Here is a 56033-nt window from a genome sequence, read left to right on the forward strand (position 1 = left end):
ATGGCATCGCAAGAGATCGAGGCGCTGGCGGGCGCATTGGCGCGGCTGCCGGGCCTGGGGCCCCGCTCTGCCCGGCGCGCCGTGCTGTGGCTGGTGAAGCGGCGCGAAACGGCGCTGGTGCAACTGGCCGAGGCGCTGGAGGTGATGCGCCGCAGCCTGGTGGAATGCGCCACCTGCGGCAATGTCGATACGGTCACGCCATGCGCGATCTGCTCCGACCCGCGCCGCGACCCGCGCCAGCTATGCGTGGTGGAGGAGGTGTCCGACCTGTGGGCGCTGGATCGCGCGCATCTGTTCACCGGACGATACCACGTGCTGGGCGGTCGCCTGTCGGCGCTGGACGGCGTGCGGCCGGAAGATCTGAGCATCGGTTCCCTGCTGGAACGGGTGTCCGCCGGTGAGGTGGAGGAGGTCGTGCTGGCCATGAACGCCACGTTGGAAGGGCAGACCACCGCGCATTATCTGGCGGAGCGGCTGGAGGGCCTGCCGGTGCGCATCACGCAGCTGGCGCACGGCCTGCCGGTCGGGGGCGAACTCGACTATCTGGACGAGGGCACGCTGGCGCAGGCGCTGCGCGCGCGGCGGCCTGTGCTCTAGCGACGCGGCGCCAGATTGATTCGCGGGCGCGACCAGACTATCTGGACCGCATGGCTATTCGTGAAATCGTGGAAGTGCCGGACGCCCGGCTGAAGCTCGTATCCAAGCCGGTGGAGGCGTTCGACGACGACCTGCGCACGCTCGTGACGGACATGTTCGAGACGATGTATGACGCGCACGGCATCGGCCTGGCCGCCATCCAGGTGGGCGAGCCGGTCCGCGTGCTGGTGATCGACTTGCAGGAGCCTGACCCGGATGCAGAAGGCGAGGATTGCGGCGATCATGGCTGCGGCCACGATCATCGGCCCACGAAGAAGAACCCGCTGACCTTCATCAATCCGGAGATCGTCGAGGTCAGCGAGGAAACGAGCACCTACCAGGAAGGGTGCCTGTCCATCCCCGAGATCTATGGCGACGTCGAGCGGCCCGCCCGCTGCCGCGTCCGCTGGCATGATCTGGACGGTGCCGAACACGAGCAGGAGCTGGACGGGCTGCTGGCGACCTGCCTGCAGCACGAGATGGATCACCTGAACGGCATCCTGTTCCTCGATCATCTCAGCCGGCTGAAGCGCAACATGGCGCTGAAGAAGCTCGACAAGCTGCGCAAGGCCGCCTGACCCGGCGCGGGCCGATCGCCGGCAGGTCCGGCCGCCCTGCGCCAGATCATCGGAACAAGTACCGGCAGCGCCTATTTACTTCCGGTGCTGAGCGAAACCTTCATGCTGAACGTCGCCACGATCGTGGCGCAAGGGTTCGAACTGGCGGGCATTGCCGCCATCATCCTGGGTGCGGTGCTGGCGACGGCGCAGTTCGGGCTCAGCCTGCTGCGCGGCCAGGTGCAGCGCGGGGCCGAGGGGCGCGACGGTGTGCTGCCGGCCTTCCGGCGAACCCTCGGCAGGTCGGTGCTGACCGGGCTGGAGCTGCTGGTCGCGGCCGACATCATCCGCACCGTGGCGGTCGAGCCCACGCTCCAAAGCGTGCTGGTGCTCGGTCTGATCGTGATCATCCGCACCTTCCTGTCCTTCAGCCTGGAGGTGGAGATCGACGGCAAGTGGCCGTGGCAGCAACGCAAGGGCAGTGATCCCGATTGATCCGTTGCACTTGGACGCTGCAACATACACGGGCTGGCAATGAGTCCCGACCGCACCGTCTTTACCGCCGCACTGGCGATCGTGGGGTCGATCTGCTCCCTCAATCTTGGTGCCGCCATCGCCAAGAACATGTTCGCCGCTGTCGGCTTCGAAGGCGCCGCGGCGCTGCGCACCGGAATCGCCGCGCTGCTGCTGCTGCCGCTTGCCCGGCCGTGGAGCGTGCGGTTGAGCAGGGCGCAATGGGGCTGGGTGCTGCTGTACGGCCTGACAATGGGCGTCATGAACCTGTTGATCTACTGGTCGTTCATGTTCATCCCGGTCGGCATCGCCGTGGCGATCGAGATCGTCGGCCCGCTGGCGCTGGTGCTGGCCGGCTCGCGCACGCTGGGCGACTGGTCGTGGGCGTTGCTGGCGCTGGCCGGCCTGGCCTTGCTGGTGCCGTGGACGGACCATGCCGCCGCGCTGGACGGGCGCGGGGTGGCGCTGGCGCTGGCGGCGGCGGCGTGCTGGGCCGCCTACATCCTGTTCGGCAAGCAGGTCAGCCGCATCGGCGGGCGACAGGTGGTGGCCCTGGGTCTCGGCATTGCCTGCCTCGTCACGGTGCCGCTGGGGATCGGCCATGCCGGCACGGCGCTGCTCAGCCCCGGCGTGCTGGCGACGGGCGCATTGGTTGCGGTGCTGTCGAGCTGCCTGCCATACATGCTGGAGATGTTCGCGCTGGGCCGGCTGAGCCCGCGGCTGTTCGGCCTGATCATCAGCGCCGCGCCGGCGGCTGGCGCCCTGGCGGGCTATGCCGTGCTGGGCGAGCGGCTCACGCTGCAGCAGGGTGTCGCCGTGGCGCTGATGATCGCTGCCAGCGCGGGCGCGGCACTGACCGGTCGCCCGGCCGTGTCGCGCCCGCGGGAGGATTTCGGCTGAGCGGATCAGTTGCCAGCGTGCAGTTCGGCGATCTCGGCATCCAGCTCGCTCAGCACCTCGGCCCGTTCCTGAGCGGACAGTTGCATGTTGCTGGCGATGGCGGCACGCGCCCCGCTGAGCGCGCGGGCGACGGAGCGCATGATGTTGGCCTCCAGATTTGCCTCGGCGTGGGCGGAGGCTGCTGCGGCGGCAGCAGAGCCGGTGCCATCGCACGTCGCCGTGCCCGTGGCGGGCATGCTGGCCTGCGTAGCGCAGGCTTCCGCCATGGCGATTGCCGTCGCCGCTTCGGTCTGGCGCATCAGGGTTGCGTGCATCGCCCCTCCGGGGGCGAACTGCTGTTCGACTTCGGCGGCCAGGGCCGTGGCCTTTCGCTCGATGTCGGCCGTATCCGCTTCCGTGGCTGCGCTGTGCACGGCCATCTCGCGGCCGAAAGCCTCCATCCGCGCGCCGAACGCGGCCCAGGCGTCTGCCTCCTCCACCGGTGCAGCGCCATCACCTGTGACAAGGATTTCGTCATGCGCGATGTCGGGATCGATCGACTGCACGGGCAGCGGCACTCGTGGCTGCGATATCGCCGCCGCGACCGGTGCCGACGGATTGGGCACGATGGTCGCATCCTGCACCGCCGCGTAGGAAATAGATGCGGTCAGCGGCAGCGCCAGTGCGCCTGCCCCCACCAGCAACCGGCCCACGACACGCTGACGACGGGATGCCTCTGCACGGGTCAGGCTGCGTAACCGCTGCACGATGGCAGCCTCGCCCAGCTTCGGGCCGACCATGGGGCAGGCCAGGGAAGACGGTATGCCGTTGGGCGATGCGGTGCGCTGGCCCGTGGCGATACCGACGATCAGCGCGGCGTAGCAGGCCCGCTCCGCCCGTCCGCGCCCGGCCATCACCCGCGCATCGCACGCCGCCTCCTGGTCCTGGCGCATTGCCAGCCAGCCGAACCAGGCCAGCGGGTTGCACCAGTGCAGCGCCAGCACCAGCTGCGCGGCCATGTTGGCGAGCAGGTCCTGCGCCCGATGGTGGCTCAGTTCATGCGCGATGGCGAAGTCACGCGCCTGCCGGTCGGGCTGCGCCATGAACCCCACCGGCAGTGCCACCACCTTGTCGAGCACCCCGAAGGCGACCGGGCCGTGGATCACCGGCGTTTCCACCAGCCGCACCCGCCCGACTTCGCCCACCGGTTGCGCCTGCGCCAGCAGGGTTCGCCGCATCCGGCGATAGGTGATGATGCGCAAGGCGATGAAGCCTGCGGCACCCGCGGCCCACACGCCCAGCAGGATCCACAGCAGGTGCGACGATCCGGCCGTGGTGGCTCCGCTCGGCACGACCGCCTGAACGGGAAGGGGGCTGGGCAAGGGCGCCGCCACCGGGACGGCCAGCGCGGGAGCAAAGGCTCCGGGCAACGGAGCCACCGCGGGCGCCAGTGCGCCGGGCAAAGTCAGCGGCGGTAACAGCAGCCTGGCGAGCGGCAGAGCCCATAGGGCATAGGCGATCTCCGGCCCGAACCGGCGAGCCACCGGGCGCCGCACCAGCAGCACGAGTCCGATCAACAGGCCGGTCCAGATCATGGTGTCGGCCAGCCAGTCCAACATGGCAGAAATCATCGGCGCAGCTCCTGCAGCAGGCGTTCAATCTCGTTCAGTTCCTGATCGTCCAGCGCCTCTTCACGCGCTAGATGCGCGAACAGGGAAGCGGCGCTGCCGCCGAACAGGCGATCCACCAGGCGCCGGGATTCGCCCCCGACCCAGGATTGCCGTTCGAGCAGCGGGGAATACAGGAAGCGCCGCCCGTCCGGCTCCGTCGACACGGCCCCCTTGGTGACCAGCCGGGCCAGCAAGGTCTTGACCGTGGCCATGGTCCAGTCGCGCTGCGCACAGACATGGTCGCAGACCTCCGCGGCGGTCAGCGGATGGCGCGCCCACAGCGCCTCCATCACCGCATGTTCCGCTTCGCTGATACGATCTGGGTCGGGACGGGCTTCGGTCACGCTGCCTCCTGTGTGTGACTACAACCGTAGTCGATTCGACTACGTCTGTAAACACGAGATCGGTCCGCAGCTATCGAAGGCAGCTCTGGCCTAGAACAGCCCCTCAATCAGGCCGTTCTCGTCGAGATGGATGCTCTCGGCGCTGGGGACACGCGGCAGGCCCGGCATGGTCATGATCTCCCCGCAGATTGCGACCACGAAGCCGGCACCGGCGGACAGGCGCACTTCGCGCACCGCGATCTCGTGCCCCTGCGGCGCCCCCATGGCGGCAGGATCGGTGGAGAAGCTGTACTGCGTCTTGGCCATGCAGATGGGGAAGTGGCCATACCCCATCTCCTCCCATTGCTGCAGCTGCTTGCGCACCGGTACGGGGATGACGACGCTGGCGGCGCGGTAGATCTCGCCGGCGACCGTCTCGATCTTCTCGGCCAGCTTCATGCTGTCGGGATAAAGCGGCTTGAAGGCCGGGGCGCCCGCGTCAGCCTTGGCGGCGACGATCCGGGCCAGCTCTTCCGCCCCGGCGCCACCATCGGCCCAGTGGCGGCAGATGATGGCGTCGGCGCCGAACTGCCGCGCCATCTCCTGGATCACGCCGACTTCCTCGTCCGTGTCGGTGTGGAAGTGATTGATGGCGATGGTGGGTGTCAGGCCGAACTTCTGCAGGTTCTCGATGTGCTGGCGCAGGTTCACCGCGCCGGCCCGCACCGCCTCCGGGTTGGCCGCGCCCAGATCCTTCTTCGCCACGCCGCCATGCATCTTCAGTGCGCGCACGGTCGCCACCAGCACGACCGCATCCGGGGTGAGACCGCCCATGCGGCACTTGACGTCCATGAACTTCTCGGCACCCAGGTCAGCGCCGAAGCCGGCCTCCGTCACCACGTAATCCGCCATCACCAGCGCCGCCTTGGTGGCGATCAGGCTGTTGCAGCCATGGGCGATATTGGCGAAGGGGCCGCCGTGCAGCAGCGCCGGATTGTTCTCCAGCGTCTGCACCAGATTGGGCAGGATCGCGTCCTTCAGCAGCACGGTCATGGCGCTGTCGGCCTTGATGTCGCGGCAGAACACCGGCGTCTTGTCGCGCCTGTAGCCGACGATGATATCGCCCAGCCGCCGTTGCAGGTCGCTGAGGTCGGCGGCAAGGCACAGGATCGCCATGATCTCCGAAGCGACGGTGATGTCGAAGCCGGTCTCGCGCGGGAAGCCGTTGGACACGCCGCCCAACGGGCCAACGATCTGGCGCAAAGCCCGATCGTTCATGTCCAGCACCCGGCGCCAGGTCACGCGGCGCAGGTCGATCTCCAGCGCGTTGCCCCAGTAGATGTGGTTGTCCAGCATCGCGCTCAGCAGGTTGTGCGCGGAAGTGATCGCGTGGAAATCGCCCGTGAAATGCAGGTTGATCTCGTCCATCGGCATGACCTGGCTCTTGCCGCCGCCGGCCCCGCCGCCCTTCACGCCGAAGCACGGGCCCAGGCTGGGCTCGCGCAGGCACAGCATTGTCTTCTTGCCGATGCGGTGCAGCGCATCGGACAGGCCGACGGAGGTGGTCGTCTTGCCTTCGCCCGCCGGTGTCGGATTGATCGCGGTGACCAGGATCAGCTTGCCGGTCCCGCTCGCAGGCGGCAGCTGGCCAAGGTCGATCTTGGCCTTATGCCGACCGTAGGGGATCAGCGCCGCCTCCGGCACACCCGCCTGCGCCGCCACCTGCGCGATCGGTTTCAGCGTTGCCTGACGGGCGATCTCGATATCGGTGGGCATGGTGTTTCCTGGTCAAGCTGCGGCGCGCGTTAGACGCGGAATGGCCCGCTTCCGCAACCCTGAAGCTGTGGTGGTCGCACGCGATACCTGCACCGGGCACTGGCGGCGCTTGCCAGTGGTCTCCACCCCAGCTACGTTCACCATGTGTTCTGTTGCGGAAGGAGTATCGGGTGGACCTGCTTGCCGTTGTGCTGATCGTTCTGGCGCTGATCGCCGGGCTGGCCGTCGGCTGGTTTGCCGGAGGGCGGCCGGCGGCCGACTGGCGCGCGCGGCATGGCCAGCGGGAGGCGGAGGCACGCGCGCTGGAGGACAAGTTCCGGCAGGCGATCGTCGATCTGGAAGGCGCCAGCGTCCGTGCCGAGCGGGCGGACCACCTGTCCGGCCTGCTCGACAGCACGCGCGAGGAGCTGGTGGTGCTGAAGACCCAGGTGGCCGGCTTTGCCGAGCAGAAGCGCCTGCTGGAGGAATCGCGCGATCGGCTGATGAAGGAATTCGAGCATACGGGTTCCGCCGTCCTGTCCCGTGCGCAGGAGACGTTCCTGGAGCGCGCGACCGAGCGGTTCGGCCATGCGGAACGCTCCAGCGAGGCGAAGATCCGTGCGCTGCTGGAGCCGGTCGGGGAGCGGCTGCGCGGTTACGAGCAGCAGGTGGAAATGCTGGAGCGCAATCGCGTGGATGCGTTCGGCCAGCTGACCGGCATGATCGAGGCGATGCGGGTGGGGCAGGAAGCCGTGCGCAACGAAGCGATGCGGCTGGGCAATGCGCTGACCAACGCACCCAAGGCGCGCGGGCGCTGGGGCGAACAGCAGCTGAAGAACCTGCTGGAAAGCTGCGGTCTGGCGGAACATACCGACTTCCAGCTGGAACATTCCGTCACCGTGGAAGAAGGGCGTCTGCGGCCCGACGCGATCGTGCGGATACCGGGCGGCAAGATGCTGGTGATCGACGCCAAGGTTTCGCTCAACGCCTATCAGGAGGCGTTCCACGCCGACAATGAGGAGGCGCGCCGCACTGCCATGGCGGCGCATGTGCGCTCCATGAAGACGCATGTGCAGCAACTGGGCGCCAAGTCGTATCAGAGCCAGTTCAGCGATGCGCCCGACTATGTCGTGATGTTCGTGCCAGGGGAGCATTTCGTCGCCGCCGCGCTGGAGCATGATCCTGAGCTGTGGGACTACGCCTTTGAACGGCGCGTGCTGCTGGCGACCCCGACCAATCTGGTGGCGATCGCGCGAACCGTGGCGCAGGTCTGGCGACAGGACGCACTGGCGCAGGAGGCGCGCGCGATCGGCACGCTGGCGGGCGACCTGTACGACCGTATCGCCGTGGCGGGGGAGCATCTGAAGCGCGTCGGGTCCGGGCTGGAAAGCGCCGTGGGCAATTACAACAAGTTCGTCGGCAGCTTCGAACGCAACGTGCTGTCCTCCGCCCGCAAGCTGCGGGACAAGGGCATCGAGATCGGCAAGCGGGAGGTCGACGAGGTGCCGCTGGTGGAAAGCGCGCCACGCTACACCGCCGGCGATTGCGAGGCGCCGGCGGAACCGGTGCCCGCCCGGATAGTTGATCCTGCCTGACGGCGGGAGACGGGTGGAATGAGACTGGCGCTTGTCGCCCTTGCGCTGCTGGCAACAATTGCCGCCTGCCGACAGGACGAGGCGCCGGCGGAGGCGATCGAAGAAACGGCCGAGCAGCTGATCGAGCCTTCAGCCAAGCCGACACCGCTGGCCAGCGGCCGCTTCGCTCCGCACGATGATTGCAGCACAATCAATGGTGCGGCGGCCTTCCGCGCCCGCTTCGCCGACGCCGTGCGGAGGCGTGACGCAGGTGCATTGTCGGCACTGGCAGCCGCGGACATCAAGCTGGACTTCGGAGGAGGGACCGGCGTTGCAGAGTTGCAGCAGCGTCTTGCAGATCCCAGGCAAGACCTATGGGCTGAGCTGGAAGCGATCCTGCCGTTGGGCTGTGCTGCCAACGAGCAGGGCGGGGTGACCATTCCGTGGATCGCCGATCAGGATCTCGGCCGTCGCGATCCCTTTTCTTCCATGCTCGTGCTGGGCGAAAGCGTTCCTGTCCTGACGGCGCCCGCACCCGATGCGCAGCGTGTTGGCGAAGTGTCCTGGGATCTGGTCCAGATCAGGGCGCCGGAGCCCGGCGCCACCTTCCAGCAGATCGTCTTGCCGAACGATCGGACCGGCTTCATCGCCAGCGACAAGCTCCGCAGCCCGATGGATTACCGGCTGACCGCCTCCAGCCGCAATGGCAAGTGGAGCATCACCAGCCTGGTCAGCGGGGACTGATCCCGGGCTCCGGGTCCAGCTGCGCCAGCACCTCGTAGGCCAGCACCGCGGCGGCCACCGCCGCGTTGAGGCTGTCCGCCGAACCGCGCATCGGCATGGTGACGTGCAGGTCGCAGGCGCTTTCATACTCCGCCGGCAGGCCGCGCGATTCATTGCCGACCAGGATGAAGCACGGGGCCTGGTAAGGCGCACCGCGATAGGGCTGCGAACCGGGAGCGAGCGAAGCTGCCACCAGCTGCCCGTCACCCTGCCGCAGCCAGCCGATGAACTCGTCCCAGCTCGCCTGCGCCAGCTTCTGCGTGAAGACGGCCCCCATGCTGGCGCGCACCGCTTCCACGCCGAACGGGTCGGCGCAGTCGTCCAGCAGGATCAGTCCGCCCGCACCCACGGCATCGCCGGTGCGCAGCATGGTGCCCAGATTGCCGGGATCGCGCAGGGCCTGCGCCACCAGCCAGATCGGGGCGGCGGCGCGGTCCAGTTGCGCCAGGCCGGTGTCCCACTGGGCGAACACGCCGGCGACCGCCTGTGCATTGTCCTTGCCCGTGATCTTGCTCAGGATGTCGGCACTGGTCTCGATCACCTCGCCCCCGGCCGCGAGCACATCCGCCTCCAGCGCCTGCAGCAAGGGATGCTCGATGCGACCTTCGGCCATGACCAGCAGCTCGGGCAAACGGCCATGCGCACGAGCATCGGTCAGCAGCCGCAGTCCTTCTGCCAGGAAGCGATGCTGCAGCCGGCGCTGCTTCTTGTCGCGCAGGGAGCGCAACAGCTTGACGGTGGGATTGGAAAACCCGGTGATCTGGCGGCGCATGGCGCCAGCGTCTGGAGGGGGAAGGCGGGGAGGTCAATCCTCGCCGAAGCCGTCCTCGATCATGGCGACAAGCTGCGCCAGCCGCTCTTCCGCCGACTCGCCGCTGACCTGCAGCTGCACGCAGTCCCCGCGTGCCGCGCCGAGCATCATCAGCCCGAGGATGGAGCCACCGGCGGCGCTGCCGCCATCCTTGCTGACGCGGACCTCGCTACCTTCCATCTGCGCCACGGCCGACACGAACTTGGCACTGGCGCGCGCATGCAGCCCGCGCTTGTTGACGATGGTGACTTCTGCCTCGACCTGCTGCGACATCCTTGTCTCCCTTGCCGACCGGCGCCGCCAGGGCGCCTTGCCGTCAGGCGTCCTGCCCCAGGAACTCGGACGCGATCGTGATGTAATTGCGCCCGGCATCCCGCGCTGCCGATGCGGCAGCCGACAATGTCATATCCTTGCGCGCGCCGGCGAGTCGAATCAACATCGGCAGGTTGATGCCCGCGATCACCTCCGTCTTGCCACGCTGCAGCAGGGAGATGGCGAGATTGGAGGGTGTGCCACCGAACAGGTCCGTCAGCAGCACCACGCCGCTGCCGCTATCCACCACCTTGATCGCGTTGGCGATGTCCTTGCGGCGCTGTTCCATGTCGTCGCTCGGGCCGATGCACACGGTGGCGACGTCGACCTGCGGGCCGACCACATGTTCCATCGCGTGGACAAATTCCTCCGCCAGGCGGCCATGGGTGACCAGGATGATCCCGATCATGTTGCAGTGCGATCCCTTGTAAGGTCCGGTTTCCGCAATCGCGGTCTGCCGGCCAAGCTGTTGTTTTGCAACATAGTGCTGTGCATCATGCCCTGTCCGGCCCTTCCAGCAGCGCAGCCCCGCGCCCCGCCAGGTTGCGGTGCAGCACAGTGGGCGAAAAGCCCGCATCACGCAAGCCTTCGGCAATTCGTTCCGCCGTATAGACTGATCTGTGTTTCCCTCCGGTACAACCGATGGCGATGCTCACATGGCTCTTGCCACGCCTGGCATAGCGCGGAAGCAGATCGACAAGCAGATCCGTGATGCGGGCCAAGTTTGGCGCGAAACCCGGATCACGCGCTATATGTTCGCCGACCGCCGCATCCAGCCCGGTCTGCTCGCGCAGGTCCGGCTCCCAGTGGGGATTGTCCAGAAAGCGCATGTCGAACACCAGATCGGCCACCGGCGGCATGCCGCGGGCGAAGCCGAAGGAGGTGAGCGTCACCGCCATGGTGCGCGGTGCGGTGGCACTGAACAGTTCACGGATGCGGAACTGCAGGTCGTTGGAATTCAGGCCGGTCGTGTCGATCAGCATGTCGGCCCAGTCGCGCAAGGGGGCGAGGATTTCCCGCTCCGCAGCAATCGCCGCGGTGACCGGCCGATCCTGCGCCAGATGGTGGCGGCGGCGTGTCTCGTTGTAGCGGCGGACCAGTTCGGGCGACTGGCAATCCAGGAACAGGGTTGTCAGCTGGCTGTCCGGGCGCTGGCCGAGCGCGGTGGCGCGGGCGATCACCTCTCCGGGCACGAAGCCGCGAGTGCGGCTGTCAAAACCGACGGCCAGCGATTCGCCTGCGCCATCACCTTCGAGCAGGCGATCCAGCAGGCGGATCGGCAGGTTGTCGATCGCCTCCCAGCCCAGATCCTCCAGCTCGCGCAAGGCGGTGGTCTTGCCGGCGCCCAGCATCCCGGTCAGCAGCAGCAGGCGGCGTGGCGGTTCAGGCGAGTCGGTTGCCATCGTCCACGGCCCTTGCGCCTCCCGCCGCCGCTTGTGAAGCGGGGAGGCCATATTGTCGCAGCGCCCATTCCGCGCGCAGCGCCAGCACGGGTGTATCCGGCCACAGGCGGATCTGCGGCAGTCCGGCTCCCCTCCGCGCGACCTGCTCCGCCTGTTCGATATAGCGGGAGGCGCCGGGGTCGAGACGCAGGACCAGCGCAATGCAGGCGGGTGCGACGGGCAGGGTGACCAGGCCGACATTGCGCACTTCCAGCAGGCCGGCGGTGGCGGCGGGCGGATGTGCCCACAACCGGCCGTCGTCTGCCAGCGTCAGGCGGACCCCGTCATCCCCCACCAGGCTGGCGCCCCGGTCGATCAGCGCCAGCGCCAGGCTGGACTTGCCGCTGCCCGGCGGACCTTCGATCAGCAGGCCGCGCCCGCCGATCGCCACGCAGCTGGCCTGCCACAGCCCGCCGCCGGTCATGCCGCGGGCAGGTCCAGTACCAGGCAGGCGCCGCCCGCCTGTTCCGGCCAGGCCGGATCCGCCACCCGCAGCGATCCGTCATGCGCCTCCGCAATGGTGCGCGCGATCGCCAGGCCTAGGCCACTGTGATCGCCGAAGTCCTCTCCCTCCGGTCTGTCCGAGTGGAACCGGGCGAAGACCTTCTCCCGCCGTTCGGGGGCGATACCCGGCCCTTCGTCGCAGACCGTGGCGATCACCCGGTCATCATGTCCGGCGATCGTCACCCAGATGCGGCCGCCCGGGGGTGAGAAGGAGACCGCATTGTCCAGCAGATTGTCGATCACCCGCTCCAGCCGCAGCGGCACGCCCAGCACGATCGCGGGCCGGCCCTCCCGCTCCACCTGCACCTGGCAGTCGCGATTGAGCTGACGGTCCTGCCGGGCGCGGACCAGATGTTCGATGAGGGCGGCCAGGTCGATCGCCTCGAAGGTGGCGCGGCTGAGCTCCGCGTCAATCCGGCTCGCCTCCGCGATTTCCGTCACCAGCCGGTCGATCCGGCGCACGTCATGCGCGGCGATGTCGATCAGCTGCGTGCGCAGGTCGGGATCGTTCACCCGCTCCAGGCTGTCCACCGCGCTGCGAAGGGAGGCGAGCGGATTCTTGATCTCGTGCGCGACATCGGCGGCAAAGGTTTCCACCGCATCGATGCGCAGGCGCAACGCGGCGGTCATGTCGGATACTGCGCGGGCCAGAACGCCGAGTTCGTCCCCGCGCGCGCCCATGCGCGGCACCTCCACATCGCGTTCGCGGCCCAGCCGCACGCGCACCGCCGCACGGCTGAGCCGCCGCAGCGGGTCGATGATGGTGCGGGCAAGGTAAAGCGAAAGAAAGAAGGAGATGACCAGCACGACCGCGATGATCAGCAGCAGCTGGCTGCGGGCGGAACGGACCGCCAGCGTGATGTCGCGGGCATTGCGCGTCGTCAGCAATGTCGCCCCGCGCAGGCCGACGGGCGCAGCTGCGGTGATCACGGGCGTGCGGTCGGGCGCATGGCGCAGCTCGATCTGGGTCAGGCCCTGCTGCCGCGCGCGGGCGACCTCCGGCCAGGCATCGGCCACCGGCTGCACCGGTTCGACATAGGCAGGGGCAGCGCGAGCGCCGGTGAGGAAGTCGACGCCGGCATCCATCCAGCGGGCCACATCTTCCGCCCAGGGATCGGCCGCCGGATCGTTGAAGAAGAAGGATGGCGGAGCCAGCGCGAAGCTGTCCGCCGTCAGCGTGCCGTCGCGATCGTAGATCCGCAGGCGCATGTTCTGCTCCTTGCCGATCTGGATCAGCAGGGCCTTCTGCCGTTCCGGAGTGGCGCCGGCCAGCGCCTCGGCCGTGATCTGCGCCTCGATCCTGGCCAGCTTGTAGCGTTCGTCCAGCAATTGCCGGCGATAGGAATCGAGCAGGAACAGGCTGCCGCCCAATGCCACCAGCGGAATCAGGTTGACGGCAAGGATCCGCGTGGTGAGCGAGATGGTGCCAAAAAGGCGGCGCCCCGGCGGCGGCTGGATGGCGGCGGCCGGCGGCTGCTCCTCCCCCTCGGCGTCACGCATCGGTGAAGCTGTAACCGGCACCATACAGCGTTTCGATGGCGGTGAAGTCCGGGTCCGTGACGCGGAACTTGCGACGCAGGCGCTTGATATGACTATCCACTGTGCGATCGTCCACGAAGACGTCGTCGGGATAGGCGGCGTCCATCAGCTGGTTGCGGCTCTTGATCACGCCCGGTCGCTGCGCCAGCGCCTCCAGGATCAGGAACTCGGTGACTGTCAGAGAGACCGGCCGCCCGGCCCAGGTCACGCGGTGGCGCGACGTGTCCATCTGCAGCCGTCCGCGTTCCAGCATGGCGGCGGCGGGCTGGTCGTCGGTGGTGGCGGTCTGGTCCCCGGAAATGGTGGCTTCGGTCAGCGGAGCGGCCCGCCGCAGGATGGCGCGGATCCGGGCCAGCAGCAGCCGCTGGCTGAACGGCTTGGCGATATAATCGTCCGCCCCCATGGCGAGGCCGGCTTCCTCGTCCTGCTCGTCATCCTTGCTGGTCAGGAAGATGACCGGCAGGTCGGACGTTTCGCGCAGGCGCCGCAGCAGCTCCATTCCATCCATCCGGGGCATCTTGATGTCGAACACGGCCAGGTCGGGCGGATTGTCGGTCAGCGCCTTCAGCGCGGCCTCCCCGTCGGAGTAGAGCCGGGTGGCGTAGCCTTCGGCCTGCAGGGCGATGGACAGGGTCGTCAGGATGTTGCGATCATCATCCACCAGGGCAATGGAACGCCGGGCTTCGGCGGCGGCTGGCGGCAAGGTCATGGCTGGGCGCAGAACTCTTTTGTGGGGCGGTGGCGAACCAGACGGAGCCTAAGGGCGACATAGGCAAACGGCAATGGCCAAGGGGGTGTCCTGACATAAGGCAAAAGCCACCCGGATGACCACCGGTGTCATCAAAAATCCGCAGTTTTGCGCGATTTATCGGACAAGGATCAACTTTGCTGATCGTGCATTCCCGCGTGACTTTCCGTGCCTGATCGTGGATGCTTCGCGGCGTGTGACGGGGATCCCCGGCCACCTTTGGCGCGGTCTCACGACGCTGGGGGACGGGGTGCACACAACCATGTCTGGGGCCGGAGCGCCGCAGGATGCACGCAAGCCCAATAGGGAGAATTCAGCAGTGACAGCTACCTTGTCGTTCCCGCTTTCGGAGCAGGGGATCGCCACCGACGCCACCATCCACGCCAATCTGGGCACCGCCGCGCTGGTCGAACAGGCCGTTGCCCGCGGCGAAGGCCGGCTGGCCGCAGATGGCCCGCTGGTGGTAGAAACGGGGCGACATACGGGCCGCTCCGCCAAGGACAAGTTCCTGGTCCGCGATGCGGAGACCGAAGGCACCGTGTGGTGGGGCAAGGTCAACAAGTCCATGAGCGAGGCGCATTTCGCCGCACTGAAGGTCGATTTCCTGGCCGCTCTGGCCGAAAAGGACGAGCTGTTCGTCGCCGACCTGTTCGGCGGATCGCAGCCGGAATATCGCGTGAACGTGCGCGTCATCAACGAATTGGCGTGGCACAATCTGTTCATCCGCACCCTGCTCGTCCGGCCCAAGCCGGTTGAGCTGGAGGGTTTTGCGCCCGATTACACGATCATCGACCTGCCCAGCTTCCGCGCCGATCCCGAACGGCACGGCTGCCGTACGGAGACGGTGGTGGCCGTCAGCGTGACGGAGAAGCTGATCCTGATCGGCGGCACGGCCTATGCGGGCGAGATGAAGAAGAGCGTCTTCGGCATCCTGAACTACCTGCTGCCGGCCAGGGGCGTGATGCCGATGCACTGTTCGGCCAATGTGGGGCCGGACGGGCGCACGGCGGTGTTCTTCGGCCTGTCGGGCACCGGCAAGACGACCCTGTCCGCCGATGCCAGCCGCACGCTGATCGGCGATGACGAGCATGGCTGGTCCGATACCGCCGTCTTCAACTTCGAAGGCGGGTGCTATGCCAAGATGATCCGCCTGTCGGAAGAGGCCGAGCCCGAGATCTTCGCCACAACGCGCCGCTTCGGCACGGTGCTGGAAAACGTGGTGATGGATCCGGACACGCGGCAGCTGGACTTCGACGACAACAGCCTGGCGGAGAACAGCCGGGGCGCATATCCGATCGAGTTCATCCCCAACAGCTCGGCGGAGAACCTCGGCCCGGTGCCGTCCAACGTGGTGATGCTGACGGCGGATGCGTTCGGCGTGCTGCCGCCGATCGCACGGCTGACGCCGGACCAGGCGATGTACCATTTCCTCTCGGGCTACACCGCCAAGGTGGCAGGGACCGAGATCGGCGTGACCGAGCCGGAGGCGACCTTCTCCACCTGCTTCGGTGCGCCCTTCATGCCGCGCCATCCCAGCGTCTATGGCAATTTGCTGAAGGAGCGGATCGCCAAGGGCGGTGTGCAGTGCTGGCTGCTCAACACCGGCTGGACCGGCGGCAAGTACGGCGTGGGCAAGCGGATGCCGATCAAGGCAACCCGCGCGCTGCTGAACGCCGCGCTGGACGGATCGCTGAACGATGCCGAGTTCCGCAAGGACCCCAATTTCGGCTTCGACGTGCCCGTCAGCGTGCCGGCGCTGGCTGCCGCCGGGATCGACCAGACCATCCTGGACCCGCGCGCCACCTGGCCGGACAAGGATGAATATGACGCTGCGGCGGGCAAGCTGGTGCAGCTGTTCGTCGACAACTTCGCCGATTTCGAAGCGCATGTGGACGAAAGCGTGCGGCAGGCGGCGCCGCAGCCGGCGTGAACCGGACAGGGCGGGGCCGCATCGTCGGCCCCGCCTGTTTTTTCAGTCCACCTCCGGCGTGTCCACTGCACCGGTAATGGCCGTAGCCAGGTCTTCGGCAGCCATCTCCCGCATGGCGGTCAGCAGCGGTTCCATGCCGATGACGCCGCCCTCTTCCCGATCCGCCAGATAGGCCAGCAGGCGTCCCGCCGCGATGGATCGTCCGCCGGCATGGGGTGCGAAGGCGACCGGCTGCAGCGTCAGCCGCGCCTGTTCCAGCCGTCCTTCGCTGGCCTGCTGCAGCGCGGTCATCATCCTGAGGTCCTGATCGAAGGGGGCCAGTTCCAGGGCACGCTCCAGCGCCTGGATCGCCAGCTTGTCCGGCTCCGCCCCACGTTCGAGGTAGCTGCGATAATAGTAGATCAGCGGCAGGGGATGGTCGTTCTCCCGCGCATTCAGCGCGCGGAACGGCGCCATGGCTGTCTGATAGGCCGCAGCCTGATCGTCGCCGCCCCCTGCCGACCGGAACAGCGCGTAACCCTTTTGCACATAGGCGTTCACCTGCGACGGATCGAGCGCCAACGCCGCATCCGCCGCAGCGATCGCCGCCTCATCGTTTCCGGCATCATATTCCGCCTCGGCCAGTGCGGCCTGCACGGCCCCGTCCTGCGGATGGGCGGCGGCCACCTTCCGCATGTCGGGCAGCAATTCCAGCGCCTGTTCGCGGTTGACGCCGCGCTTGGACACCATGCGCAGCGGCATGACCGCCGCTTCGCCTGCACTCAGCGGGCGGATGGTTATGGGCGATCTGGAAAGGTTCTTCAGCTCCAGCTGGTTCATGCGCCGGCCGTTGAGATAGTCGTCCAGCTCGTCCTCCAGCACCGCCAGGTCGCCGAAAGCCTCCTGCCCGGCCTGCAGGCTGGGTGTGCCCGTGGTGACCATGCGCCAGTAATTGCTCAGCTGGCCTTTGCGCTCCTCGCTGAAGATCAGGTAATGGTAGAGGAGCCAGGAACGGCCGTAATAGGCATCGTAGGACCGGCCGCGTTCCTCGCGATAGCGCACATCATCCAGCAGCTGGTCCACCGGCACGTTGACGGCATGGAACAGCTCGCCCGCACGATGGCTGGCCGGGCCGCCGATCTGTATGCTGCCATCGCGCTTGAACTTGGCCGAGGCGTAGAACTCCGCCGCCCCTTCGGACAGCCAGCGCGGCATCGCGTGATTGCCGGTCGAGATCAGCAGATGGTGGGCATATTCGTGCAACAGCACGATCTGCGAGAAGTCGGTCGCGCTGCCCCGCGTGGTGATGCGCGGCACGAAGGCGATCGAACCGTTGGCCCGCGGGATGTAGAAACCGGCCACGAAGCGGTCGCCATCGCCGCTGATCCGTCGCACTTGGCGCGTATCGCCCACGACATAGACGGTGAGCCGGCTGGAAGGGCTGGGCGTCACCGCGGCGCGTCCGGAGATCGTCTCCACCGCGCTGTGATACAGTTCCAGCTCTTCGGAGAACTCCTGCAGGGTGGCTTCCCGCGTGTCGGCATAGATGACGAAATGGTCGCTCGCCGCCTCCAGCCAGCGCGCCTGTGCCGCACCCGGCCAGCATGCCAGCACCACCATCAGTCCCAGAAAACGCATCCGACTCCCCCAAGCCGCCTGTCAGAGCGGTGAAGCTACGACAGGTGCGGCCTGGGGGGCAAGGTATTGAAAAGACCGATCAGTCGGTCAGCGTAGCGGGCACCTTGCCGCCGTTCTTGGCCAGTTCGCGCATCACGCGCTTGTGCAACGCGATGTTTTCCGCCGCTTCACCGGAATAGTTCGTGTCGCCCAGTTCGCCCGCCAGTTCCTTGCGGTTGGCAAAGCTGGAATCGATGTCGAGCAGCTTGAGCAGGTCGACGATCGAGCTGCGCCAGTTCAGCCCATCCGCGCCGTCCATGGCGGACAGGCGTGCTTCCACATCGACTTCGCTGAGCGCCGGGGCAGCGGCGGGCGCTGCAGGGTGGGGGGCGGCGGGAGCCGGCGCCGCCTGAGCTGCCGGGCGTGGCGGTGCTGCGGCCGGGCGGGCAGGCGCGGCGGCCGGCTTTTCAGGCTTCTTGCCCAGGATTGCGTCAGTGATCTTCTGAAAAATGCCCAAGGCCTGTCTCCTGCTGCCGCGCAGTCCGCGCGGCTTCGGGCTGGCAATGGGCGGCGCGGGCCACGGGTTCCGCCGGGGGCGACAAAGCGCTACAGCCTGGCGATGGATTTCGTGCTGTCCCTCACCATGCTGGCCGCGATCGCGCTGGTCATCGGCGCCGCCTGGCTGTGGCGCCGGGGCGGCGCGTCGCGGCAGGCGTGGCTGATGCTGGTGCTGGCGGGGGTGATGCTGGCGAATATCGCCATCTGGTCGCTACCCCCGCCCTGACCGATCATCCGCCAGCCGTCACCGGATGGTGCAGGCCGGATCCAGCCGGAAGTCGAGATAGCGGTCCACGGACGCCATCAGCTCTTCCTGCTCGTTCTCGAAGAAGTGGTTGGCCCGCGGGATTTCCTCGTGATGGATGGTGATGTGCTTCTGCGTGCGCAGCTTGTCGACCAGCTTCTGCACCGAATTGGGCTGCACCACCGTGTCCGCCGTTCCCTGGATGAAGATGCCGCTGGCGGGGCACGGGGCCAGGAAGGAGAAGTCGTACATGTTGGCCGGCGGCGCGATGGAGATGAAGCCGCGGATCTCCGGCCGGCGCATCAGCAGCTGCATGCCGATCAGCGCGCCGAAGCTGACGCCTGCGACCCAGGTGGTCTGCGCTTCGGGATGAACCTGCTGCACCCAGTCCAGCGCACTGGCGGCATCGCTCAGCTCGCCGATACCGTTGTCGAAGCTGCCCTGGCTGCGGCCCACGCCCCGGAAGTTGAAGCGCAGGGTGGCGAAGCCGCGATCGGTGAAGGTCTTGTACAGGCGCTGCACGATCCGGTCGTTCATGGTGCCGCCACCCTGCGAATGGGGGTGCAGGATCATGGCCACCGGCGCCCGCGGACGGGTGGCGGGGGAGAAACGGCCTTCGAGGCGGCCTTCGGGACCGGGAAAGATAACGGATGGCATCGTTGGCAGGACTCTCGTGCTTGGTTTGGCGTGCTTGGTCTGGCGTGCTGTATTGCAGGCGCGGCTGGCGTGCGGAAAGTGCGCCGCTATATAGGATTGCGAGCCCAAATCGCAATTGTCACGAATGACCCGCATCTATCTTGATCACGCGGCGACCACGCCGCTCCGTCCGCAGGCGCTTGCCGCGCTGCAGGAAGGCTGCCGCCTGTGGGCCAATCCGTCCAGCCCGCATGCGGAAGGCCGCGCCGCGCGCCGGGCGCTGGAAGATGCGCGCGAGCGGATCAAGGAAACGCTCGGTTGGACGGGGGAGCTGGTCTTCACCAGCGGGGCCAGCGAGGCCGCGGCCCTGGCGCTGAACCACGCGCAGGCCGGCAGCCGGCTGGTCAGCGCGGTGGAGCATGAGAGCATCCTGCGCGCCGCCGCCGGCGCGACGGTCCTGCCGGTCGGGCCTGATGGCGCACTCGACCTCGAGGCGTTGACCCGCGAACTCGCCGCTGCAGACGAGCCGCTGGTGGCGGTGCAGTCGCTCAATTCGGAAACGGGCAACTGGCAGGACATGTGCGAGATTGCCGAAATCGTGCATGCGGCGGGCGGCCTGCTGCTGGTCGACGCATCGCAGAGTGCGGGCAAGTATCGCCTGACCGGCGAACCGGACATGGCGATCCTGTCGGCGCACAAGTTCGGCGGCCCGATCGGCATCGGCGCATTGCTGGTCAGGGACTGGGCCATGCTGCGCGCAAGTGGCGGGCAGGAACGCGGCTATCGCTCCGGCACGGAGAACCTGCCGGGTGCCCTGGCCATGGCCGCCGCGCTGGCGGCGGGTGGCGAGCCATACATGGAGTGGGAGGCCGGCGAGATCCTGTTGCCGTTCGCGGCGGAGGTCCGGGCGCTTGGCGGCACCTGGCTGTCCGACCGGCTGGACGCACCCACGGCCTACATCCATGCGCTGGCCATGCCGAGCCTGTCCGCCACGGCGCAGCTGATGCGGTTCGACCTCGCCGGCATCGCGGTCAGCCAGGGGAGTGCCTGTTCCTCCGGCTCCCTGCGCACCAGCCACGTGCTCGCCGCCATCGGCCTGCCGGACGATCTGGCCGCGCGCACGATCCGCATCAGCCTGGGCTGGAACACCACCCGGGCGGACCTGCAGCGCTTCTGCGATGCCTGGCTCGACATGGCCCGGCAGGCGGCAAGCCGGGCGGCATGATCTATCTCGACCATCAGGCGACCACGCCGCTGGCACCCGAGGCGCGCGCGGCGATGGAGCGCTGGCTGGGCGGGGCGGACAGCACCAGCTTCGGCAACCCGCATTCGCCGCACCGGCTGGGCCGGCAGGCGGAGGCTGCGGTGGAACTGGCGCGGGAGCGGGTGGTGGCGCTTTTCCCGGCCGGCGGGCGGGTGATCTTCACCGGCAGCGCGACGGAGGCGCTGAACCTGGCGCTGCGCGGCTGCGAGCCGGGCCGGTCCGGCGCGGGGGTGGCGATCAGCGGAATCGAACATGCGGCGGTGGAGGAAACCGCGCGCGCCCTGCCCGGATCGCTGACCGTACTGCCGGTGGACGCCGACGGGCTGGTGGATGCCGAGGCGGACTGGCCGCACGATGTGGGCCTGGTCAGCGTGATGCAGGTCAATAACGAGATCGGGACGATCCAGCCGGCCGCGCGCCTGTACGAACGTGCGCAGGCCGCCGGTGCCCTGTTCGTGTGCGACGCGGTGCAGGCGGCGGGCAGGCTGCCGATCGCGGCGGCCGACATGATCGCGATCAGCGCGCACAAGTTCTATGGGCCGAAGGGCATCGGCGCGCTGTGGGTGCGCGATGGCGTGGAACTGCAGCCGCTGATCACCGGCGGCGGGCAGGAGGGTGGCCTCCGCTCCGGCACGCTGAGCCCGGCCTTGTGCGCCGGCATGGGCGCAGCCGCCGAACTGGCGCTGGCCCGCATGGAGGAGGACGCCCTGCACATGGACCGCCTGTTCGCCCGCGCACTTGAACTGTTCGCCGGCTGGCAGCTGAATGGCAGCGGCGAGCATCGCATCAGGAGCAATCTCAATCTCCGCCGCACGGGGCTGGACGTGGCACGCCTGATGTCGGAGGTGCGGACAGTGGCCTTCTCCGCCGGCAGCGCCTGCGCCAGCGACAGCGGCAAGCCCAGCCGCGTGCTCGCCGCCATCGGCCTGTCTGCGGCAGAGGCGAAGGGATCGATCCGTCTGGGGCTGGGTCGCTACACCACCGAAGCGGAACTGGAGGACGCCGCCGCGCTGCTCAACCCCGCCGCCGCGGCGCAGGGTTGATGCAGGTCCATTTTCTCGACCGCACCGGCCAGCGCATCACGGCCGAGGCGCAGCCTGGCGACCGGCTGCTGGACATAGCCCAGGCCGCCGGCCTGCCGCTGGAAGGCACCTGCGAAGGGCAGATGGCCTGTTCCACCTGCCACCTGATCATCGCGCCGCAATGGTTCGACTGCCTGCCGCCCGCCAGCGCCGAGGAGGAAGACCTGCTCGACCTCGCGCCCGCCGCCTGCAGCACGAGCCGGCTTTCGTGCCAGATCGTGCTGCAGGAGGGGTTGGACGGCCTGCTGGCCAAAGTGCCCTAGATCAGGCTTCCGCCTTCTCCAGCAGACCCTGCAGCGCCTTCACGAATGCCGGGATGTCATCCGGCTTGCGGCTGGTGACGAACTGCCCGTCCACCACCGCTTCCTCGTCCACCACGTTCGCGCCGGCATTCTTCAGGTCGGTGCGGATGGAGGGCCAGCTGGTCACCCGCTTGCCGCGCACCACGTCCGCTTCCACCAGCAGCCAGGGCCCGTGGCAGATCGCCGCCACCGGCTTGCCGGCATCCACGAAGTCACGCACCAGTTGCACCGCCTGCTGGTCCATGCGCAGCTTGTCCGGGTTGATCTGTCCGCCGGGCAGCAGCAGCGCGTCGAAATCGTCCGCATTCGCCTCGTCCAGCGTCAGGTCGACGTCGACATCGTCGCCCCAGTCGTCCTGGTCCCAACCCTGGATGGAGCCTTCTTCCGGGCTGGCCACCAGCACCTCGTATCCGGCGTCCTGCAGCAGCTCCATCGGCTCTTCCAGCTCGGACTGTTCGAAACCGTCCGTGGCCATGATCAATATACGCTGTGCCATCGTGCTTCTCCTTGAAAGGCGTTCGGCCTGCAATGAGTGGGGGAAGCCGACCGTTCCCCCCGCCCGCACCCTTTGTCCCCGGGCGTGCCGGTGATAGGGCAGGGCGCATGGCCACCATCGATGCTGAAAAAGACCCGTTCGATGCGATCATCGACACGCCGTTCGATAGCGCGCTGTCCGAACGCTACCTCGTCTATGCCCTGTCCACCATCACCGCCCGGTCGCTGCCGGACCTGCGCGACGGGCTGAAGCCGGTCCACCGCCGCCTGCTGTGGACCATGCGCCAGCTCAAGCTGAACCCGACGGACGCCCCCAAGAAATCGGCGCGCGTGGTGGGTGACGTGATCGGCAAGTACCACCCGCATGGCGACGTGGCGGTCTATGACGCCATGGTCCGCCTGGCGCAGGATTTCACCCTGCGATACCCGCTGGTGGAAGGGCAGGGGAATTTCGGCAATATCGACGGCGATAGCGCCGCCGCCTACCGCTACACCGAATGCCGCCTGACCCGCACGGCCTTGTCGCTGATGCAGGGGCTGGACGAGGGGGCGGCCGACTTCGTGCCGACCTACAACAACGAGGAGGAGGAGCCGGTGCTCTTCCCCGGCCTGTTCCCCAACCTGCTGGCCAATGGTGCCAGCGGGATCGCGGTGGGCATGGCCACCAGCATCCCCAGCCACAACGTGGCGGAGATCCTGGATGCCACGCTGGAACTGATCGACAATCCCCATGCCACGCATCAGCGGCTGATGGAGCTGTTTCACGGCCCGGATTTTGCCACCGGCGGCCTGATCGTGGACGGGCCGGAGGCGATCAGCGCAGCCTACGAGACCGGGCGCGGCGCCTTCCGCATGCGCGCCCGCTTCCATGCGCCGGAGGCGGGCGCCGGCCCGGATCGGGAGGCCGGGATCGAGCGCGTGGGCAGCGGGCAATGGCAGCTGGTCGTGTCCGAAATCCCGTACCAGGTGCAGAAGGGCAAGCTAATCGAGCAGATCGCGGCCCTGATCGCCGACAGGAAGCTGCCGATCCTGGAGGATGTGCGCGACGAAAGCGACGAACAGGTCCGCATCGTGTTCGTGCCGCGCAGCCGCAATGTCGACCCCGAGCAGCTGAAGGAAGCGCTGTACCGGCTCAGCGACCTGGAGGTGCGCTTCTCGCTCAACCTCAACGTGCTGGATGCCACCCGCACGCCGATGGTGATGGGCCTGCACGAACTGCTGTCCAACTGGGTGGCGCACCAGATCGACATCCTGCAGCGGCGCACGCGCCATCGGCTGGACAAGATCGCCGACCGGCTGGAGCTGGTCGCCGGCTACATCATCGCCTTCCTCAACCTGGATCGCGTGATCGAGATCATCCGTACCGAGGACAATCCCAAGGCGATGATGATCGCGGAGTTCGAGCTGACCGACCGGCAGGCCGAGGCGATCCTGAACATGCGGCTGCGATCCCTGCGCAAGCTGGAGGAGCTGGAACTGCGCAAGGAGCATGATGCGCTGGAGAAGGAGCGCGGCGAGCTGACCGCATTGCTGGAAAGTCCGGCCAAGCAGCGCACCCGGCTGAAGCGCGACCTGCGCGCCCTGCGCAAGGAGTATGGCGAGGATACGGTGCTGGGTCGCCGGCGCACCACCATCGCCGCGGCCGCGCCGACCGTCACCTTCAGCATGGACGCGATGATCGAGAAGGAGCCGGTGACGGTGATCCTGTCGCAGCGTGGCTGGATCCGCGCGGCGAAGGGTCATGTGCCGCTGGATGGCGACTGGAAGTGGAAGGAAGGCGACGGTCCCGCCTTCGCCGTCCACGCACAGACCACGGACAAGCTGCTGATCGCCGGCGATGACGGGCGGTTCTTCACGCTGGGTGCCGACAAGCTGCCAGGCGCGCGCGGTTTCGGGGAGCCGATCCGCACCATGCTGGACATGGATGCATCGGTGCAGGCGATGGCGCTGATCGTGCACCGTCCGGGCTTGCGCCTGCTGCTGGCATCCAGCCACGGACGCGGCTTCGTGGCGGATACGGGCGAGCTGCTGGCGGAAACGCGCAAGGGCCGGCAGGTGGTGAACCTGAAGGGCGACGGGAAGCTGGCGGTGCTGCGGGAGATCGCGGCACGCGACGACCATGTCGCGGTGATCGGCGACAACCGCAAGCTGGTGGTGTTCCACCTGGACGAACTCCCGCAGATGGCGCGCGGGCAGGGCGTGGCGCTGCAGCGTTATCGCGATGGCGGCATGGCGGACGCCACCACCTTCCGGCTGGAAGAAGGCCTCAGCTGGGCAATGGGCGGGGAAACCGGCCGCACCCGGACGGAGCGGGAGATCCAGCAATGGAAGGTCGCGCGCGGCGGTGCCGGCCGATTGCCGCCCAACGGTTTTCCGCGGGATAATCGCTTCTGATCGGACGTTGGGGCAGCACAACAGGAGCGCTGCCCATGTTCATGGACTTTCGCGATCAGCCCGTGCCGCCCCCATGGCAGCCAGAGCCCCGACCCGTGCGGCTGACCCGCCAGCAGGAAAAGCGGCTGGGCATGGTCCTGCTGGTGAACATCGTGCTGCTGTTCGGCGCCGCGCCGCTGGCCGGATCGTCAGTGGTCGCCGCACTGCTCTGGATGGCGGGCGGCTGATCGCCGCATATGAAAAGGGCCGGGTGCACCCCTGGTGACCCGGCCCCTCTCTTCGGTGCGACCCGAGAATGGATCAGGTGGCGGCTTCGGTCGAAGCGGCCGCACCACCCGCCTGCGCGGACACGGCCGCATTCAGATCGGCCGAGGTGGCGAGGAAGGTCAGGTTCTCGCCCGTGACCGTCATCTGGTCCTTCGGCAGCTGGATCGGGCCGGCGGTGGTGTGCTCCACCACGACCATGCCATCCGGCTTCACTTCGGTGATCGTGCCGACGGCCACGTTGTCGACCGTGAACAGTTGCGCGCCGGCCACCAGCTTGGTGTCGAGCGCGGCGACGGCCTTCTGCTCCTCGGCACGGATGGCGGCTTCCAGGTCGGCCTTGTTCCAGCCGATCGTCGGGCCCGTGTCACTGGTGCCGAACACGCTGGCCGGCAGGGTGGCATTCAGGGTGCCGGTGTTGACGACCACATTGGTGCCTTCGACCTTGTCGACCGTACCAACCGGATTTCCATCCGGACCGTAAACGGTCGCGCCCACGGTCACGCCGCTATCGCCGGCGGGGGCGCCGGTGGCGGGGGTGGTGGCGGCAGGCGCGGTCGCCTGGGCCAGGGCGGCGGGGGCCAGTGCGGTGGTGCAGGCAAGGGCTGCAACGCTCGCGAGGGTCCTGATGTTCATATGATCAACTCCGTATATTCGTCTGACAGTCTTGGAGGCCGTGAGGCCGCGGTTCTGTTCACGGGATCAGGACGAGGAACCAGTCCGCTTGTCGCCGACGATGGTCGCCGCAAGGCTTCCACTTTCCCCGCCCGGATAACCCGTTGCCGCTATTCAACGCGAAAACGCCCGCCGGGGGGTACCTTAATCGGCCAGTCGTTACTCAGACGGGACGAAGTGGGTGCAGTGCAACATTTCAGCTGCGCCGATCTGCGGCGAGCACCTCGTCCAGCAGGGCCGCGGTTGCATCCGGCCCTGGAAACCGGCGGTCGATCCAGCGATCCTCCACCGTGCGCAGCAGCCGGGCGACGTCCGGCCCGGCAGTGATCCCGCGGGCGATGATCGCGCCGCCTTTCAGCGGGAAGGCCGGCACATCCCATCCGGCCAGGGGTGACGGGTCACCGCCGGTCAGGGCCAGCCGGTCCAGCGCTTCCGCCCGGCCCAGCCGATAGGCAAGCGCGCGTGGATCATCCCGGTCGCTCGCCTGCCGACCCGCTGCCAGCGCCAGCCGCTTGCGCTGTGCCGTGGACAGGCGCAGCCGCGCGGCGGCCTGCTCGGCCGGTCGGGGATCGGCCGGCAGCAGGGCGGCCAGCCGGCGCAGCGGGTCCGGCACCATCGCATGCGCCTGTTCCCACCCGATCAGCTGGTGCAGCAGGGCAATGCCTTCGGCGCTGCGTTCGGGCAGGGCGATCGGCAGCACGCCGGCTGCGTCCATGCGCGCCAGGGTCGCCGCCGGGTCGGGCAGCGCCAGCAGATTCAGCAGCTCCATCGCCACGCGTTCGCGGCTGAGGCCTTTCAGGGTCGGCGCCAGCTCGGCACAAGCTGCTTCCGCCGCTTCATCCAGCTCCGCGCCGAAGCGCGCCTGGAAGCGGTAATATCGCAGGATGCGCAGGTGGTCCTCGCGGATGCGCTGGACCGGATCGCCGATGAAGCGCACCCGCCGCTGCGCCAGATCGGCAAGCCCGTCGAACCAGTCGCTGATCTCCAGCGTGCGCGGATCGGCATAAAGCGCGTTGATGGTGAAATCGCGGCGGGCGGCATCGTCGCGCCATTCGCTGGCGAAGGCGATGGTGGCATGGCGGCCATCCGTGGCGACATCGCGCCGCAGGGTGGTGATCTCCACCGGACCATCGGGCAGCACGGCGGTGACAGTGCCATGCGCGATGCCGGTGGGCACGGCGCGGATGCCCGCCGTGGCCAGCCGGGCCAGCACATCATCGGGCAGCAGGGGCGTGGCGGCGTCCACATCCTTTACCGGCTGCTCCAGCAGTGTGTCCCGCACCGCGCCACCGACCCAGCGCAGGTTGTCCGGCCCCAGCGCATCGACCAGCATGGCGAGGTCAGACCGGGCGGTCCAGGGGGCGGCGGGCAGGCGGGTCAAGATGGGGATCCTTCGAACAGGCTTTGCCAGCGCAGGCGGCGCGACAGGTTGGTCAGGATCGCGGCGGTGATGCCCCAGATGCGGTGATCCTGCCACATGATCTCGGTATAGTGGCGGCGCTGCCCCAGCCATTCGCCGGTGCGCTGCCGATGGTTGGCGGGGTCGAGCAGAAAGCGCAGCGGCGCCTCGAACCATGCGCTGACCTCCGCCGGATTGGGCGTGATCGGCAGGTCGGCCGGCACGGTGGCCAGCACCGGTGTCACGTCATAGCCGGTGGCGGTGACGAAGCGGTCGCTGGCGCCGATCAGCTGCACGCGCGCCGGATCGATGCCGAGCTCCTCGTGCGCCTCGCGCAGGGCGGCGGTCGTGGTGTCTTCCCCCGCATCGATCTTGCCACCCGGAAACGCGACCTGCCCCGCATGGGCGCGCATGGTGCCCGGCCGATGGATCAGCAGCACGCCCGGTTCGACCCGCTCCGTCACCGCGATCAGCACCGCGGCCGGGCGCAGGCGCGGCGGGGCGAGATCGGCATCGCTGGCAAGGTCGGGCAGGGCGATGCCGTGCCCTTCGTCGAACAGGGCGGTCAGACGGTCGAACAGGGTGGGGCGATCGAACAGGGTCAAGCCGGCTCCAGCGCGAAGCGCATTCCGCGGCTGGTGACGTGGAACGATCCGTCGGGCGCCTCCTCCGCCAGATCGGCCAGCTGCAGCCAGGTGGACCGGTCCAGCCGCGCTTCGCAGCCATGACGGACGGCAAGGTACAGCGCGGGTGCCCCGGCATCGCCGCCAACCCGCAGCGGGTGGTCCGGCCCGGCCTCGACCCGGTCGCCGGTGTTGAGGCGGAACGCCAGCGTGTCGCCCTCGCGCACCACATCGACCGCCACGAAAGGGGCATCCTCCACCGCGATCGCCTGCCGGCATTGCGGCGTCATCAGCCAGTGCTGCCCCGCCGCATCGCGCAACAGCAGGGTGGAGAAGGCACGGACCATCGCCGGTCGCTCGATCGGGGAACCCTGATAGAACCAGCGCCCAGCCGCATCGATGCGCATCTGGCTGTCGATCACCTCCGTCGGGTGCCAGCGATCCACCGGCGGCAGCGGGCGGGAGGCGTGTTGCAGGAGATCGTCGGGGCTGGTCACGCCACATCCCCTGCCATGCCGGCTCAACCGCGCCAAGGGCCCAGCATGCCGGTGGCGGGCAGCACGGCGGGGTTGCTGGCGCGCAGCAGCAGCCGGTGCGCCTCCCACGGGCCGGGGCAGCGCCAGCCGGCGGTGTAGTCGGCATGGAAGCCGAACGGGTTGTAATAGGCCGGGTCGCCGATCAGCATCTGCGGCAGCGGCGCGCGCGGATCGAGCGCGCTGGTCTGCGCCGCCATCAGCGCGCGGCCGAAGCCCTGGTCACGGCGATCGGGATGGACCGCCACCGGGCCGACCATGATCAGCGGATGGTCGCGGCCGGCATCATCGGTCAGCGCGACCGGGAAGGCCTGGATCGTGCCCGCCAGCGTGCCGTCCGGCGCCAGTGCCGCATAGCTGAGCGCCGGCAGGTAATCCGCGCCCTGCCGGATGGCATAGGCGGTGCGTTCGTGCCGGTTGTCTCCGAAGACGAGGTCGAGCAGCGCCTCGATCGCGAGCGGATCGTGATCGGCGAGGGGCATCAGGGTGGCGGCAGTGGTGTCCATGGCGGCCGGGCGGATAGTGGCAAGCGGGGCGGCGGGCAACGACTTTGCAGGCGCATCGGCACTTGACGACCGGCCCCTCGGCTTTCCACCCTCGCGCGTACACACGAAGGATCACGTTTCAACTGCCATGCAGCTCGTCATTGTCGAATCGCCGGCCAAGGCCAAAACCATCGAAGGCTACCTGGGCAAGGACTTCCGCGTCCTGGCCAGTTACGGCCATGTCCGCGACCTGCCGCCCAAGGATGGCAGCGTCCGCCCGGACGAGGATTTCGCCATGGATTGGGAGATCTATGACGACAAGCGCAACAAGGACCAGGTGAAGGCCATCGCCGATGCGGCGAAGAAGTCCGACCGCCTGATCCTGGCCACCGACCCTGATCGCGAGGGCGAGGCGATCAGCTGGCACGTGCTGGAACTGCTGAAGAAGCGGAAAGCGCTGCCGGCGGAGGTGGAGCGCGTGACCTTCAACGCCATCACCAAGGCTGCGGTGACCGACGCGATGAAGGCGCCCCGGCAGCTCGATACCGATCTGATCGACGCCTATCTGGCCCGCCGCGCGCTGGATTACCTGTTCGGCTTCACCCTCAGCCCCGTGCTGTGGCGCAAGCTGCCCGGGGCCAAGAGCGCGGGCCGCGTGCAGTCTGTGGCGCTGCGCCTGATCGTCGATCGGGAGCGGGAGATCGAGGCCTTCACCGCGCAGGAATACTGGTCCGTCTCCGCGCAGATGGAGCAGGACGGCATGCCGTTCACCGCCCGGCTGGTGCAGTTCGATGGCGACAGGCTGGAGCGGCTGAGCATCGGTGACGGTGCCACGGCAGAACGCGCGAAGGCGGCGGTCGAGGCCGGCCGCTTCACGGTGGAGGAGGTCGAGACCAAGCCGCTGAAGCGCAACCCGGCGGCCCCGTTCACCACCTCCACCCTGCAGCAGGAGGCCGCGCGCAAGCTGGGCTATTCGGCGCAGCACACGATGCGGCTGGCGCAGACGCTCTACGAGGCCGGCCACATCACCTACATGCGGACGGACGGCGTGCAGATGGACGGCAGCGCGATCAGCGCCTGCCGCAAGGCCATCACCGAACGGTATGACGGGCATTACCTGCCCGAAAAGCCGCGCCAGTATCAGACCAAGGCCAAGAACGCGCAGGAAGCGCACGAGGCGATCCGCCCGACCGATTTCAGCCGCGACCGCGCCGGCAGCGGTGACGAGGGCAAGCTGTACGACCTGATCTTCAAGCGGGCGATGGCCAGCCAGATGGCCGCCGCCAGCCTGGAACGCACGACCGTGACGCTGCGTGACCCCACCGGCCGCCATGCCCTGCGCGCCACCGGGCAGGTGGTGAAGTTCGCCGGCTTCCTGGCGGTGTACGAGGAAGGCTTCGACGCCAAGGATGAGGACGAGGCCGAAGGCCTGCTGCCGCTGATGCGCAAGGGCGACAGCCCGGTGAAGAAGGGCGTGGAAGCCGTGCAGCACTTCACTCAGCCGCCGCCGCGCTTTGCCGAGGCCAGCCTGGTCAAGCGGATGGAGGAGCTGGGGATCGGCCGCCCGTCCACCTATGCCAGCACTATCCAGACCCTGCGCGACCGGTCCTATGTCCGCATGGAGAAGAACCGCTTCTTCGCCGAGGAATCCGGCCGGCTGCTGACCGCGTTCCTGGAGCGCTTCTTCCCCCGCTATGTCGGCTACGACTTCACCGCCGAGATGGAGGAGGAGCTGGACGACGTGTCCGGCGGGCGCGCCGCGTGGAAGACGGTGCTGGAAGCGTTCTGGCGCGACTTCAAGCCCAAGAGCGACGAGGTCATGGAGCGCCAGCCCTCCGAGGTGACGGAGGCGCTGGACCAGTTCCTGTCCGACTACCTGTTCCCGCCGCAGGCCGATGGCGGCGACCCGCGCACCTGCCCCAAATGCGTTGCCGAAGGGCGCGACGGCGGGCGGCTGTCCATGCGCGGCGGCAAGTTCGGCGCGTTCATCGCCTGCGCCAACTACCCCGAATGCACCTTCCGCCGCCGCTTCGGCCAGCCGGGTGCCGACGGGGCGGAGGCGCAGGACGAGACGCTGGGCAACGATCCCGTCACCGGACTGCCGGTGGAGCGCAAGGCCGGCCGCTTCGGCCCCTATGTGCAGCTGGGGGAGGGCAAGGAGGCGAAGCGCGCCAGCATTCCCAAGGACCTGCCCGATTTCGACCTGGAATGGGCGCTGAAGCTGCTCGCCCTGCCGCGCACGGTGGGTCAGCATCCGGAGACCGGCAACGACATCCTGGCCAGCATCGGCAAGTATGGCCCCTACCTGGTGCATGACGGCAAATATGCCCGGCTGACCTCCACGGCGGAGGTGTTCGAGACCGGCATGAACGCCGCCGTCAGCCTGCTGGCGGAGGCCGCCAACCGCAAGGGCGGCACCCGCACCAAGGCGGAGCCGATCAAGACCTTCGGCGCGCATCCGGACAGCGCCGCGGAGATGAAGGTGCTGCCGGGCCGCTTCGGCCCCTATGTCACCGATGGCACCACCAACGCGACCATCCCCAAGGACATGAAGCCGGAAGACCTGACCGAGGAACAGGCCATCGCCCTGATCCGCGAACGGGCCGCCAAGGCTCCGGCGAAGAAGAAGGCCGCGCCCAAGAAGAAGGCTCCGGCCAAGAAGGCTCCTGCCAAGGCAGCAGCCGCGAAGAAGCCGGCTGCGAAGAAGGCGCCGGCGAAGAAGGCCGCTGCCAAGACGCCGGCAGCAGAAGGGGACAGCTGATGGGCAAGGAAGTCTTCGAACGTCACAAGCAGCCGTGGAAGGCGGAGGAAGCGGGCATGCTGCGCACCCTGGCCGCCAAGGGCAAGGGGCTGAAGGACATCGCCAAGTCGCTGAACCGCAGCGAGGAATCCACCAAGGAGTTCGCCAAGAAGAACGGGATCGAGATCCTCAAGAAAAGGTGATCGGCAGGGGCCGCTGTCCTACACGCCGCAGCCTGTGGCATGGGGGGCGCATGACCGGCCCCCGACCCCACCCCCGTACTTCCGCTGGCGCCCCGTCGATGCGCTCCTCGCCCGCCCCTGCTTCCACCCCGGTGGACAGTGTCAGGATTGTCAACTTCGTACCCGCGCATTTGTGTCGCGGACAGGTTGCAAGCGGTGCCGTGAACCGTGTCAGAGTTGTCAACTTCGCCCCGGCAGACGGGGGTGACACATCGGTTGGAAGCAACTCCCTGAACAGTGTCACCCCTGTCACCCCCGGCCCGGCGGCCCATGGTTGAACTCGGCGGCGCGCGGCATCACATCACCGGCATGTTGCAGACGCGAACGGCCGCCGAGGTGGCAGACCCCGGCGCCGGTCCCGCGTCCACGGAAGACGGCCTGCCCGCGCCCCGCCGCTGGTGGGCCATCGCCGCGGTCAGCTTCGGCACGGCGGTCATGGTGCTGGACACCAACATCGCCAATGTCGCGCTGCCGACCATCGCGCGCGACCTGGGCGTCACCAACTCCGTCGTGACCAATGTGGTCGCCATCTACCAGCTGGTGCTGGTGATGGTGCTGCTGCCCTTTGCCAGCCTGGGTGACCGGATCGGCCATCGCCGGCTGTACCAGGCCGGGCAGACGCTGTTCATGCTGGCGAGCGCGCTGTGCCTGTTCGCCAGCAGCCTGCCGGGGTTGCTGGCGCTGCGCACGGTGCAGGCGCTGGGTGCGGGCATGGCGCTCAGCGTCTCGGCCGCCATGGTGCGGCAGATCTACCCGGCGGCGAAGCTGGGCACCGGCATGGGCGTGAACTCCGTGGTGGTGGCCAGCTCGGCCGCACTGGCGCCCACGCTGGGCGGATACATCGTCGGGCACCTGCCATGGCAGTGGGTGTTCGTGGCGGCGGCCCCGCTGGCGATCGTGTCGCTGCTGCTGGGCCGCGCGCTGCCCGATCCGGTGCGGCGCGACGTGCCGGCGCAATGGGTCAGCGGTGTGTGGAGCGCGGCCACCATGCTGCTGCTGATCGGCGGCATCCAGCTCGCGAGCCATGGCGCGCCGCTACCCGGCGTGGTGGCCGCCGTGGCCGGCGTCGCCTCGCTCGTGCTGCTGGTCCGGCGCGAACGGAAGCGGAGCGAGCCGGTGCTGCCGGTGGATCTGCTGGCGACCCCGGTCATCGGCCTGTCCGCGCTGGCGGCGATCGCCTGCTTCGTGGCCAGCGGCGCGCTGATGCTGTCGTTGCCCTTCCGGCTGGAAGGTGTGTTCGGCTACCCGCCGCAGAAGGTCGGCCTGCTGCTGCTTCCGTTTCCGCTGACCATGCTGGTCGTGTCGCCGGTTGCGGGCTGGCTGTCCGACCGCGTGGCGGCGAGCAAGCTCGGCGTCACCGGCATGGTCATCGCCATCACCGGCCTGCTGCTGCTCGCCACCATGCCGATCAGCGCGGGCGAGACCGGCATCTCCTGGCGGTTGGCGCTGGCGGCGTTGGGCTTCGGCCTGTTCTTCGCCCCCAACAGCCGCCTCCTGATCGGCCGCGCCCCGCGGGAGCGCGCGGCGGCGGCGGGCGGGCTGCTGTCCACCTCGCGCCTGCTGGGGCAGACGCTGGCGGCAGTGACGGTTGGCATCCTGCTGGCGGGCGGTTTGGGCACCTGTGCCGCGCCGCTGCTGGTATCTTGCGCGCTGGCCGTGGTGGCGGCGGGGTGCAGCCTGGCACGGTTCAGGAGCGTGCGACGACCGGCAGACGAATAGCTAAGCGCTGCGGAATGACCGAGCACCACGCAGTTCCAAGGCTCAACCGGGATGGGTTTACCCTGGCGGTCCGAGAGGACAGATGCTTGGCCACCAGTAACGGCTTGCCGGAAGAGTGGCGCCTGATAATGTCTTGACTTGACAGAATAGGGGGAAGGGCTTGATTATCACGCTGATCGCTGCGGCCGTGTCTGCGATCGTCATTCCAGGGGCCAATGTACGTACGGCTACTATGATTAGGGCAGACTACCCGGCTGCATTGAAGCGAGCGGGCGAGCAAGGCATCGTTGTGCAGCGTATTCTGGTCAGCCCTGACGGACGGGCGCTTAGCTGTGTCCCGGTGCAGACGATTGGCAACCCGCTGCTCGGAGAGGCATCGTGCAAGTCATTCCTACGATGGCGCCTGGACAGGCCGAAGGGCGCAGATGGCGAGCCGATCCATGCCTTGATCCAGCCTGTTACCTACTTCGTCAGCGGATCTGGGCCGATGAGCAGCATCCGGCGATCCGCTGACATCCAACTGAGAGCACAAGGCGTGCGTGAAAGCAGCCAAGTGCTGCTGTATGTGCAGATCGGGTCGAACGGCCGGGTATTACACTGCGGCAATTCAAAGCGGGAAGACGACCCGCTGGTGGACGCCGCCTGTGTTGTGGCGGAAGATGCAACTTGGGAGGTTGTCCACGACCAGAATGGCGTCGCCGTTCCTTACGTGCGCCACCTGCACGTCCAGTTTGACCCAGACACTGATGAAGGAGAAGGGGTGGCTAACCCTTAACGCACCCAGTCCAGCCCGATCTCCTCGAAGATCTCGCGGCTGTCCTGCCAGCGTTCGTCCACCTTCACATGCAGGTACAGGTGCACCGGCGCGCCCAGCATCTCCGCCAGTTCCGTGCGGGCCGCCTCGCCGATGGCCTTGATGCGGGTGCCGTGCTTGCCCAGCACGATCGGCTTCTGGCTGTCGCGCGCGATCACGATCTGCTGGTGGATCTCCACGCTGCCATCCGGGCGCTGCAGATACTGCTCCGGCCGCACCGCGCAGTCATAGGGCAGTTCCTCGTGCAGCTGGCGGTACAGCTGCTCGCGCGTCACCTCGGTCGCCAGCAGGCGCTCGCTGGCGTCGCTGACCTGATCCTCGGGGTAGTGCCACGGGCTGGGCGGCATGGCCTTGGCCAGATGCGCCTTCAGTTCAGGAACTCCGTCGCCGGTCAGGGCGGAGATGAAGAACACCTCCTCGAACCCGATGCGCCCCGCCAGATCCTGCGCCAGCGTCAGCAACGGCTCCTTCTTGCTGATGTCGACCTTGTTCAGCGCCAGCAGCTTGCGCTCCTTGCGGTCCTTCAACTGTTCCAGCAGCGGCTCCAGCTCGTGCCGGCGCTGCTTCACCGGATCGACCACCAGCAGCACGGCATCGGCCGCCACGGTGCCTTCCCACGCGGCGGAGACCATGGCGCGGTCCAGCCGGCGCTTGGGCGCGAAGATGCCCGGCGTGTCGACCAGGATGATCTGGGTGCTGCCTTCCAGCGCGATGCCCAGCAGGCGGGCGCGGGTGGTCTGCGCCTTGGCGGAGGTGATCGCCACCTTCTGCCCGACCAGCTGGTTGACCAGGGTCGACTTGCCCGCATTGGGCGCGCCGATCACGGCGACGAGGCCGCAGGAAGTGTCGGCCTGCGGGGGAGTGATATTGCTGTCCATCGGTCCTGCTTAGCCGAACTGTTGCATGAAGGCACGTGCGGCCGCCGTCTCGGCGTCCTGCTTGCTGTTGGCGGTCGCTTCCACCTGCCCGACATTGTGCACGCTGACCCGCACGGTGAAGCGCTGCGCATGGTCCGGGCCGGAACGGTCGACGACCTCGTAGACCGGCGTCCGCCGGCGATTGCCCGCGGCCCATTCCTGCAGCGCGCTCTTGGGATGCTTGGCCCGGCCTTCCGTCCCCTGCGCGGCATCGGCCCACAGGCGGCGGACGAGTTCGCGGGTCGGCTCCCACCCGTTCTGCAGGAACTGCGCGCCCAGCAGCGCTTCCATCACGTCGCCCAGGATGTTGTCGCTGTCCGCCCCGCCATCGTCGCGGGCCTGCTTGCCCAGCAGCAGATGCGGCGGCGCGCCGATGGTGCGGGCGATGCGCGCGCACATCTGCCGGCTGACCAGCGCGTTCAGCCGCTGCGCCAGCTCGCCTTCGCTGCCACCTTGCGTGGCGTGCAGCCATTCGGCGATGCACAGCCCCAGCACGCGGTCGCCCAGGAACTCCAGCCGCTGGTAATCCCGCGCGGCGCCCATGCTGCCATGGGTCAGCGCCTCCGCCCACAGCGCCTCTTCAACGATGCCAAAGCCGGTCGCCTTCAGCCAGGCACGGGCGGCGGGGTCGAGTGCAGTCAGATCCCCCTCCCGATCCGGCTCCACCGGGCGGCGGTGAACCAGGTCCATGGCTTCAGCCATTCGGCGCTGCCATCGGTGGAGAAGAACACGAAGCTGGCGCGGCCGACCACGTTTTCCACCGGCACCAGCCCCACGCCCTGCCCGGGGATCGCGGGAAAGCGGCTGTCGAGCGAATTGTCGCGATTGTCGCCCATCATGAACAGGTGACCTTCGGGCACGATGGCGGTCTGCGTCGTGTCCGCCTGCCGCAGTCCGAAATCGAGCACTTCGTAGCTGACGCCATTGGGCAGCGTCTCGCGGAAGCGGGGATAGCGGCAGGTGGGCGTGCCGTCAGGGGCGGCTTCCTCGAACTGCGGTTCGGCACAGCGGCCACCTTCGCGCAGGGAGACGACCAGCGCGCCGGCGGGCACCTTGCGGACCGGATCGCCGTTCAGGTGCAGCACGCCGTTCACCATCTGCACCTGGTCGCCCGGCAGGCCGATCACACGCTTGATGTAGTCGACCCGGTCCACCGGGTGCTTGAACACCGCCACGTCGCCGCGATCGGGCATGCCGGCCGGCACCCGGCCTGACACCAGCGGCAGGTCGAACGGCATGGAGGCCTGCGAATAGCCGTAGGGCCATTTGGCCGCGAACAGGTAATCGCCTTCCAGCAGGCGTGGCATCATCGATTCGCTGGGGATCGAGAAGCTGGAAAAGATCAGCGTGCGGAAGATCAGCACGATCACGACCAGCTTCAGCAGGAAGACAATAAGGCTGTCCTCCTCCTTCTTCGGCTTGGCCGGGGGCGGGGCGGGGGTGTCGGCCGGGGTGGTTGCGGTGTCGCTCATCGCGACGGGTCTTGTTGGCAGGCGGGCACCGCGTCAAGCTACTGTCGCCGAATCATGGCACGTGTCCCGTGCCGACGTAATTCAATCTTCAGGAGAGTTCATGACCGATGCGCGCGCCACGGCCTGGCAGCAGCTGGCGGACCAGCCCCGCCTCCCTCTGGCGGAGCTGTTCGCCGCCGATCCTGCCCGGGTCAACTGGCTCGCCACACGGTTCGAATTGACGGAGGATGCCGATCGCCCCGCCGGCATGCTGCTGGACTGGTCCAAGACGCACCTGACCCGCGAACTGGTCGATGGGTTCCAGGCCCTGGCGGAAGCCAGCAACTTCACGGAAATGCGCCGTCGCCTGTTCGCTGGCGAGGTCGTCAACCCGACGGAGAACCGGGCCGCCGAACATTCCGCCCTGCGCGGCGTGGGCAAGGACAGCAGCGTGGAGGAGGCCGAGGCGCTGCGGAACCGCATGCGCCTGCTGGTGGAGGCCATCCATGACGGATCTCTGGGCGAGGTGCGCCACCTGATCCACATCGGCATCGGCGGCAGCGCGCTCGGCCCCGCACTGGCGGTGGACGCGCTGGCCCGTGACCTGGAACTGGTGGATGTGCATGTCGTCGCCAATATCGACGGCGTCGCGCTGGAAGATGCCTTCGCCGCCTGCGATCCCGAGACGACCATGATCGCGGTCGCCAGCAAGACCTTCACCACGATCGAGACCATGACCAACGCCGCCAGCGCGCTGAAGTGGCTGGCCGACAATGGCGTGGACGATCCCTATGGCCGGGTCGTGGCGCTGACCGCCTATCCCGAAAAGGCGGTCGAATGGGGCGTGGACGAGACCCGGGTGCTGCCCTTCGCCGAAAGCGTGGGCGGGCGCTATTCGCTGTGGTCGTCCATCGGCTTCCCCATCGCGGTCGCGATCGGGTGGGAGGAGTTCGAGGCCCTGCTGGCCGGCGCCGCCGCGGTGGATCGCCACTTCCGCGACACGGACGGCATCGCCAACCTGCCGCTGCGCGCCGCCTTCGCCGACCTGTATTACAGCCGGTTGCGCGGGTGCGAGACGCGGGCGGTGTTCGCCTATGACCAGCGGCTGGCGCTGTTCCCGTCCTACCTGCAGCAGCTGGAGATGGAATCGAACGGCAAGAGCGTGACGGCCGAGGGCCAGCCCGTCGAGGGCCACACCGCGCCGATCACCTGGGGCGGCGTCGGTACCGATGCGCAGCATGCGGTGTTCCAGCTGCTGCACCAGGGCACGCATCTGGTGCCGGTGGACTTCATCGCCAGCATCGCGCCCGGCGACATGCAGGACCTGGCGCATCACCGCATCCTGCTGATGAACTGCTTCGCGCAAGGCGCGGCACTGATGGAGGGCAAGCACAGCGACGATCCCGCGCGCAACTATCCGGGCGACCGGCCCAGCGCGACGATCCTGGTGGACGATCTCGATCCCGAGACGCTGGGCGCGCTGATCGCCTTCCACGAACACCGCACCTTCGCGAGCGCGGTGATGATGGGCATCAATCCGTTCGACCAGTTCGGCGTGGAGCTGGGCAAGGAGATCGCCAACAAGATCGACGCCGGCGGCACCACCTTCGATGCCAGCACCGAAGCGCTGCTAAAGGCGGCCGGGCTGGACTGAGGGCGCACGGACGACCCCGCCATCCCGGCATCGCGTCGGGATGGCGGGGCGTCCGCCCTCTCGCCGATAATCGCAGTGGATTGACTTTTTGCACTGCAGCGTCCATCTGCAGCGCCATCGAGACGCGTGCAGCGTGACTGAGCGGTCCTGCGGGATCGCCCCGGCAGCATCTCGGTCCAAGCACAAAGCTTCCCTTTCACGCGGGCGGTTTCCTTCTGACCCGCGGACCGCGCTTGCCCATGGCTGCGCGCCGCACCCATCTGCGAGTTCTCCTTACATGACATTCGAAACGCTCGGGCTGTCGCAGCCCGTCGTCCAGGCGCTTGCCCTGAAGGGCTATGACACGCCCACCCCGATCCAGGCGCAGGCCATCCCATATCTGCTGGAAGGGCGCGACCTGCTGGGCATCGCGCAGACCGGCACCGGCAAGACCGCGGCTTTCATGCTGCCGTCGATCGACCGGCTGGTCGCCGCCGACAAGCGCCCGCGCCCGCGCAGCTGCCGCATGCTGGTGCTGGCGCCCACGCGCGAGCTGGCCGGCCAGATCGCCGAGAGCGCCCGCGATTATGCGCGCTTCTCCCACCTGAAGGTCGTCACCGTGTTCGGCGGCACCTCCGTCAACAAGAACCGGCAGGAAGTGGCGCGCGGCGTCGACATCCTTGTGGCGACTCCCGGTCGCCTCGTCGACCTGACGGAGCAGAACGCGCTCGATCTCGGCCATGTCGAGATCCTGGTGCTGGACGAAGCCGACCAGATGATGGACCTCGGCTTCATTCACGCGCTGCGCCGCATCGTGAAGATGCTGCCGGCCGAACGCCAGACGCTATTCTTCTCCGCCACCATGCCGCCGGCCATCCGCACGCTGGCGTCGCAGTACCTGACGAACCCGGCGCAGGTCGCCATCACCCCGGCCGCCACCACGGCGGAGCGGGTCGAGCAATATGTGATGCATGTCAGCCAGCCCGAGAAGCAGGCGTTGCTGAACCTGGTGCTGCGCGAAGGCTTCGCCAAGAAGGAGATCGACCGCGCGCTGGTGTTCACCCGCACCAAGCACGGCGCCGACCGCGTGGTCCGCAAACTGGCCCAGAGCAACATCCGCGCCGCCGCGATCCATGGCAACAAGAGCCAGCCGCAGCGTGAAAAGGCGCTGGGCGAGTTCCGCGAAGGCAGCGTGCGCGTGCTGGTGGCGACCGATATCGCCGCCCGCGGCATCGACATTCCGGGTGTGTCCCACGTCCTGAACTTCGAACTGCCCAACGTGCCCGACCAGTATGTCCACCGCATCGGCCGCACCGCGCGTGCGGGCCGCGAAGGCGTGGCGATGTCCTTCTGCGCGGCGGACGAGAAGGAATATCTGCGCGACATCCAGAAGCTGACCAAGGTCACGCTGGACACGGTGCAGCTGCCGGACTCCTTCCGCACGGAAGTGGAACGGGTCGCGGCGCTGCCGATGACCAGCCCGAAGGACGAGGACCGTCCCGAACGGCGCCAGCAGCAGCAGGGCCCGCGCCGGCCCAAGCGCACGGTTGAGCCGCAGCGCGTCGATGGCGCGCAGCGTCGCGCGCCGCAGGGCCAGGGCCAGGGTGGTGGCCAGCGTGCCGCGGCCGGTGGCGGTCGTCCGCAAGGGCAGGGCCAGGGCGGCGGCCAGCGTCGTCGCAGCGGCGGTGGCGGCGGCGGCACCGGTGGCCGGGGCGGCAATGGCGGCGGCCGCGCCTCTGGCGCGCCCCGGGGCTGATCGGGCGCCTCACCTGAATGGCAGCTGCACCCGGTTGGCAAGCCGGGTGCCGCCCGCCATATCCCGCTCCTGTACGGGAGCGAACCATGCCTGATTACGATTACGACCTGTTCACCATCGGCGCAGGCTCCGGAGGCGTCCGCGCCAGCCGGATCAGCGCCGCGCATGGCGCCAAGGTCGCCGTGGCGGAGGAGCACCGGGTCGGCGGCACCTGCGTGATCCGTGGCTGCGTGCCCAAGAAGATGCTGGTCTACGGCGCGCATTTTGCCGAGGATCTGCAGGATGCGAAGAATTTCGGCTGGACCGTGGAGAACCCCCGGTTCGACTGGCGCACATTGCGCGACAATGTGCTGAACGACGTCACCCGGCTGGAAGGCCTCTACAGCCAGACGCTGGAAAATAACGGCGTCACCATCTTGCCCCAGCGCGCCCGGGTGACCGGCCCGAACGAGGTGACGCTGGCCGATGGCGAGGTGGTCACCGCCCGGCATATCCTGATCGCCACCGGCGCGCGGCCGCATGTGCCCGACTGCCCCGGCAGCGAACATGGCATCACCAGCAACGAGGCGTTCCACCTGGACGCCCTGCCGCGCCGGGTGCTGATCGCCGGCGGCGGCTACATCGCCAATGAATTTGCCGGCATCTTCAACGAACTGGGCAGCCAGGTGACGATCATCAATCGCACCGACCAGCTGCTGCGCGGCTATGATGAAAGCATGCGCGACCGGCTGCTGCAGATCAGCCTGATCAAGGGCATCGCCTTCCGCTTCAACGCCAGCTTCATCGGGATCGAGAAGCAGGCCGATGGCAGCCTGCTGGTGTCCATGACCAATCACGATCCGCTGGAGGTCGATTGCGTGCTGTTCGCCACCGGCCGCGTGCCGAACAGCGAAGGGCTGGGTCTGGCGGAGGTCGGCGTGGAGCTTGGCGAGCGCGGCGCGGTCGTGGTCGACCGGTTCAGCAAGACGGCCGTGGACAGCATCCATGCCGTGGGCGATGTGACGGACCGGGTGCAGCTGACCCCCGTTGCGATCCGCGAAGGGCAGGCGCTGGCCGATACGCTGTTCGGCAACAAGCCGACCGCCATCAGCCATGATTGCATCCCCAGCGCCGTGTTCAGCCACCCGCCCATCGCCAGCGTGGGCCTGACGGAAGCGCAGGCGCGCAACCAGCTCGGCTCCGTCCGGGTCTACCAGTCCGACTTCCGGTCCATGAAGAACGTGCTGGCGGGCCGCAACGAACGGGCGCTGTACAAGATGATCTGCGACGGCACATCCGGCCGGATCGTGGGCATCCACATGATCGGCCCGGATGCGCCGGAGATCCTGCAGGGCGCCGCCGTGGCGGTGAAGGCCGGCCTGACCAAGGACGATTTCGACGCCACCGTTGCCATCCATCCGACCATGGCGGAGGAACTTGTCCTGCTGCGGTGAGGGCCGGAGGGAGGGGCACTCCCTCCCTGACCCGTCATCCTGAACTCGTTTCAGGATCCATCTTCCAGCACGCGCGGCATCAGCGGCTCAAAGTGATCCCCGCAACTGCTCATCCAGAAACGCCGCGACATCATCCAGCGACACCGCGCGGTCCAGGAACGCCTCGCCGATCCCGCGCAGCAGGACGAAGGGCAGGGTGCCGGCGTCCATCTTCTTGTCGTGCAGCATGTGCCGGGCCAGACCGGCGCCGTCACAGTCCAGCCCCAGCCCGGCAATCTCCGCCGGCAGACCGGCCGCCGCGACCGCATCCGCCACCAGGGCGGCATCCGCCACCGCAAGGTGGCCGATCCGCGCGGAGTAACGCGCCGCCAGCACCATGCCCAGTGCCACCGCCTCGCCATGCAGCAGGCGCTGGCCATATCCGGTCTCCGCCTCCAGCGCGTGGCCGAATGTATGGCCCAGGTTCAGCAATGCGCGGGTGCCGGTCGTCTCGCGCTCGTCCTCCGCCACGATGCGCGCCTTGGCGGCGACGCTCTGTTCGACGGCATAGTGCTGCGCGGGCAAATCGCCAGCGACGACCTTGCCGCCATGCTTCCCGCACCAGTCGAAGAAGGCACGGTCGCCCAGCACGCCATATTTCAGCACCTCGGCATAGCCCGACCGCAGTTCGCGCGCGGGCAAGGTGGCCAGCGTGTCGAGGTCGGCCAGTACCAGCGCGGGCTGATGGAACGCGCCGACCAGGTTCTTGCCGGCGGGCGTGGTGATCGCGGTTTTGCCGCCGACAGAGGAATCGACCTGCGCCAGCAGGCTGGTGGGCAGCTGGATGAAGCCGCAGCCGCGCTTGGTGATGGCGGCGGCAAAGCCGGCCAGGTCGCCGATCACTCCGCCACCCAGCGCCAGGATGTGATCGCCGCGCTCCACCTCTTCCGCCAGCAGCCAGTCGACCGTGCGGGCCAGGCCCTCCCAGCTCTTGGCCTGCTCCCCCGGCTCGTGCACCAGCCAGCGGACTTGCCGGCCGGCATCTTCCAGCGCGCGCGCCACCGTCTCTCCCCAGCGGGCGTGGACGTTGGCGTCCGTCACCACTGGCACACGGGTCTTGCGCAGCAGCGGGCCGCACTGGGCGGCCAGGTCCGGCAGCAGGCCGGTGCCCACGCGCACTTCATAGGGTCGGCCGGCAAGGGCCACGGGAATTACAGCCATGTGTCGATCGCCTTCAGAACGCGGTGCACGGTATCGGATTGCGGGCCGCCGCTGCTCAGGACCTTGAGCGGCGCTTCTGCATAGGCAGGTTCCCGCTCCGCCTTCAGCCGGGTGAGAATCTCCGCCGGATCGCCACCGCGCAGCAGCGGGCGGGTGTCCTTGCGCGTCACCCGCTCCACCAGGGTGGCGGTGTCGCTGTCCAGCCAGACGGCGATGCCGCGCTCCTTGATCAGGGCGCGGGTGTCGGCCTGCACGAAGGCGCCGCCGCCGGTGGCGATCACGCCCGCACCGCGCTGCAGCAGCCGGGCGATCACACGCCGCTCGCCATCGCGGAAATAGGGTTCGCCGAACCGGGCGAACACTTCGCTGACGGTCATGCGCGCGGCGCGCTCGATCTCCTCGTCAGCATCGCTGAAGGTCAGCTGCAGCGCGCTCGCCAGCCGGCGGCCCACGCTGGTCTTCCCCACACCCATCATGCCGACCAGCACGATCGGTCGGTCGATACGGGGCTGCAGCCGCGTCGCGAGGTCACGGATTGTGGCGTCGTTCGGGCTGCTGGGCTCGATGGTCATTGCCGTGCGCGCTATAGTTGCGCTAACCGCCGGCGCAAGCGTCCGGGGAAGTGCAGATAGAAGTGGCGATGCGCCGTAGAACCATAATTCAGGTGTCGGTCGGTCTGGTGGCGCTGTTCGTGCTGCTGGCCTGGATCGATGGCGGGCGGGAGCCGCAACGGATGATCGAACAGCCTGTCGTGCTGGAGCGCCAACAGTGAGGCGCGGCAGCTGGGTCGCCCTGCTGAGCGGCGCCGCCCTGGCGGTAACGTCCGGCCTGGCCATGGCGGCGCCCGAATCGCTGCTGCCGCCGGGCTTCGGCCAGCCTGCCCCGAGCCCCGCGCCCACCCCGGCGCCGGCACCCGCAACGGCTCCCGCGCCAGCACCGGCAGCGCGCCCGGCACAGCCTGCACCGCGCCCCTTTGTGCGCGCGCCTGCGCCGGACGCCTCCCCCGTGGTGCAGCCGCTGCCCGGTGCCGGCACCACGCCGCCACCGCCGCCTGCCGCCATCGGCATCCCCACCCTGGCCGGCGGGCGCCTGCCCTCCGTGCGCGAGCTGGAGGCGATGAGCGACGCGGAGTTCGACGCGCTGTTCGGCCTGGCGCCGCAATACGACATCCCTCCCGGCGCCCGCCGCGCGCTGCAACGTGTGGGCGTGATCTCGCAGGATGAGGGCGGCTTCGGCCCCGCTGCTCTGGCCGGGCAGCCGGCCGGGCTGGTGCGGGCGGCGCTGATCGGCACGCAGGGGCCGCTGGTGTCGCGCTGGGGCCATATCCTGCTGCGCCGCACGCTGGCCAGCCGGATGGATGCCCCGCGCGGCATGGACCCGGTCGCCTTTGCCGCGCTCCGGGCCGACCTGCTGAACCGTCTGGGGGAGCCGGCCGTCGCCCGCGCGCTGGTGCAGGATATCGAATCCGCCTCCTATTCGCCCGGCCTGGGCGCCGTGGCGCTGTCCGCCTATCTGGGAACGGGCGACATTCTGGGCATCTGCCCGGTGATGGGGGTGCAGGGCACCCTGCGCGAAGATGCGCGCTGGCTGATGGCCCGGCATATCTGTGACGCCCATTCCGGCGAGACGCGGGATGCCGACCGGGCCCTGCGCCGCATGCTGAACAGCGACGACACGCGGCCGTTCGATGTGCGGCTGGCGCAGCGCTATGCCGGCGCGGCGGGCAGCGGTCGCCGGTCCGTGACGATCGAGTGGGACGATGTGGACACGCTCGACCCCTGGCGCCTCGGCTTCGCGCGCGCGCTGGGCATAGAGGTGCCGGACGGGCTGATCGCCGGCGCACCGGCATATCTGGCGATGGCCGACGTGCATATCCCGGCGACCCCGCTGGGCCGGCGCATCGCCGCGGCGGATCGCGCAGGCGCCGCGGGCGTGCTGTCATCCAAGGCGATGGTGGATCTGCTGTCCCAGGCATTCGACGAATCGGGGCTGGAGGGTGCTTCGCGCGAACGCGCACAGAACCTGCGCCTTGCCTATATCGCCCGCCAGCCGGGCGACCGCGTGGCTGCCATGCGCCAGCTGTGGGGCGGCACGGATCCGTATGCCGGGCAGGTGCTGACCGCCTACGCCGCGGCGCGCCTGCCGGTGCTGTCCACCGCCGTGGCGGAGGCGCCGCAGCTGATCGGCGCCATGCTGGCCGCCGGGCTGGACCGCAACGCCGCCCGCTGGGCATCCGTCGTGCCGGAAGGCAGCCTCGGCTGGGCGCTGTTGGCCGTCGGCACGCCGGGTGCGGGTGAGGCCGACGAGGGCGCGCTGGACGATTTCATCGGCGATGACGGCAGCAGCGAAGGGCGCAAGGGCCGCTTCCTTGTCGCCGGTCTGGCCGGTCTCGGCCGGCTGGACGAGGGCACGGCGCAAGGGCTGCTGAGCGACATGGGCACCAGCCTGCGGCTCCAAAGCGCCTGGAGCCGGCGGATCGACGCCGCCGCGCAGTACAACAATGCCGCGCTGGTCGCGCTGCTGGCGGGCGTGGGCATGCAGGGGGATGGCTGGGACCGGATGACCGCGCGCCAGCTGTTCCACATCGTGCGCGCGCTGTCGCAGGTCGGCCTGGAGCCGGAGGCCCGGATGATCGCGGCGGAGGCCGTCGCCCGGGCATGACCCGGCAGTGACCGCCACCTCCATCGACGCCTTCCTGGCCATGCTGGCGGCGGAACGCGGTGCCGCCGCCAACACGCTGGCCGCCTACCGCAGCGACCTGGCCGGGGCGGAGGCGCTGGTCGGTCCGCTGGCCGATGCGGGGCAGGAGGATCTGGCCCGCCTGGCTGCCGCCTGGGCCGATCTGTCCCCGGCCACGCTGGCGCGCAAATCCTCCGCCCTGCGCCAGTTCTACCTGTTCCTGGTGGATGAGGGCTTGCGGGCCGACGATCCGTCCACCGCCCTGCCGCGCCCGGCAACCCGCCGGCCCCTGCCGCGCATCCTGAACCATGCGGAGATCGCCCGCCTGTTCGCCCGCGCGGAGGAGGAGGCGGTCGCCGGCACCATGCCGGGCGTGCGGATGCTGGCGCTGCTGGAGATGCTGTACGGTTCGGGCCTGCGCGCGACGGAACTGGTGTCCCTGCCGCTCACCGCCGTACCGCGCGACGTGCCGTTCGTGACGGTGACCGGCAAGGGCAGCCGGCAGCGCATGGTGCCCGTGTCCTCCCGCGCGCGCACCGCCCTGACCGAATGGCTGACGGTGCGGCCCGCCGGCACCCGCCACCTGTTCCCCGGCCGCACCGGCGCCATGTCGGGCCACCTGACCCGCATCCGCCTGTACCAGCTGATCCGCGAACTGGCCGCGCGCGCCGATATCGACCCCGCGCGCGTCAGCCCGCATGTGCTGCGCCACGCCTTTGCCACCCATCTGCTGGAGGGCGGGGCGGACCTGCGCGTGCTGCAGACGCTGCTGGGCCACGCGGACATCGCGACCACGCAGATCTACACCCATGTCGATGCCGCGCGGCTGGTGGCGCTGGTGAACGAGCGGCATCCTCTTGCAGGCCGCGCCCACTCGCCTTAGCGCTGCAGACATGATCTCCTATCTCGATTTCGAAAAGCCGCTGGCAGAGCTCGACAGCCGCATCACCGACCTGCGGACCACCGCCGGGGAAAGCGGGGATGTCGACATCTCCTCCGAACTCGCGCGGCTGGAAGGCAAGAGCGCGGAAATGCTGGGCACGCTCTATGCCGGGCTGACGCCGTGGCAGAAGACGCAGGTCGCCCGCCATCCGCAGCGCCCGCATTTCCGCGATTACCTGTCTCATGCGTTCCAGGATTGGGTGCCGCTGGGCGGTGACCGCCTGTATGGCAACGACCAGGCCATCATGGGCGGGCTGGCCACGCTCGGTGGTCGGCGGGTGATGCTGATCGGGCACGAGAAGGGCCACGACACGCAGACCCGCATCCGCCACAATTTCGGCATGGGCAAGCCGGAGGGGTATCGCAAGGCGATCCGCCTGATGGAGATGGCCGGCCGCTTCGGCCTGCCGGTCGTCACGCTGGTCGACACGTCTGGCGCCTTTCCCGGCATCGAGGCGGAGGAACGCGGCCAGGCCGAAGCCATCGCCCGCTCGACCGAGGCATGCCTGGCGCTGCCCACCCCGCTGGTGGCGGCCATCGTGGGCGAGGGCGGATCGGGCGGCGCGGTCGCGCTGGCCAGTGCCTCCCGCGTGCTGATGTTCGAACATGCGGTCTATTCGGTGATCTCGCCCGAAGGCTGCGCTTCGATCCTGTGGCGAACCGCGGAAAAGGCCCCGCAGGCGGCCGAGGCCATGCGCATGACCGCGCAGGATCTGGCGGAACTGGGCGTGATCGACCGCATCGTGCCGGAACCCCGCGGCGGGGCGCAGCGCGATGCCCGTGGCGCCGCACTGGCGCTGGCCGATGCGATCGGCGAGGAGCTGGACCTGCTGGGCGAGGTGCCGCCAGCGGACCTTCGCCGCCAGCGGGAGGACCGCTTCCTGGCCATGGGCATGGGCGTCACGCCGCCCGCGAAGCCGGCCAAGAAGGGCAAGCGCTAGGGCCGCCAGATCCTCCCCAATGCGGGGAGGGTGACCATGCGAAGCATGGTGGAGGGGCACTCGCCGCCCCTCCGAACATCTGCAATCGCCGGCCGCTTGGGAGCGGCGGCGTGCCCCTCCGCCACTTCGCGGGTGATCCCTTTTCCCCGGGAGGAGAGGAGTGTCCGCTAACGCCCCGTTTAGGACGTTTAGGATCCGTCGCCGCTCCTCTAAACCGGACGGCGGTTCATCTGCGAACTGTGGCCAGGCTGTAGGCTGTCGGGGTTGCAGTGGGTTTTCTCGGAACGCCGTGCTCGCCCGGAGTGGACTATCGCGGCGCGACCCGAAGATTACGGAACTTGGCTATTGTACCAGCTTCCAACCAGACACCGACGCCACCACGCTGGTCAGCGCCTAACTTTAGATCTCGCACAACGATGGCAGGGTGCGAGTTTCCATCCAGATACAACGTAGCTGTCGTGCCTTGTACGACGACCCGCATCGTGATCCAACGTGCCAAGCTGATTTCGGCATAAGTCTCGTATTTCTCAGGCGACTCTCGGCGTAGCACATCGAATGGAAAGTCGGGATAGGCCGCATATTGGACGCTATGGTTTCGCCGAACCTGATCGAGTGATATGCTGTTCGTGGGCCGAAGATAAATGTTCTCGAATCGGCCATCTTGATCTATCCGGAAGGCAACGCCTATGAAACCGCGCGCATATTCTGGGGCATCTGGTGCAAGATCGCTTGCCACTTCTACCTCGATAGTTCCGTCTTGGAAATCGAGAGGCAGCCACGCCATGAAGTTGCGGTCTTTTAGCTGTTCCCTTTCTGGATCCTGGTTCGCCGACGACGGCATCCGCATTTCGAACGCGTCGGCCCCTTGGTAGCTGCTGCGCCGCAAGGTCACCCCTGAGAGCCGGAAATCGTTCAACTCGGGCCCAGCAGCCGGAACGGACGCTGCGGTTAACCCTGGTAGAGACGCTAACAATACGCCTGCAAGAAATCGCTTCATAGTCACTTGTCCCTGCGAAGTGCGAGAGGGGCCTTAATCACACGGGCATCATCACGCCAGTGAAGCACAGCTGCGACCAGAACGGCGGCAAAAATTGTCGGAAATGCTTGTGCATAATGGTGCCTAGACGCGCGTTGGCGGTGGGTGGTGTCCGACGAGCGGCACAGAACGTGAGCGCGTTCGGTGGTTGTCCACAGTTGTCAGAAGCGGAAGGTCAGCTTCCCACCCAATCAAGACCTTCGTCTCCGCTGCGCAGGCAGGGGCCCATCCACGCTCCCCACCATCACGCCGTTGCCGGTGCCGAGGCCAGCTAGGCACGCTGCCTGCGCTGGGGCGACGATAGATGAGGGGGGGTGACCACCTCGAAGGCAGCACGCCACCCTCTCGCGGTCACCCGCTCCCCCGTGCGCTCCCGGACGGGAACATACCTCCACGCCACAGGTTCGCCCCATACAAGCAGGAAACAGCTGCGCCTGCAGGGAGCGCGCGGCTGCGGATCAGGGAGCCTTGCACCAATGCCACAATCGAACATCGCCCGTCGTTTCACCGGCGCGGCGCTCGCCGGCGTAGCCACGCTGTCGCTGGGTGCCTGTGCCAGCGTTCCGGGCGCCGGCATCCAGCCGGGTACGCCGATCACCCAGGTGGAGGCGCAGCAGGGCGCGCAATATCACGAACAGTTCGTGCAGGAATTTGGCGGCGCGGTGCGCGGGCCGCAGGCGGATTATGTGGGGCAGGTGGGCCAGAACATCGCGGTCCAGTCCGGCCTCGCCACCACGCCCGATGCCTTCCGCGTCACCTTGCTGAATTCGTCGGCCAACAACGCCTTCGCCGTGCCCGGCGGCTATGTCTACGTGACCCGCCAGCTGGTTGGCCTGATGAACAACGAGGCGGAACTGGCCGGCGTGTTGGGGCACGAGGTCGGCCACGTCGCCGCCCGCCACTCCGCCCGTCGGCAGCAGACCGCCCAGCGCAACCAGATCTTCGGTGTGCTGGGGCAGGTGCTGTCGGGCGTGCTGCTGGGTGATTCGGCCCTGGGCCGCGGCGCGGCCGACCTGCTGAACACCGGAACGCAGCTGGCGACCCTGCGATATTCCCGGTCGCAGGAAACGGAGGCCGACCAGCTGGGCGTCCAGTATCTGCGGGGCGCGGGCTACGATCCGGGCGCGATGGCCACCGTGCTGGAAAGCCTGGCCCGGCAGAACGCGCTGGACCAGCAGCTGACAGGGCAGGAGGCGACCGTGCCCGAATGGGCCTCCACTCACCCCGATCCCGCCAGCCGCGTGGCCGCGGCGCGCAACATGGCCGGGCCGCAGTCCACCGGCGTGCTGAATCGGGAGAACTTCCTCAGCCGCATCGACGGCCTCGTCTATGATGACGATCCGGCGCAGGGTGTGATCGAAGGGCAGAGCTTCATTCATCCGGCGTTCCGCCTGACCTTCAGCGTGCCGCAGGGCTTCACCATGTCGAACGGCGCGCAGGCGGTGACGATCACCGGCGGCAGCGGGCAGGCGCAGATGGCCAGCGCCGCCTACAGCGGCAATCTGGAAACCTATGTGCAGCAGGTGTTCCGGTCGCTTTCCGGGCAGGGTGGCACGCTGACCCCGCAGGCGCTGCAGCGCACCACCGTGAACAGCCTGCCGGCCGTCTATGGCACGGCGCGGGTCAATTCCGGGCAGCAGCAGGTGGACGTGGTCGTCTTCGCCTACCAGTTCAGCAACAATCAGGCGTTCCACTTCGCCGCGATCGCGCCGGTCGGTGGGGCAGGGGTGTTCAACCCGATGTTCAATTCCATGCGCCGGATCAGCGCGGCGGAGGCGGCCGAAGTGGTGCCGCGGCGGATCGACGTGGTGACTGCGGCGCGCGCCGACAGCGTGCAGACGCTGGCCCGGCGGATGGCCTACACTCGCGGCCAGGAAGAACGCTTCCGCGTGTTGAATGGCTTGTCCGGCAATGAACAGCTGGTGCCGGGGCAGCAGTACAAGATCGTGGTGCGGGCTAACTGATTGCTACACAAAAAGGGGGGCACCAGTAGGTGCCACCCTTCTCAGTCACAGTAAGCGCGGCTTAGGTCGCCGCAGGAGCTGCGCTGGTCAATTCGGTGCTGACATCATTGAAGACATCGCTCAAACCAGTCTGCAACGTGCCGAGCGCAGTGATGATGCCAACGGCAATCAGCGCTGCGATCAGACCGTACTCGATGGCCGTGGCGCCATCTTCATTCTTACGCAGCTTCGTGAAAAACTTCATCGGTGGTCTCCTGGTGTGCACTACCCGATTGCTCAACCCGGTCGCGAATCAAGCTGAGTCCTTGTGCACCTGGACCCGTTGATATTTCGCTAATCACGATCGAAGCTGTCGGCTGCCCTTTGGATCAGCGCAGAGTTCTGCTGTCCGACGACGTCGACCGAACTGAATATGGCCAGCGCGATCAGTGCCGCGATCAAGGCATATTCGATCGCCGTCGCCCCTGTGCGATCGGCGCGCAACCGCCCCAGCGATTGCCTCACCCGATGAAAACATGTCACGCGGCCTGGCCCTTCCTGCACCTGCACAATGCCGCCACTTGGCACGATGCAGGTAAACAACCGGTTGTGGCACGGGAGGAGTGATGCAGGTGAAACAGCCGATGCTGGTGGTGGCGCTATGCCTGGAAGGTGCGGACGGCCGCCTGCTGCTGGCGCGCCGCCCCGACGGCAAGCACCATGGCGGCCTGTGGGAGTTCCCCGGCGGCAAGGTGGAGCCAGGCGAGACCCCGCGTGGCGCACTGGCGCGCGAGATTGCGGAGGAACTCGCCATCCGCATCGATCCCGCCGCGCTGGTGCCGCTCACCTTTGCGGAGGATGATCGGCTGGTCCTGTTGCTGTTCGGCGCTCTCGCGGCAGAGGGTCAGGTGACCGGGCTGGAAGGGCAGGAATGGGGCTGGTTCACCCGCGATGCGGCCGCGCGCCTGCCCCTGGCGCCGCTGGATCGGCAAATGCTGCAGGTGCTTTCATAAAACCCCTTGCCAAGCGGGATCGGCCTGCTATTCGGCGCCCTCCCGAGGGCACCCGTAGCTCAGCTGGATAGAGCACCAGACTACGAATCTGGGGGCCGGAGGTTCGAATCCTTCCGGGTGCACCATTACAAAGCCCGCTTCCGCATTGTCGGAAGCGGGCTTTGTCATTTCCGGATCAGCTGGCGGGCACCTGCGTGATGCGCGCCGCCGGGTCCACCGCGACTTCGGGCGCGATGAAGGCCGTCAGCGCGTCCAGGTCCACGCCGCCATGCGCGACATTGTCCCCGGCCTTCAGCACGGTGAACCCGTCCCCGCCGCTCGCCAGGAAGTTGTTCACGGTGATCCGGTAGCTGCGCGCCGGATCCACCGGCGCACCGTTCAGCGTGGCGCCCGTGATGCGCTGGCCGATCGGGCGCGCCGGATCGAAGGCGAAGGCGAAGCCGCGCGACGGGATCAGCATGGTGCCCCCGTCCTGTCCGGCGCGGAACTGCTCCTCCAGCAGCGCCAGCAGCTCCGCCCCGGTCAGCTCCAGCACCTCCAGCGTGTTGCCGAAGGGCTGCAGCGCGTAGAGCTGGCCAAAGGTGACGGAGCCATCCGCCGCCGGCTCGAATGCCGCCCGCACCCCGCCCTGGTTGATGAAGGCGATGTCGGCCCCGCCCTTGTCGGCCGGGCTGGTGGCAGCCAGCTGCGCATCGGCCACCAGGCGGGCCAGCGGGCTGTCGACCTGCTCCCCGCGCTCCAGCGAACCGGCGATCCGGCCGACCACCCGGCTGGAGACACCCCGCGTCGCGTCGGCGTAACGGGCGACCAGCGCGGCGATGCCGGTCTGCTCCCCCGCCGCGCCGGTGACGGGCACGTTCAGCGCGTTCATGGTCCAGCGCCCCGCATCGTCGCGGGCCGCGCGGATATCGGTCACGAACCCGCCATAGCGGCCCGCGCTGGTCAGCAGCCGCTCGCCCCCGCCGGCCATCGGCATGCGGCAGACATAGGCATTGTGCGTGTGGCCGGAGACCACCAGCGGGATCGCGGGCGTCAGCCGCTCCAGGATCGGCAGCACCGGGCCATCCAGGCCGGCGCAGTCGTCGGCCCGGAACATGCCTTCCACCGTGGCGCCCTGGTGCAGCAGCAGGACGACCAGATCCGCGCCATCGGCCTGCAGCCTGGCCGCCAGCCGGTTGGCCGTCTCCGCCTCGTCCGCGAAATGCCAGCCGACGGTGCCGGCGGGGGAGGAGACCTGCGCCGTCTCCTTCAGGGTCATGCCGATGAAGCCCACCGTGACATCGCCGAACCGGCGCATCGCCGTGCCGGGGAACAGCGTGTTGCCGTCATCGTCCAGCACATTGGCGGCCAGGTACTGGAAGGATGCGCCGGTGAAAGGCTCCAGCGCACAGGGCTGCTTGGGCGTGTTCTGCTCGCAGCCCCCCTGCTGCAGGCGCGTCAGCTCGGCCGTGCCGCGATCGAATTCGTGATTGCCGACCGCCGCCAGTTCCAGCCCCATCTGGCTGAGCGCGGCGATGCTCGGCTCGTCCAGGTAATAGGAGGAGACCAGCGGGCTGGCGCTGATCAGGTCACCCGCCGCCACGGTCACCGTGTGCGGCTGGCCCGCGCGCATGCTGGCCAGCTGCGCGCCCAGACGCGCCGCGCCGCCCAGCACCGCGCTCTGCTGGCCGCCCGGGACGTTGGCCGGCGTCCCGTACCAGGTGGTCGGCTGCGCGGGCACCTCCAGATTGCCGTGGAAGTCGTTGAGACCCAAAATCTGCAGCGTCGCCGCCGCCTGCCGGCCGCGGGATGCGGAGGGGGCGGTGGCGGGCAGGGTGGCGCAGGCGCCCAACGCCAGCAGCAGGGAGGGCGTCAGCAGCAGGCGGGGGGCAAGGGGGCGGAACATGGGGGAACTCCTGAAGAAACCTGCCGCAGCCCAAACAAAAACGGGGAGGCGCCGCTAGACGCCTCCCCGCAAATGTTGGCCCGGCCACAAGGCCGTGCGCGATCAGAACGCGGCGGTGAGGGACACCGAGAAGGTCCGCGGTGCGCCGATCTGGACGTTGGGAACGCTGCCGGGGGTGCCGGTGACCACGCCATTGCCCAGCACGTTGCCCTGGTTCAGGCCGGCCGTGTAGGTGCCGGCATACAGCTCGTCGAACAGGTTGTAGACGTTCAGCTGCACGAAGGTGCGGTCGTTCAGGCCGGCCCACTCCATGTTGATGCGGGCGTCCAGGTTCACCAGCCAGTAGGCCGGGGTCGAAGCACCGAAGACCTCCACCGGGGCACCTGCCGTGCCGGCGAAGACCGGCAGGTTGGTGTCGTAGATGTACCGGCCGCCGGTCCGCTTGGCGGTGGCACCCAGATCCACGGGGCCGAGCGACGCACGGGCCTGCGCACCATAGCTGTAGGTCGGCGCGCCCGATTCCCGCTTGCCCGCGGTGGCGATGAAGATCGGATTGCCGGCCGCATTCGTGCCGCTCTGCACGTCGTCCTTGATCTCGGACTTCAGGTACGAACCGAACAGGCCGATGAACAGCTCGGGGATCGGCGTGACGTTGATGCTGCCGTCGATGCCGTACTTCTCCACATCGCCCAGGTTACGATAGACGTTGCGGTCGGTCTCCGGATCGTAGGCCGAAGCCAGGCGGTTGGCATACTTGGTGTACCAGCCCACCGCCATCGCCTGCACCATGCCGGTGGTGTACCGCACGCCCAGGTCGAAATTGTCGGTGGTTTCCGGGGCCGGGTTCGCCGGGCCGGCATCCGGCGCGAAGAAGAACGAGTTGTACAGCGCGTCCGTGCCGGGGACCTGCAGGCCCTTGGAGTAGTTGAAGAACACCTGCATCGGATCGGTCAGGTCGAAGGTGAAGCCGGCGCTCGGCAGCACCTTGTTGTAGTCCAGCTTGCGCGTCTGCGGACCCTGCACCGTCGGGTTGGCCGCGGCATAGGCCGCGTTGGCCGCTTCGGTGGCGTAGCAGTTCACGAAACCGCTATCGCTGGTGGTGAAGCAGTTGTTCTGCAGGTCGCGCTTGAAGAACGGCGCGCGCAGGCCGGCGACCACGTTGAAGCGGCCCTCGGCGAAGCTGCCGCGATATTCGCCGGAGAACTGGTGCAGGATCGCCTTGCTCTCGCGATCGCGCTTCTGCAGCACGTTGCCGTCACGGTCCGTCAGCGGATTGTCATAGGCCGGCATGGTGCTCATCGGCTCGCCATTGCCATAGACCATGCCCGCTTCGCCGGTCTGGCGGTGATCGCCATAATCCAGCGTGTAGGCCAGACGCACCGTGTGATCCGGCGTGATGTCGTAGATCAGGTTGCTGATCACGCCATACCGGTTGGTGCGGGTCTGGCTGGGCTGGATCACGGTCACGCGGTCCAGGATGTCGCCGTCGCCGTTCAGGTCGCGACCGAAGAAGAACGAACCGCCGATATTGCCGGTCAGGCCCAGGGCGCCGATGCCTTCATTCGCGGAGGTGGTGCCGCCGCCATTGGCGCGGGTCCACTGGAAGCTCGGCTCAACCGTCAGCACCAGCTGGTCGGTCAGCGTGAAGCGGCCGACAGCGCGGACGTTGCCCGTCTTGGACGGGTTGTAGCGGCGGTCGAACTCGGTGCCGCAGACATTCGGCGAATCGACCTGGCCCGGGCGGGCCGTCAGGTTGACGGCGCACGGGGCGCTGATGTCATAGGTCGCTTCATCGCGGTTCAGCGGGAAGCGGTTGGCGGAACCGGGGCCGACGATCCGGCCATTGGTCGTGTCGGTGCGCAGCGGAACCGAACCGAAGAAGTTGTTGCGGTTCTCGTTGTAGTGCGCGGCAATCCAGACATAGTCGTCACCTGCCAGCGGCTGGTACAGCTTGCCGTTGAACTGCGTCTTGTCGACCACGCCGTAATTGTTGATCGGGTTGTTGTAGTCCTGCTTGCTGGCAGAGATGAAAGCACGCAGGCCGCTGCTGGTCAGCGCGCCGGTGTCGAACATGCCGAAGATACGGAACATGTCGAAATCGCCGGCGGAGACGGAGAACAGGGCGCCCATGTCTTCGCTCGGGGTGCGGCTCTGATAGTTGACGGTCGAGCCGCTGGCCGCGGCCGTCGGGCTGTCGATGTCCGTCGAACCCAGGTTCACATTGACGTTGTCGATGATCTCGGGATCGAGCTGCTGGTTGGAATAGATGGCGTAGTTGCCGGTGTCGTTCAGCGGCAGGCCGTCAAAGGTCAGGCTGATACGGTCGGCGGAAAAGCCGCGGATCGACAGCTGGCCGCCGCCGGAACCGTAAGCGTCGTTGTTGGTGAAGGTGACGCCCGGGATGATGTTGATCGAATCCAGGACCGTCTGGCCGGGGCCGTTACGCTCCAGCTGCTCCTGCGTCAGCACCTGCTTGGCGCGGGGTGTGTTGGGCAGCAGGATGCCTTCGACATCGCGGGTGACGGAGCCGCTGACGATGATCGCATCGCCCTCCAGCTCGCTGGAGGCTGCGGACTGCGCCAGGGCGGTGCCGGGAATGGCAAGCGCCAGGATGGAGCAGCCGCCGAAAAGGATGTTCTTCATTGCAGTGGTTCCTGCCTGCGATGGTGATGGAATGTCGGCTGGGCGCATCACGTGGACCCGTCCACGAGCCGCCCTTGCGACCGCCTAGATACATAGAATGTTACAACTACGCGACATGCTTCGCATGTGCCGCATGGCGTGTCCTTCCAGCCACAACGCGCCAAGTTGTTGAATTTGCTAGATCTGCATAAAAATCTTGGTCTTTCGGGAACAATTCGGGACTGACTTCATCGCTGCACTGCGGCATCGGCGCAACACATGGTTGCAATGCAAACGAGGCGCTTTTTACAGCCGCTCCCTTGATCCGGCGGGCCCGTGGCTGCATAAGGGTTGCGGGAGTCGGGTGGACGTTCGCGTCCGCCAACTTGGTCAGGTCCGGAAGGAAGCAGCCACAACGGATGGCAGCGGGTCGCCCGGCTCCTATTTCACGCAGCATCGCTGTCCTACACGCAGCCGCTCTGCCATGGCGTGGCGGTGACCATACCCTGCCGCGCCACTCTCCCATCCTTGCCCCTCTGCC

General features: G+C 68.0%; 55 protein-coding genes, 1 tRNA gene and 1 other RNA gene. 28 read left to right on the top strand and 29 right to left on the bottom strand.

All coding sequences use genetic code 11. From position 1 onward, the window contains the following. The 4 genes from recR (at position 1) to D5S08_RS06610 (ending at position 2606) form a co-directional block, all read left to right on the top strand. The gene (gene recR / locus D5S08_RS06595; RefSeq protein WP_121116763.1) at positions 1–597 is read left to right on the top strand and encodes a recombination mediator RecR; all 597 of its coding nucleotides are present in this window, start codon (positions 1–3) and stop codon (positions 595–597) included. Positions 598–647: 50 nt separating this feature from the next. Next, positions 648–1214 carry a peptide deformylase gene (def, locus tag D5S08_RS06600; protein WP_121116765.1) on the top strand — a complete coding sequence of 189 codons (567 nt, stop codon included), beginning with the start codon at positions 648–650 and terminating at the stop codon, positions 1212–1214. A gap of 84 nt (positions 1215–1298) precedes the next feature. Beyond that, positions 1299–1688: a DUF1622 domain-containing protein gene (locus D5S08_RS06605; protein ID WP_241557263.1), complete on the top strand. Its 390-nt coding sequence runs from the start codon at positions 1299–1301 to the stop codon at positions 1686–1688. A gap of 39 nt (positions 1689–1727) precedes the next feature. Beyond that, on the top strand, positions 1728–2606 hold the full coding sequence (locus D5S08_RS06610) for an EamA family transporter (protein WP_121116767.1): 879 nt from the start codon (positions 1728–1730) through the stop codon (positions 2604–2606). A gap of 5 nt (positions 2607–2611) precedes the next feature. Here D5S08_RS06610 and D5S08_RS06615 read toward each other — a convergent pair whose 3' ends face one another. The 3 genes from D5S08_RS06615 to D5S08_RS06625 form a co-directional block, all read right to left on the bottom strand. After that, a complete protein-coding gene (locus tag D5S08_RS06615) occupies positions 2612–4216 on the bottom strand; it encodes a M56 family metallopeptidase (RefSeq protein ID WP_121116769.1) in 1605 nt (534 codons plus the stop codon). Next, a complete protein-coding gene (locus D5S08_RS06620; RefSeq protein ID WP_121116771.1) occupies positions 4213–4599 on the bottom strand; it encodes a BlaI/MecI/CopY family transcriptional regulator in 387 nt (128 codons plus the stop codon). Before D5S08_RS06620 ends, D5S08_RS06615 begins: the two co-directional genes overlap by 4 nt. A gap of 90 nt (positions 4600–4689) precedes the next feature. Further along, positions 4690–6354 carry a formate--tetrahydrofolate ligase gene (locus tag D5S08_RS06625; protein ID WP_121116773.1) on the bottom strand — a complete coding sequence of 555 codons (1665 nt, stop codon included), beginning with the start codon at positions 6352–6354 and terminating at the stop codon, positions 4690–4692. A gap of 176 nt (positions 6355–6530) precedes the next feature. On the opposite strand from D5S08_RS06625, the gene D5S08_RS06630 reads away from it, so the two are divergent. Both D5S08_RS06630 and D5S08_RS06635 read left to right on the top strand, forming a co-directional pair. Further along, on the top strand, positions 6531–7928 hold the full coding sequence (locus D5S08_RS06630; protein WP_121117069.1) for a DNA recombination protein RmuC: 1398 nt from the start codon (positions 6531–6533) through the stop codon (positions 7926–7928). An 18-nt stretch (positions 7929–7946) separates the two neighbouring features. Beyond that, complete coding sequence (locus tag D5S08_RS06635; RefSeq protein ID WP_121116775.1) at positions 7947–8651, top strand: hypothetical protein; 705 nt, start codon at positions 7947–7949, stop codon at positions 8649–8651. On the opposite strand, the gene D5S08_RS06640 is transcribed toward D5S08_RS06635, so the two are convergent. The 7 genes from D5S08_RS06640 to D5S08_RS06670 form a co-directional block, all read right to left on the bottom strand. Next, on the bottom strand, positions 8638–9462 hold the full coding sequence (locus D5S08_RS06640) for a TrmH family RNA methyltransferase (protein WP_121116777.1): 825 nt from the start codon (positions 9460–9462) through the stop codon (positions 8638–8640). The two genes, D5S08_RS06635 and D5S08_RS06640, sit on opposite strands and share 14 nt — an antisense overlap. 33 nt (positions 9463–9495) lie before the next feature. Next, on the bottom strand, positions 9496–9774 hold the full coding sequence (locus D5S08_RS06645; protein WP_121116779.1) for an HPr family phosphocarrier protein: 279 nt from the start codon (positions 9772–9774) through the stop codon (positions 9496–9498). Positions 9775–9817: 43 nt separating this feature from the next. After that, the gene (locus D5S08_RS06650; protein WP_121116781.1) at positions 9818–10222 is read right to left on the bottom strand and encodes a PTS sugar transporter subunit IIA; all 405 of its coding nucleotides are present in this window, start codon (positions 10220–10222) and stop codon (positions 9818–9820) included. A gap of 85 nt (positions 10223–10307) precedes the next feature. Beyond that, entirely contained in the window at positions 10308–11216 is a 909-nt protein-coding gene (gene rapZ / locus D5S08_RS06655) for an RNase adapter RapZ (RefSeq protein ID WP_121116783.1), read from the bottom strand. Then, positions 11197–11679, bottom strand: coding sequence for an HPr kinase/phosphorylase (locus D5S08_RS06660; protein ID WP_121116785.1), 483 nt, complete (start codon positions 11677–11679; stop codon positions 11197–11199). Before D5S08_RS06660 ends, rapZ begins: the two co-directional genes overlap by 20 nt. Then, positions 11676–13259: a sensor histidine kinase gene (locus tag D5S08_RS06665; RefSeq protein ID WP_241557264.1), complete on the bottom strand. Its 1584-nt coding sequence runs from the start codon at positions 13257–13259 to the stop codon at positions 11676–11678. The genes D5S08_RS06660 and D5S08_RS06665 overlap by 4 nt, the downstream gene beginning before the upstream one ends. Continuing rightward, positions 13252–14007 (bottom strand): response regulator transcription factor, encoded by a 756-nt coding sequence (locus tag D5S08_RS06670; RefSeq protein ID WP_121116788.1) that lies wholly within the window; start codon positions 14005–14007, stop codon positions 13252–13254. Before D5S08_RS06670 ends, D5S08_RS06665 begins: the two co-directional genes overlap by 8 nt. 358 nt (positions 14008–14365) lie before the next feature. Here D5S08_RS06670 and D5S08_RS06675 point away from each other — a divergent pair, with 358 nt between their 5' ends. Continuing rightward, complete coding sequence (locus D5S08_RS06675; RefSeq protein ID WP_241557265.1) at positions 14366–15976, top strand: phosphoenolpyruvate carboxykinase; 1611 nt, start codon at positions 14366–14368, stop codon at positions 15974–15976. 42 nt (positions 15977–16018) lie between these two features. Here D5S08_RS06675 and D5S08_RS06680 read toward each other — a convergent pair whose 3' ends face one another. Continuing rightward, complete coding sequence (locus tag D5S08_RS06680) at positions 16019–17593, bottom strand: DUF1570 domain-containing protein (RefSeq protein WP_121116789.1); 1575 nt, start codon at positions 17591–17593, stop codon at positions 16019–16021. 79 nt (positions 17594–17672) lie between these two features. After that, on the bottom strand, positions 17673–18089 hold the full coding sequence (locus tag D5S08_RS06685; protein ID WP_121116790.1) for a DUF3597 domain-containing protein: 417 nt from the start codon (positions 18087–18089) through the stop codon (positions 17673–17675). A gap of 102 nt (positions 18090–18191) precedes the next feature. Here D5S08_RS06685 and D5S08_RS16905 point away from each other — a divergent pair, with 102 nt between their 5' ends. Beyond that, positions 18192–18356 (top strand): hypothetical protein, encoded by a 165-nt coding sequence (locus tag D5S08_RS16905; RefSeq protein ID WP_175578890.1) that lies wholly within the window; start codon positions 18192–18194, stop codon positions 18354–18356. Positions 18357–18374: 18 nt separating this feature from the next. On the opposite strand, the gene D5S08_RS06690 is transcribed toward D5S08_RS16905, so the two are convergent. Then, complete coding sequence (locus D5S08_RS06690) at positions 18375–19031, bottom strand: alpha/beta hydrolase (RefSeq protein WP_121116792.1); 657 nt, start codon at positions 19029–19031, stop codon at positions 18375–18377. Positions 19032–19155: 124 nt separating this feature from the next. Between D5S08_RS06690 and D5S08_RS06695 the strand changes: the two genes are divergently transcribed. Genes D5S08_RS06695 through D5S08_RS06705 form a run of 3 tightly spaced genes read left to right on the top strand, consistent with a single transcriptional unit; the run spans position 19156 to position 21619 of the window. Then, a complete protein-coding gene (locus D5S08_RS06695) occupies positions 19156–20235 on the top strand; it encodes a cysteine desulfurase family protein (protein ID WP_121116794.1) in 1080 nt (359 codons plus the stop codon). Further along, positions 20232–21317 (top strand): cysteine desulfurase family protein, encoded by a 1086-nt coding sequence (locus D5S08_RS06700; protein WP_121116796.1) that lies wholly within the window; start codon positions 20232–20234, stop codon positions 21315–21317. Before D5S08_RS06695 ends, D5S08_RS06700 begins: the two co-directional genes overlap by 4 nt. Beyond that, positions 21317–21619 (top strand): 2Fe-2S iron-sulfur cluster-binding family protein, encoded by a 303-nt coding sequence (locus tag D5S08_RS06705; protein ID WP_121116798.1) that lies wholly within the window; start codon positions 21317–21319, stop codon positions 21617–21619. The genes D5S08_RS06700 and D5S08_RS06705 overlap by 1 nt, the downstream gene beginning before the upstream one ends. Before the next feature lies 1 nt (position 21620). On the opposite strand, the gene D5S08_RS06710 is transcribed toward D5S08_RS06705, so the two are convergent. Further along, on the bottom strand, positions 21621–22154 hold the full coding sequence (locus D5S08_RS06710) for a type 1 glutamine amidotransferase domain-containing protein (protein WP_121116800.1): 534 nt from the start codon (positions 22152–22154) through the stop codon (positions 21621–21623). A gap of 107 nt (positions 22155–22261) precedes the next feature. On the opposite strand from D5S08_RS06710, the gene parC reads away from it, so the two are divergent. Next, positions 22262–24547, top strand: a complete 2286-nt coding sequence (parC, locus tag D5S08_RS06715; protein WP_121116802.1) for a DNA topoisomerase IV subunit A — start codon at positions 22262–22264, stop codon at positions 24545–24547. A gap of 35 nt (positions 24548–24582) precedes the next feature. Next, the gene (locus D5S08_RS06720; protein WP_121116804.1) at positions 24583–24774 is read left to right on the top strand and encodes a hypothetical protein; all 192 of its coding nucleotides are present in this window, start codon (positions 24583–24585) and stop codon (positions 24772–24774) included. A 73-nt stretch (positions 24775–24847) separates the two neighbouring features. Here the strand turns inward: D5S08_RS06720 and D5S08_RS16665 are convergent, their stop codons facing one another. The 5 genes from D5S08_RS16665 to D5S08_RS06745 all read right to left on the bottom strand — a co-directional run bounded on the left by D5S08_RS16665 (position 24848) and on the right by D5S08_RS06745 (position 28547). Then, a complete protein-coding gene (locus tag D5S08_RS16665; RefSeq protein ID WP_121116807.1) occupies positions 24848–25447 on the bottom strand; it encodes a hypothetical protein in 600 nt (199 codons plus the stop codon). Between the two features lie 235 nt (positions 25448–25682). Further along, positions 25683–26870 (bottom strand): CCA tRNA nucleotidyltransferase, encoded by a 1188-nt coding sequence (locus D5S08_RS06730; protein WP_121117073.1) that lies wholly within the window; start codon positions 26868–26870, stop codon positions 25683–25685. Further along, positions 26864–27490, bottom strand: a complete 627-nt coding sequence (locus D5S08_RS06735; protein WP_241557266.1) for a CoA pyrophosphatase — start codon at positions 27488–27490, stop codon at positions 26864–26866. Before D5S08_RS06735 ends, D5S08_RS06730 begins: the two co-directional genes overlap by 7 nt. Continuing rightward, a complete protein-coding gene (locus tag D5S08_RS06740) occupies positions 27487–28005 on the bottom strand; it encodes a DUF1285 domain-containing protein (protein WP_241557267.1) in 519 nt (172 codons plus the stop codon). The genes D5S08_RS06735 and D5S08_RS06740 overlap by 4 nt, the downstream gene beginning before the upstream one ends. Before the next feature lie 23 nt (positions 28006–28028). Continuing rightward, positions 28029–28547 (bottom strand): GNAT family N-acetyltransferase, encoded by a 519-nt coding sequence (locus tag D5S08_RS06745; protein ID WP_121116809.1) that lies wholly within the window; start codon positions 28545–28547, stop codon positions 28029–28031. A gap of 127 nt (positions 28548–28674) precedes the next feature. Between D5S08_RS06745 and topA the strand changes: the two genes are divergently transcribed. From topA to D5S08_RS06765, 4 genes are all read left to right on the top strand, one after another. Then, complete coding sequence (gene topA, locus D5S08_RS06750; protein ID WP_121116810.1) at positions 28675–31287, top strand: type I DNA topoisomerase; 2613 nt, start codon at positions 28675–28677, stop codon at positions 31285–31287. Next, positions 31287–31469 carry a hypothetical protein gene (locus tag D5S08_RS06755; protein ID WP_121116812.1) on the top strand — a complete coding sequence of 61 codons (183 nt, stop codon included), beginning with the start codon at positions 31287–31289 and terminating at the stop codon, positions 31467–31469. Before topA ends, D5S08_RS06755 begins: the two co-directional genes overlap by 1 nt. A 348-nt stretch (positions 31470–31817) precedes the next feature. After that, positions 31818–33227: an MFS transporter gene (locus tag D5S08_RS06760; protein ID WP_121117079.1), complete on the top strand. Its 1410-nt coding sequence runs from the start codon at positions 31818–31820 to the stop codon at positions 33225–33227. Positions 33228–33387: 160 nt separating this feature from the next. Further along, complete coding sequence (locus D5S08_RS06765; RefSeq protein ID WP_126665503.1) at positions 33388–34002, top strand: energy transducer TonB; 615 nt, start codon at positions 33388–33390, stop codon at positions 34000–34002. On the opposite strand, the gene era is transcribed toward D5S08_RS06765, so the two are convergent. Genes era through lepB form a run of 3 tightly spaced genes read right to left on the bottom strand, consistent with a single transcriptional unit; the run spans position 33999 to position 36430 of the window. Further along, complete coding sequence (gene era, locus D5S08_RS06770) at positions 33999–34919, bottom strand: GTPase Era (protein WP_121116816.1); 921 nt, start codon at positions 34917–34919, stop codon at positions 33999–34001. The genes D5S08_RS06765 and era overlap by 4 nt on opposite strands. Positions 34920–34928: 9 nt before the next feature. After that, positions 34929–35648: a ribonuclease III gene (gene rnc, locus D5S08_RS06775; protein WP_175578891.1), complete on the bottom strand. Its 720-nt coding sequence runs from the start codon at positions 35646–35648 to the stop codon at positions 34929–34931. Next, the gene (lepB, locus tag D5S08_RS06780; protein ID WP_121116818.1) at positions 35597–36430 is read right to left on the bottom strand and encodes a signal peptidase I; all 834 of its coding nucleotides are present in this window, start codon (positions 36428–36430) and stop codon (positions 35597–35599) included. The genes rnc and lepB overlap by 52 nt, the downstream gene beginning before the upstream one ends. Positions 36431–36530: 100 nt before the next feature. Between lepB and pgi the strand changes: the two genes are divergently transcribed. The 3 genes from pgi to gor all read left to right on the top strand — a co-directional run bounded on the left by pgi (position 36531) and on the right by gor (position 41231). Then, positions 36531–38063, top strand: coding sequence for a glucose-6-phosphate isomerase (pgi, locus tag D5S08_RS06785; protein WP_121116820.1), 1533 nt, complete (start codon positions 36531–36533; stop codon positions 38061–38063). Between the two features lie 277 nt (positions 38064–38340). Continuing rightward, complete coding sequence (locus D5S08_RS06790) at positions 38341–39798, top strand: DEAD/DEAH box helicase (RefSeq protein WP_121116822.1); 1458 nt, start codon at positions 38341–38343, stop codon at positions 39796–39798. A gap of 86 nt (positions 39799–39884) precedes the next feature. Then, positions 39885–41231, top strand: coding sequence for a glutathione-disulfide reductase (gene gor, locus D5S08_RS06795; protein WP_121116824.1), 1347 nt, complete (start codon positions 39885–39887; stop codon positions 41229–41231). Positions 41232–41318: 87 nt separating this feature from the next. Here the strand turns inward: gor and aroB are convergent, their stop codons facing one another. Both aroB and D5S08_RS06805 read right to left on the bottom strand, forming a co-directional pair. Next, complete coding sequence (gene aroB, locus D5S08_RS06800) at positions 41319–42431, bottom strand: 3-dehydroquinate synthase (protein ID WP_121116826.1); 1113 nt, start codon at positions 42429–42431, stop codon at positions 41319–41321. After that, positions 42422–43003 carry a shikimate kinase gene (locus D5S08_RS06805; protein WP_121116828.1) on the bottom strand — a complete coding sequence of 194 codons (582 nt, stop codon included), beginning with the start codon at positions 43001–43003 and terminating at the stop codon, positions 42422–42424. The genes aroB and D5S08_RS06805 overlap by 10 nt, the downstream gene beginning before the upstream one ends. Before the next feature lie 68 nt (positions 43004–43071). On the opposite strand from D5S08_RS06805, the gene D5S08_RS17320 reads away from it, so the two are divergent. From D5S08_RS17320 to D5S08_RS06820, 4 genes are read left to right on the top strand one after another with little or no spacing between them, the layout of a single operon-like run. Then, a complete protein-coding gene (locus D5S08_RS17320) occupies positions 43072–43203 on the top strand; it encodes a hypothetical protein (protein ID WP_277750403.1) in 132 nt (43 codons plus the stop codon). Beyond that, on the top strand, positions 43200–45092 hold the full coding sequence (locus tag D5S08_RS06810; RefSeq protein WP_338322946.1) for a hypothetical protein: 1893 nt from the start codon (positions 43200–43202) through the stop codon (positions 45090–45092). The genes D5S08_RS17320 and D5S08_RS06810 overlap by 4 nt, the downstream gene beginning before the upstream one ends. 7 nt (positions 45093–45099) lie before the next feature. Then, complete coding sequence (locus D5S08_RS06815) at positions 45100–45993, top strand: tyrosine recombinase (protein WP_121116830.1); 894 nt, start codon at positions 45100–45102, stop codon at positions 45991–45993. 10 nt (positions 45994–46003) lie between these two features. Continuing rightward, positions 46004–46993 carry an acetyl-CoA carboxylase carboxyltransferase subunit alpha gene (locus D5S08_RS06820; protein WP_121116832.1) on the top strand — a complete coding sequence of 330 codons (990 nt, stop codon included), beginning with the start codon at positions 46004–46006 and terminating at the stop codon, positions 46991–46993. A 307-nt stretch (positions 46994–47300) separates the two neighbouring features. On the opposite strand, the gene D5S08_RS06825 is transcribed toward D5S08_RS06820, so the two are convergent. Beyond that, entirely contained in the window at positions 47301–47990 is a 690-nt protein-coding gene (locus D5S08_RS06825; protein ID WP_206610295.1) for a hypothetical protein, read from the bottom strand. A gap of 515 nt (positions 47991–48505) precedes the next feature. On the opposite strand from D5S08_RS06825, the gene D5S08_RS06830 reads away from it, so the two are divergent. Then, on the top strand, positions 48506–49993 hold the full coding sequence (locus tag D5S08_RS06830) for a M48 family metalloprotease (RefSeq protein ID WP_121116836.1): 1488 nt from the start codon (positions 48506–48508) through the stop codon (positions 49991–49993). Positions 49994–50054: 61 nt separating this feature from the next. Here the strand turns inward: D5S08_RS06830 and D5S08_RS06835 are convergent, their stop codons facing one another. Together D5S08_RS06835 and D5S08_RS06840 are read right to left on the bottom strand one after the other, a co-directional pair. After that, complete coding sequence (locus D5S08_RS06835) at positions 50055–50237, bottom strand: Flp family type IVb pilin (RefSeq protein WP_121116838.1); 183 nt, start codon at positions 50235–50237, stop codon at positions 50055–50057. Positions 50238–50326: 89 nt separating this feature from the next. Further along, complete coding sequence (locus tag D5S08_RS06840; protein WP_277750404.1) at positions 50327–50542, bottom strand: Flp family type IVb pilin; 216 nt, start codon at positions 50540–50542, stop codon at positions 50327–50329. 62 nt (positions 50543–50604) lie between these two features. Here D5S08_RS06840 and D5S08_RS06845 point away from each other — a divergent pair, with 62 nt between their 5' ends. Beyond that, on the top strand, positions 50605–50985 hold the full coding sequence (locus tag D5S08_RS06845; protein WP_277750405.1) for a (deoxy)nucleoside triphosphate pyrophosphohydrolase: 381 nt from the start codon (positions 50605–50607) through the stop codon (positions 50983–50985). A 48-nt stretch (positions 50986–51033) separates the two neighbouring features. Beyond that, positions 51034–51110, top strand: a tRNA-Arg gene (locus D5S08_RS06850). 50 nt (positions 51111–51160) lie between these two features. Here the strand turns inward: D5S08_RS06850 and D5S08_RS06855 are convergent. Then, positions 51161–52870, bottom strand: coding sequence for a bifunctional metallophosphatase/5'-nucleotidase (locus tag D5S08_RS06855; protein WP_121116840.1), 1710 nt, complete (start codon positions 52868–52870; stop codon positions 51161–51163). A 102-nt stretch (positions 52871–52972) separates the two neighbouring features. Continuing rightward, positions 52973–55513, bottom strand: a complete 2541-nt coding sequence (locus tag D5S08_RS06860; RefSeq protein WP_121116842.1) for a TonB-dependent receptor — start codon at positions 55511–55513, stop codon at positions 52973–52975. Positions 55514–55845: 332 nt separating this feature from the next. On the opposite strand from D5S08_RS06860, the gene ffs reads away from it, so the two are divergent. Continuing rightward, an RNA gene (gene ffs, locus D5S08_RS06865) (signal recognition particle sRNA small type) lies at positions 55846–55940 on the top strand. The last annotated feature ends 93 nt before the right edge of the window (positions 55941–56033 follow it).

Source organism: Croceibacterium ferulae, from assembly GCF_003660445.1.
Classification (GTDB): domain Bacteria; phylum Pseudomonadota; class Alphaproteobacteria; order Sphingomonadales; family Sphingomonadaceae; genus Croceibacterium; species Croceibacterium ferulae.

Excerpts from the sequence above, each read along its gene's own strand:
- recR (WP_121116763.1), top strand. The coding sequence starts at position 1 with ATGGCATCGCAAGAGATCGAGGCGCTGGCGGGCGCATTGGCGCGGCTG.
- def (WP_121116765.1), top strand. The coding sequence starts at position 648 with ATGGCTATTCGTGAAATCGTGGAAGTGCCGGACGCCCGGCTGAAGCTC.
- D5S08_RS06610 (WP_121116767.1), top strand. The coding sequence starts at position 1,728 with ATGAGTCCCGACCGCACCGTCTTTACCGCCGCACTGGCGATCGTGGGG.
- D5S08_RS06615 (WP_121116769.1), bottom strand. The coding sequence starts at position 4,216 with ATGATTTCTGCCATGTTGGACTGGCTGGCCGACACCATGATCTGGACC.
- D5S08_RS06625 (WP_121116773.1), bottom strand. The coding sequence starts at position 6,354 with ATGCCCACCGATATCGAGATCGCCCGTCAGGCAACGCTGAAACCGATC.
- D5S08_RS06635 (WP_121116775.1), top strand. The coding sequence starts at position 7,947 with ATGAGACTGGCGCTTGTCGCCCTTGCGCTGCTGGCAACAATTGCCGCC.
- D5S08_RS06640 (WP_121116777.1), bottom strand. The coding sequence starts at position 9,462 with ATGCGCCGCCAGATCACCGGGTTTTCCAATCCCACCGTCAAGCTGTTG.
- D5S08_RS06645 (WP_121116779.1), bottom strand. The coding sequence starts at position 9,774 with ATGTCGCAGCAGGTCGAGGCAGAAGTCACCATCGTCAACAAGCGCGGG.
- D5S08_RS06650 (WP_121116781.1), bottom strand. The coding sequence starts at position 10,222 with ATGATCGGGATCATCCTGGTCACCCATGGCCGCCTGGCGGAGGAATTT.
- rapZ (WP_121116783.1), bottom strand. The coding sequence starts at position 11,216 with ATGGCAACCGACTCGCCTGAACCGCCACGCCGCCTGCTGCTGCTGACC.
- D5S08_RS06660 (WP_121116785.1), bottom strand. The coding sequence starts at position 11,679 with ATGACCGGCGGCGGGCTGTGGCAGGCCAGCTGCGTGGCGATCGGCGGG.
- D5S08_RS06665 (WP_241557264.1), bottom strand. The coding sequence starts at position 13,259 with ATGCGTGACGCCGAGGGGGAGGAGCAGCCGCCGGCCGCCGCCATCCAG.
- D5S08_RS06670 (WP_121116788.1), bottom strand. The coding sequence starts at position 14,007 with ATGACCTTGCCGCCAGCCGCCGCCGAAGCCCGGCGTTCCATTGCCCTG.
- D5S08_RS06680 (WP_121116789.1), bottom strand. The coding sequence starts at position 17,593 with ATGCGTTTTCTGGGACTGATGGTGGTGCTGGCATGCTGGCCGGGTGCG.
- D5S08_RS16905 (WP_175578890.1), top strand. The coding sequence starts at position 18,192 with ATGGATTTCGTGCTGTCCCTCACCATGCTGGCCGCGATCGCGCTGGTC.
- D5S08_RS06690 (WP_121116792.1), bottom strand. The coding sequence starts at position 19,031 with ATGCCATCCGTTATCTTTCCCGGTCCCGAAGGCCGCCTCGAAGGCCGT.
- D5S08_RS06695 (WP_121116794.1), top strand. The coding sequence starts at position 19,156 with ATGACCCGCATCTATCTTGATCACGCGGCGACCACGCCGCTCCGTCCG.
- D5S08_RS06700 (WP_121116796.1), top strand. The coding sequence starts at position 20,232 with ATGATCTATCTCGACCATCAGGCGACCACGCCGCTGGCACCCGAGGCG.
- D5S08_RS06705 (WP_121116798.1), top strand. The coding sequence starts at position 21,317 with ATGCAGGTCCATTTTCTCGACCGCACCGGCCAGCGCATCACGGCCGAG.
- D5S08_RS06710 (WP_121116800.1), bottom strand. The coding sequence starts at position 22,154 with ATGGCACAGCGTATATTGATCATGGCCACGGACGGTTTCGAACAGTCC.
- parC (WP_121116802.1), top strand. The coding sequence starts at position 22,262 with ATGGCCACCATCGATGCTGAAAAAGACCCGTTCGATGCGATCATCGAC.
- D5S08_RS06720 (WP_121116804.1), top strand. The coding sequence starts at position 24,583 with ATGTTCATGGACTTTCGCGATCAGCCCGTGCCGCCCCCATGGCAGCCA.
- D5S08_RS16665 (WP_121116807.1), bottom strand. The coding sequence starts at position 25,447 with ATGAACATCAGGACCCTCGCGAGCGTTGCAGCCCTTGCCTGCACCACC.
- D5S08_RS06745 (WP_121116809.1), bottom strand. The coding sequence starts at position 28,547 with ATGGACACCACTGCCGCCACCCTGATGCCCCTCGCCGATCACGATCCG.
- topA (WP_121116810.1), top strand. The coding sequence starts at position 28,675 with ATGCAGCTCGTCATTGTCGAATCGCCGGCCAAGGCCAAAACCATCGAA.
- D5S08_RS06755 (WP_121116812.1), top strand. The coding sequence starts at position 31,287 with ATGGGCAAGGAAGTCTTCGAACGTCACAAGCAGCCGTGGAAGGCGGAG.
- D5S08_RS06760 (WP_121117079.1), top strand. The coding sequence starts at position 31,818 with ATGTTGCAGACGCGAACGGCCGCCGAGGTGGCAGACCCCGGCGCCGGT.
- era (WP_121116816.1), bottom strand. The coding sequence starts at position 34,919 with ATGGACAGCAATATCACTCCCCCGCAGGCCGACACTTCCTGCGGCCTC.
- rnc (WP_175578891.1), bottom strand. The coding sequence starts at position 35,648 with ATGGACCTGGTTCACCGCCGCCCGGTGGAGCCGGATCGGGAGGGGGAT.
- lepB (WP_121116818.1), bottom strand. The coding sequence starts at position 36,430 with ATGAGCGACACCGCAACCACCCCGGCCGACACCCCCGCCCCGCCCCCG.
- pgi (WP_121116820.1), top strand. The coding sequence starts at position 36,531 with ATGACCGATGCGCGCGCCACGGCCTGGCAGCAGCTGGCGGACCAGCCC.
- D5S08_RS06790 (WP_121116822.1), top strand. The coding sequence starts at position 38,341 with ATGACATTCGAAACGCTCGGGCTGTCGCAGCCCGTCGTCCAGGCGCTT.
- gor (WP_121116824.1), top strand. The coding sequence starts at position 39,885 with ATGCCTGATTACGATTACGACCTGTTCACCATCGGCGCAGGCTCCGGA.
- aroB (WP_121116826.1), bottom strand. The coding sequence starts at position 42,431 with ATGGCTGTAATTCCCGTGGCCCTTGCCGGCCGACCCTATGAAGTGCGC.
- D5S08_RS06805 (WP_121116828.1), bottom strand. The coding sequence starts at position 43,003 with ATGACCATCGAGCCCAGCAGCCCGAACGACGCCACAATCCGTGACCTC.
- D5S08_RS17320 (WP_277750403.1), top strand. The coding sequence starts at position 43,072 with ATGCGCCGTAGAACCATAATTCAGGTGTCGGTCGGTCTGGTGGCGCTG.
- D5S08_RS06820 (WP_121116832.1), top strand. The coding sequence starts at position 46,004 with ATGATCTCCTATCTCGATTTCGAAAAGCCGCTGGCAGAGCTCGACAGC.
- D5S08_RS06825 (WP_206610295.1), bottom strand. The coding sequence starts at position 47,990 with ATGAAGCGATTTCTTGCAGGCGTATTGTTAGCGTCTCTACCAGGGTTA.
- D5S08_RS06830 (WP_121116836.1), top strand. The coding sequence starts at position 48,506 with ATGCCACAATCGAACATCGCCCGTCGTTTCACCGGCGCGGCGCTCGCC.
- D5S08_RS06835 (WP_121116838.1), bottom strand. The coding sequence starts at position 50,237 with ATGAAGTTTTTCACGAAGCTGCGTAAGAATGAAGATGGCGCCACGGCC.
- D5S08_RS06855 (WP_121116840.1), bottom strand. The coding sequence starts at position 52,870 with ATGTTCCGCCCCCTTGCCCCCCGCCTGCTGCTGACGCCCTCCCTGCTG.
- D5S08_RS06860 (WP_121116842.1), bottom strand. The coding sequence starts at position 55,513 with ATGAAGAACATCCTTTTCGGCGGCTGCTCCATCCTGGCGCTTGCCATT.